A 57,671-nucleotide genomic window follows, 5' to 3' on the forward strand; every position below is an offset into this window, starting at 1 on the left:
ATAACGGGCGGCCCGCATACGACAGAAAATAATCGGTCCTGAACCGGGCCTTGGATTGCGCGCCCGCCAGCGACGATCCCACACCCCGAAATCATAGCGGCAAAGTTTCCGCAGAAATACCAAGGACTTAACTCATGACCGACCACATCATCATCAACACCCAGGATCGCGTCACTACTGTTACTATTTCCCGTGAGGAAAAGAAGAACGCGATTACTTTTGCGATGTACACCGCAATGGCGGAAGCCATCGAAGACTATGGGCGCACAGACGAGGCCCGCGCGCTGGTGATCACGGGGACCGGGGACATGTTCACTGCCGGCAATGACCTGCAGGACTTCATGGGAGGCGGCATTCCTTTGGGGAGCGGCGAGAACCCTATTGTTCGGTTCCTGAACGCCATCCGGGATTGCCCCAAGCCGTTGATCGCAGCGGTCAACGGGGCGGCAATTGGAATTGGCCTGACGATGTTGCTGCACTGCGATCTGGTCTATGCGGGCGAAAGCGCTACGTTCAGCGCTCCGTTCGCGCAGTTGGGTCTGGTACCCGAAGCGGGATCTTCGATGCTGTTGCCTGCGTCCGTTGGTATGGCGGTTGCCAATGATGTTCTGCTCGCCGGTCGGGTCCTGACAGCGACAGAGGCGCTGAACCATGGGCTTGTCGCACGTGTGTTTGCCGATAATGACCTTGCGGCCAACGCCCAGCAGATCGCCGCGCAGATTGCCGGTTCGTCCCCCGCAGCGCTGAAAAAATCCAAAGCGCTGATCCGTCGCCAACGAGACGAAATCGCCGGTCATATGAGCGCAGAAATTCAGGTTTTTGCAGAACAACTGCAGTCCGCCGACTTTGCCGAAAGCGTCGCAGCCAAACTGCAGAAACGGGCACCAAATTACGGCTAACCTGCCTGAACATGGTGTGTGTCCATTGGACGTCGAAAGGGTATGCAAAGCATACCCCAAGGTGAACCATTGGGCACACAAGGCGCGCAGGCCCCACAACCAGCCATAAGAAAAACCGATGCCCGCAACATAAAGTTGATATTTCCGGGATGGAAACGAACCCCATAAACTGACCAGAAACCATGAGCCCATCCGCATTGCGGTTCCGGTTCATACGCGTCTGAGGGGTCAAAGAAGATGCATGACAAAGCCGTCCAAGCTGCAATTTCAGTAATGGAAAACCACCTGATTGCACTGAACGCGCGCGATCCCGAAGCCATCGCAAAGACACTGCACTTTCCGCATTTTCGCCTGGCTGGCAACGTGATGAAAGTCTGGGAAACTCCGGACAGCTATATGGATGACTTTTACGCACGTGCGGGCGACGCGTGGGGTCATACCGAATGGGGACACCTGACACCGCTGCAAACCAGTCCCGAAAAGGTTCATCTGGACGTAATGGTAAACAGGTTCGACAAGGGTGGTGCGCCTTTGGTGGCATTCCCTTCGCTCTGGGTTGTAACCCAAATCGGAGGCGTTTGGGCAGCTCAGCTGCGGTCTTCCTTTGCCAATGATCTGAGGTAATCAGTTATCGGATATTCTTCTGTCTCAAGCCACGATATAGTTTCTCTCACTCAGACCGAGCCCGGGGGCAGAATGAATATTAGACAGCTTCGCTACTTTATCGCGATTGTGGATGAAGGCAGCGTCTCAAGCGCTGCGCGGGTGCTGCGCATTGCTCAGCCAGCGCTCAGCCAGCATATTGCCAATCTGGAAGAAGAGCTGACCACCGACCTGCTGGTTCGGTCTTCGCGCGGTGTCAAACCAACCAAAGCCGGAGAGGTGCTGTACCATCACGCGCGGAAAATCGTTGCGCAGTTGAAACAAGCCGCAGACGATGTCCGCAAAGAGGCTGACACCCCGCGTGGCGAAGTCTCGATCGTGGTCCCGCCAATGCTGGGTGTCCATGTTGCACCCAAACTGTTGGAGCGGATTGCTGAAAAATACCCCGAGGTCGAGCTGCGCATCATGGAAGAGCTGGGCCTGAGCGTCAAAGAGATGATCGAAAACAGCCGTGTTGATCTGGGTATTCTGGCCACCCGCGACCAGAGCCCAAAGGCCGAGTATCTGCATCTCTACTCTGAACCTCTGTTTCTGGTGTCCCGCAGACGTGATCAGGACGCAGCCAGCGATGGCACAGAAACGGTCGACGTGGACAAGCTGTTTTCCGTGCCATTGGTGCTCAGCCAGCGGTCGCATGCGGTGCGCGAAATGGTCGAAGAGGTCGCGCAGAAAAAGGGAAAGACCCTGAACTTGAGGGTGACCACCGAATCCACACGTTTGCGGATCAGCTACATCCGCAGTGGCGTGACTTATGGCGTCCTGCCCTGGCCTTCGTTTGATACACAATGGCGCCGCGGAGAAATCAAGGCGCAGCGGCTGGTAAATCCAGAACTCATGCGTGACATCTACCTCGCCTGGCCCAAGAACCAGCCCCTGAACGCGGCCACGCGGGCCGTTCGGCAAGAGATGCTAGAGATCTGTCACGAGCTGTTCGAAGACGGCGTCATCCGGGGCGAACTGGTTGCCGAAAAAACGACAGATCAAAACCCATAAAGCCGAGCGGGATTGTCGCTCAGTATCGCCTTGCGCTGCTGCGCGTCCGGGGCCCAGTCCTCAAGCTGATCCAGTAATGCACCATCATTGGGCATAGGCACCGGGATATGCGGGTGCGGCCAGTCGGTACCAAACACCACCTGATCCGGGTTTGCGGCAATCAGCGCGCGCGCAATGGACGTTACATCATCATAAGGGGGTGTTTGCTGTCCGGTAACCCGGTACGCACCGGACAGTTTTGCCCATGCCTTGCCGGTTTGCATCAAGGCCAGCAGCGCCTGAAAACCTGGCTCTTTGACGCCTTTTCCAACTGGGAAATGCCCCATGTGATCGAACACGGTCTGGACGGGCAACGAGTTAAAAAAGTCATAGAGATCGGGAAAAGTTGAAACATCCAGCAAAACCTGCAGATGCCAACCCAATGGTGCGATCCGCTCGGCGATGCGGCGCACATCCTGCATGGCCTGATCGCCGCTGAACAGAAGATTAGCGCGCACGCCACGGGCACCTTGCGCATGCATTGCCAGCAACTGGTCTTCTTGCACCGTGTCATCGACAACCACCACTGCACGCAGGCGATCAGGCTGTTCGGCTACGGCGCGTAGCGTGGCACGATTGTCCGTCCCATAGACGCTGGGCTGAACGATGACCCCACGCTCAAATCCGAGTGTCTGCAGCAGATCCTGATATGAACTCAGCGAAGCATCCGGTGGCGTGTACAGGCGGTCAGGCACCAGCGGCCAGTCCGCTAGCGGGCCGAACACGTGCGCATGGCAATCGCAGGCCAGCGGCGGCAGGGCAAACCCCGGCGCATAGGGCGCTGGATCAGCCGCTTCGCAAAACGGGATATGTCGATCCGGCGCTTCGGTCATAGCCCGGCCTTGGACGCAACAAAATCCGCATTTGCGCCGGGCGCAGGTGTCGCGCCAAAGCCGCCACGTTCAAGAACTGCCTCTACCCCACCATTTGCCGCGATGATGGCCGCCTGATCCGCCTTGGCGCGGCGATCTACCTCGACGGGGTCACAAATCTTTAGCAACTCGGCATGCAATTCGTCCCGCACGGCCTGATGACTGGCAGAGGTTCCAAGGTCATTGACCTCTTCCGGGTCAGTTTCAAGATCGAAGAGTTGCGGCTCCATGCCGACATAATAGATGTATTTCCATTTGCCTTTGCGGATCATGAACGCGCCCGAGGCCGCCCCGGCCGCGTGATACTCAGAAAACGCGACGCGATCCGAACAATCCGCTTCGGCTGCGATGCGGATCAGCGAACGGCCCGGCAACTCCGGATCCTGAGCGTCCAATCCGGCACAATCCAAGACGGTCGGGAAAACATCGGCCAGCGACACCGATGTTTTGCACACATGGCCCGCAGGGACATCAGGTCCGCTGAGGATCATCGGCACGGCAGCTGCCTCTTCGTACATATTGGATTTACCCCACATCTCACGCTCACCCATGTTGTCGCCGTGGTCGCTGACATAAACGATCCGAGTGGTTTCGGTCAGGCCCGCCGCATCGACCGCGTCCAGAATACGACCTACATTGGCATCCATAAAGCTGACGAGGCCAAAGTATCCGGTCAGGGCCGCCCGGGTGCGTTCATCATTGAAATTGTCGTAGACAAAACAATGCCGCAGCGCCTTGAGCCATGGGTGATCGTCCTCGCTGGCCTCTTTCGACGGCTTCAGGTCCATGTCCTTGTAAAGGTCGTAAAACTGCTGCGGCGCGGTCAGCGGAAAGTGGGGCGCGACCATCGAGATAAACACGGTCCAGGGTTTCTCGGGCGCTTCCTCGTGACCACGCTGGGCAATCCATTCGCAGGCCGCCTCGGTGATATTGCGGTCATAATTGGTGTATGTCGTCTCTCCCGGCCCTGCACTGTCCGCAAGGTCACGCGCCTTCCAGCGGCGCGGCAGTGGTTCCCGGACACAGCCCAAAACATCGCCAACTCCGTTCACCAGGTGCATCGGAATCTGCTGAAAGTCCAAGCCGACTGGATCGCTTTCGTTGCGATAGTGCAGCTTGCCGATCGAACCGACGGGATTGCCGTTTTCCTGCAGGTAATGCCCCCAGGATTTGGGCTCGCCAGTGTAGGGCGTCGCGTTGTCCCAATGTCCCGTCTGGTGTCCATACTTCCCGGTGGCGAAACTGGCGCGCGCCGGGACGCAGATCGGCGCGTTGGTGTAGGCGCTATCAAAACGCGTCCCCTGTGCTGCCAACCGATCCAGATTGGGCGTTTGAATGAAAGGGTGACCCGCGCATCCCATGATGTTGGAGGCGTGTTCGTCAGACATCAGAACGATCATGTTCGTAGGTTTCATTTTGCCCTCTTCAGGAGTTTTTGGTGTTCAGATGCGCCAGCAGAGCCGACACAGGATGAGAAATCGGTCCGTCTCCGAACCTTTTGACTTGGGATCGGCAGGAAAACCCGGTGGCCAGTGGGGTGCGCCCCTTGGCAGCAACCGCATCGCGCCAAGACAGGTCGAACAAGTCACGGGACATTTCCTGATGTTCAACCTCGTGACCGAACAGTCCTGCCATACCGCAGCACCCGGTCGAGACCGGTTCGAGCGTCAAACCAAAGCGCGCAAACACCTCGACCCACCGACGCACCGAGGCCGGATCGGCGGTTTTTTCCGTGCAGTGGGACAAAAGCGCAAAGCGCTGACCGCTCACTGGTAGCTCGGGCAAGTCTGACAGTCTGTCGAACAGAAACCGGTCCAAAGAATGAACTTGAAACTCGGTTTGAGCACCGCGCTGGTACTCCTTGTTGAACAGATCGGTCACCGCCGGTTCCAGACTGACCATTGCAAGCCCTTGCCGGGCGACCGCCTCAAGCAGCTGAGGCGTTTGCTGGCGTTGACGTTCAAAATCCTGCTCGAACCCGCGGACCCGCAGCGCCTTTCCGTTGGAAAGCGGCGCGTTTGCCCACACGTTAAAGCCAAGCTGAACCAACAGTTGGGTCACTGCCCCAACAATCTGCGTCTCAAAGACACCGGTAAAGCTGTCGAGGACCAGAAATACAGGGCGCGCGCCCCAGTTCTGCACCTCCAACCCCGGCGTAATGACTGTCCCGCCCGCACGCAGAACCGCCTGCTCGGCGGTTGTGGTGGAAAACACCGGGACATCGATCAAGCCAAACATCCGGGATAGCACGGAACGGCCAAGCGGGTTGGTCTGAGCAAGATTCATCAAGCGCGGAAGACGACGTGCACGCAGAGAAAGATGCTCCATTCGGCGCAAGAGATGATCCCGCAGGGGCCGCGCGTGTGTCTTGAAATAGGTGTTCAGAAAGGCCGATTTCATTGTTGGAATATCGACACGCACCGGACATTGTCCGGAACAGGATCTGCACGACAAGCAAGTGTCGAGACTACGCTTTAGTGCGTCTTCCACTTCGCGCACATCCTGCCCGGTTGAGCTCAACCGAGCCCATTCCCGAAACAAAGTCGCCCGCCCTTTTGGCGCCTGCGTCTTGTCGCGCGTTACCTTGAACGAAGGGCACATTGGGTCATCTGGTGCCCAGTTGTGGCATGCACCGTTGCCGTTACACGCAATCGCACGTTCATAAGCCGCGCTGGCGACCGGATCGATTTCAGCGTCCAGCGTTCCTCGGAATGGTACCGTGTCGATCTTCATGACGCTCAGATCGCCACCCTGCGCGGTCACCAACTTTCCCGGGTTCATACGGTTTTCGGGATCGAACCACGCCTTGATCCGACGCATGATCCCGTACAATTCAGGACCGACATAGCGTTCGACGTACTCACCCCGCACGCCTTTGCCGTGTTCACCCCAAATTAACCCGCCGTGGCGCTGGCAGAGATCGGACACGGCGTCCGAGACCTGACGGATCAAATCCCGGTCCTCGGCCACTCGCATGTTCAGCATCGGGCGCACATGGACGCAGCCGACATCCGCATGGCCGAACATTCCATATGACAGCCCAAACCCGTCCAGTAACGTGCTAAACTCGGACACGAACTGCGCAAGGTTTTCGGGCGGAACGGCCGCGTCTTCGACAAAGGGCAGACCGATCCTTTGCGTTTCGACAGCAGCCAACAGTCCGACCGAACGCTTGCGCAGTTCCCATAGCGCCGAGATTTCAGAGGCTTCTGTTGTCGCAACCTGTGCGATGACCTGAACATGGTTTTGGGCCAGAATTTGGTTCAGCCTTTGCTGACCCTGCAGAATGTCGGCCTGAGTTTCGCCAGTAAACTCGACAAACAAAAACCCCCCGGCATTGCTGACGCTGCCCAGGACCCCTTCCAATTCGCTCCACATCGGGGACGCGGCAGCGAGCGTCAGGATCTTGTCATCCAGAAACTCGATCGCGGCAGGGTTGGCCTCGACCAGATAGGGCACATGGCGCAGGGCGCTGACACAATCGCCATAAGCCAGAACTGTCAGCGCGCGCTGCTTTGGCAAGCGGGTCACGCGCAGCGTCAGCTGCGTCGTCAACGCCAGCGTCCCTTCGGACCCCGCGAGCAGCTTGATGAAATTGAGATCGCCCGTCTCAGTGCGCGCCTGATCCAGGTTGTACCCGGTTAGTCCACGGTTGAGCTTGGGGTAGTGACGGGCGATCTCAGAGGCGTTTTCCGTCAGTTCGCGATGCAGATCCGTACCCATTTGGTGCAGATCTTCGTCATTCGAACCATGAGTGGTGATCAAGACGGAACGCCCGTTGGCCAGAACCAGATCGGCGGCCAGTACGTGATCGGACGTGCGGCCATAGATCCGGCTTCCTTTCCCGCTGGCGTCTGTTGCAAACATCCCACCCACCGTTGCACGGGACGATGTGGAAACGGTCGGAGCAAAGAAAGCGCCATGGGGTCTTAGGAAGGTATTCAATTGATCCAGCACGACGCCGGGTTGCACGGTGACCGTGCCGGCATCCAGATCGAGCGACAGGATCTCGGTCATGTGCCGTGAAGTGTCCAGTACCACGCCGGTATTCAGCGATTGCCCGTTAGTTCCGGTGCCCCCACCACGCGCTGTCAAAGCAACACCGTGTTGTGCGGCAAAGTTGGCCGCAAGCTGAACATCACTGCTGTTTTTCGGAAGCAGGATCGCGTCGGGCACCAGATGATAGATGCTGTTATCCGTTGCAGCCACCAAACGTGCCGCTGTATCGATTTCGATATCGCCCTGAAAGCCGGACTCGGACAGAGACTTCTGAAATCCGGCAAGTGATGTAGGTGTTTGATCCAGCATTTCACTCACACTGTTGGGGTACCGGGCGCCGCAGCGTCCGGCGTGGTCGCGCTAGGCGGACAGTTCGGCAGTCTGCTTCGACGCTCGGAAGCGCGCGACAATACGGATACCGATGGCGACCAGTGGAATGGCAAAAAACACCAGCGCCACCGGGCGGGTCAGGAAGATACCGAACCCGTCATCGGTCAGAAGTACCGATTGACGCAAAGCCTGTTCCGCGCCGGGTGCTAGAACAAAAGCGATGATCGTTGCAGCTGGGCTGAAGTTCAGCGTCCGCATGAAATATCCGATCAGGCCAAAGATGCAGGCGATCACCACGTCGAACATCGACGACCGCGCTGTATAGGCAGAGATCAGGGCAACCGCCAGGATCGTCGGATAGATCAGGCGCTGCGGGATCTTATCGATCACGCGACCGATCAGCGGGCCACCGAACCACCCGATCAGACCATAAAGCAGGATCCCGGTCAGACCTGCAGCGAACAAGCCATAGACCACATCACCCGAGGTCTCAAAGATCTTGGGACCGACCTGAATACCGTGGATCAGGAAGACACCCATCAGCATCGCCGCAATGGTCGAACCCGGAACCCCCAAAGCCAGAAGCGGGATCATGGATGGGCCAGATACAGCGTTGTTGGCGGCCTCAGGGGCGGCGACGCCTTCAATGGCACCCTTGCCCCATTCATCCTTGTTTTTGGCCTTCGCCTTGGATGACCCATATGCAACGAAACACGCAACCGCCGATCCGACACCGGGAATAAGCCCAACCATCGATCCGATAGCCGATCCGCGCCCGATGAAGGGCAAACACCGCTTGATCTCTTCCCAGCTCAACCGGTCGTCGTCAGGATTTTTTGCTTGAATCTCATCGTGGTGCTCTTGTCCTTTTCTGGCCGGAAAGACCTGCGAGAACACTTCGGAGATCACGAACAAACCGATCAGCAACGGGACAAGAGACAAGCCGTTGTACAGTTCGACCATTCCAAAGTCATAGCGCGGCTCGGATGTAATCGGGTCCAGGCCGATCATCGCCAGGGTCGCGCCAAACAGGGTCGAGGCGATCCCTTTGAGGACCGAGTCCGAGATAACCGAACCGATGATCAGGAACGCACAGACATAGATGGCAAAGTAATCCGGCGGGCCCAGTTCTCGGGTCAGCTGTGCAATGGTCAAGGCACCGAAGATCAGGATCAGCTCGCCGATAAAGTCACCAATCACTGACGCGACAGTCGCGGTCTTGAGCGCTTTGCCCGCTTTGCCCTTTTTGGTCAGCGCGTGGCCATCTATCACTGTTGCAGCGGCCGCCGTGGTTCCAGGCGTGTTGAACAGGATCGCAGATATTGACCCCCCAAATCGCCCGGCCTTGCCAATCACGTACAAAAACGCCAGCGCGGAAAGTGGATCGATATAGTAGGTGATCGGCACAAGCATTGCGATCGCTGCCGAGGCTGTCAGGCCAGGCACCGCACCAACAATTACGCCCAAAACCGCGCCCAGAACGACGAACATCAGCGTCTCTGGTGTTGTGAAAATCGTGTAGAAACCGTGGAGAAGTTCCATTTCGCTTACCTCACTTCAGCCCAAACAGGGACAGCGGGTTGAAGATTGTCGCGGCAGGCTCGAAGACCGTCATCACCTTGAAGAACAAGAGATACAACGCGGCCGTGGCACAGACGGGCAACAGGATCAGCGCCGGTCCCCGTACAGCAAAGAGAACGGCTGCAACCAGCAAAAGAACGAAGCAGGCGGTGACATAGCCAAAGGCGCCAAACATCCACACAAAGGCCAAACCCAGCAGAAACAACGGCACCGCGTCCGCAAAAAAGCGCTTTGCGTCAAAGGTGGATTTGTCCGCAGGTGCGATCTGTTCCCGCAACCCAAACACAACCATCGTCGCACCGATCAAACCCAAGGCTAAGCAGATCGATTGGGGAAAGAACCGCGGCCCGATACCTTCCTCATCAACGAAATCCAACGATATCGCGAAGGATTTCCAGAAAAAGAAAGCTGCAAGCGCGCCCAGGGCGAGTCCCGCAAAAATGTTGTGGCGCGCAGTTTTGCGCACCACCTCGATATCGATTTCCGTGCTCATTCCATGGTTTCCAGCAGCTTCGCCCACTCGGCCTCGGAAGCAGTCAGAGCGGCTGCGGTGTCTGGACCGCTCACGCTGGACGACGGCAGACCGGCGGTCGAAAGAGTTTCGATGTAACCTTCGTCCTGTGTAATCGCGACAACTGCATCCGACAGCTGAGCCACGACTTCGTCAGAGGTCCGAGCCGGCGCCATCACGATCATGGAAGAGGACACGGGAACGAAATCAACGCCCAGTTCCTTTGCAGTCGGCGCATCAGGAGCCGCCGGATGGCGGTCATTCGCCAGAACAGCCAGCAAGCGCACTTCGTCTTCGAACCCACGACCCAGATGGGCGCCCATAATGCCAAAATCCACCTCAGAACTGGCAAGTGCTGCGCGTACGCCAGAACCGCCTTTGAACGGAACATCTTTGGCAGCGACGTCGTTCGGGTTCAGAACGCCCAATCCCGCGACATGCCAGACATTGCCACGGCCGGTGTGACCCCAACGCAGCTTGGTGTCCGCTGACTTGCCTGCCTCAATCAACTCATCAAGGGACTGGATCGGAGAGCTTGCCGGCACAAAGATACCGGCCGTCAGCTCACCAATAGTGCCGACCATTTTGAAGTCTTTGGCAGACACGACCTGAGGCTTGATCAGATTCTTCAGAACCATCGAGCCCGCCGATGCTAAATACAGTGTGTAGCCGGTGGGCGGCTGGTCCGCCACAAAACGTCCACCAACCAGACCGCCACCGCCGGGTTTGTTAACGACAACGACCGGTTGACCGCCCAGGTGGGCATCTGCGGCACTTGCCAGTGCCCGCGCATAGGTGTCGGTGCCGCCACCGGCCTTGAAACCGACGATCAGGTCGATCGGGCGCTCAGGAAAGTCGGCCGCGTTCGAAATTGAAGCAGTCATTGCCAGCGCAGCACCTGCGACGACAGACTTGATTTTACTTAGGTGAAACACGAAGAAATCCTCCCAGATTTGCGACGGAGCCGATTCCGCCTTGATAGATCATTCCGGAAGGTACAAAGCGGCGATCGATTACTGAAATACTATAAAAGTATTCGATCCATCTGTTTTTGCGATAGTCCAGTGGTTCGCCAAACAGTGCCCTATTAGTTGCAACGCCGACCGTTATCCGGTCGGCTGATTGGAACCTTTTCCAAGGGGTTTGATCTGCGATCAAACCCTTTCTAACAAAACCGAAATTCCCTGACCCACACCAATGCACATTGTACACAGCGCATACTGAGTGCCCGTTCGTGTCAGTTGGGCCGTGGCAGTTAATGCCAGTCTCGCACCCGACATTCCCAACGGATGGCCCAATGCAATAGCCCCCCCACTGGGATTCACCTGCGCAGCATCATCCTGCAAACCCAAAGCACGGGTTACGGCCAGTGCTTGCGCCGCAAATGCCTCGTTCAACTCGACCACGTCGATCTGTTCGATGCTTAAACCTGCGCGATCCAAAAGCTTTTGCGTGGCGGGCGCGGGCCCGAACCCCATGATCCGCGGTGGGACACCTGCAGTCGCACCCGCTACCACCCGGGCCCGCGGTGTCAGGCCATGGCGGCGCGCAGCCTCTTCGGAAGCGATGATCAGCGCGGCAGCCCCGTCATTGACACCCGAGGCATTCCCCGCGGTAACACTCCCGCCTTCGCGGAACGGCGCTCGCAGCTTGGTTAATCCTTCGAGAGTTGTTTCCGGCCGCAGGTGCTCGTCTCTGTCAACAACCTTTGGGTCACCCTTGCGCTGAGGGATCGTCACTGCGCAGATCTCTTCCGCGAAAATCCCGTCCGCCTGCGCCTTTGCCGCGCGTTGCTGGGACCGCAGAGCGAACAGGTCTTGATCTTCGCGACTGATATCGAAGTCAGCCGCCACGTTTTCGGCTGTCTCGGGCATCGAGTCCACGCCGAACTGCGCCTCCATCTGATTGTTCACGAACCGCCAGCCAATGGTGGTGTCATGCACTTCGCTAGATCGACTGAATGCAGACGTGGCTTTGGGCATCACGAAAGGAGCACGGCTCATGCTTTCGACGCCACCTGCAATGATCAGATCGGCGTCGCCTGACCGGATCGCGCGGGCACCATAAGCAACCGCGTCCAAACCTGATCCACAGAGTCTGTTCAGGGTTGTGCCCGACACGCAGTCTGGCAACCCCGCCAAAAGTGAAGACATCCGCGCCACGTTTCGATTGTCTTCTCCCGCCTGATTGGCACAACCAAAAAGAACGTCATCGACGGCGGTCCAATCGACGCCGGAATTACGCTCGATCAATGCCTTGATCGGGATCGCCCCCAGATCGTCGGCGCGAACCGATGACAGGGCTCCGCCATAACGCCCGATGGGTGTGCGCACGGCGTCGCAGATAAACGCTTCGGCCATCAGATCACCCCTGCATCACGCATCGCCTGAATGGCGGCTTCGTTATGGCCAAGACCTTTGAGGATCTCATCCGTATTTTGCCCCTTATCCGGCGGCGGCAACCAAAACTCGTCCAGCCCGGCAGAAAACTTTGTCGGATACCCGGCCTGATAGGTTTTGTTTTCACCCTCTCCCAACTCACCAAACATGCCGCGCTCGTTTAAATGAGGATCGTCGAACAGGCGCATGTCTTCGTAGACGACCGCCCAGGGCAGATCGGTTGGGCGGAACTGCACCTCCCACTCTTCTAGGGTTTTGGCCGCGAACATCTCTGACATCATGCCATGCACAGCGTGCTTTTGCTTGTTCCGCAGTCGGTTGGTGGCAAAATCCTCACGACGGAGATAGGGGAACTCATCACCCAACATGTCGGCCAAAAGAACCCAGAACTTGTTTTCAAACAAACCAATGGCGATGTGCTTGCCGTCTTTGGTTTCAAAAATATCATTGTCGGGCATTACAAAAGACATTTGGTCAGGATCGCCCTCACACAGGTCATGCGCGATGCGGACCAGAGGCGACGACCAGTTGGCCATGGCGTCCGTGATCGCCACGTCTAGGTGTTGACCCTTGCCGCTGATCTTGGCCGAGGCCATCGCCACAGCCATCGACAGGGCCCCATACATGGCACCCGCATAATCCGACAGCCGGACCTTGGGCCGCGCTAGCTTGTCATTCACTTGTGAGGGCACCGCGAAATAGCCAGAAAGCGCCAGAAAATCGATGTCATGACCCGCACGATGACGATAAGGACCGGTTTGCCCGAAGCCAGATAGCGAGCAATAGACAATCGCCGGGTTCATCGCTTTGACCGCTTCGTATCCAAAGCCGAGGCGATCCATGACACCCGGTCGAAAGCTCTCGATCACCGCATCGGCGCTTTTCAGAAGGTCGGTCAGTACGGCTTTGCCTTCATCGGATTTCAGGTCCAGTGTTAGGGATTTCTTGTTCCGGTTCAGGCGGGCAAACATATCCTTTCCCAAGAAACGGCCCGGATCACCATGCTTGGGCTCTTCGATTTTGATGACCTCAGCTCCAAGGTCCGCAAGCGACTGTGTCGCAAAAGGACCAGGTAAAAGACGCGACAGGTCGATGATGCGCATGCCGTTCAAAAAGGACCAGTCGTTTGTCATTCAGCTGCCTCCGGGTTGGCTTTTTGCCATTCTTTTTGAATACCCTTGCCGATGGTGTTGCGTTGAATCTCTGAACTGCCGGTCAGCACGCGGAACATGCGCAGGCGGCGGAACACCCACTCAACCGGGTGGTTTTTGGTCATGCCGGTGGCTCCGTGTATCTGGATAGCCTTGTCGGCCACCTGAAATGCATTCTCGGCCACGAAAACCTTGCACATCGACGCCTCGGACCGGATGTTTTCGCCCCGGTCTGCCTTGGCGGCAGCGGCGTGGATCATCGAATGGGCGGCGTAATTAGCGGTCTTCATATCCGCAAGCATATGCTGGATCGCCTGAAAATTGGCGATGGGCCGGTTGAACTGCACCCGACGGTTCGCATAGTCCACTGCTTGTTCCAGAGCGAATTGCGCATGGCCCAGCATGGTGGGACATTGCAACAGACGGTTGATGTTAATCCGCTCCATGCCCAGTTTGAACCCACGACCCAAACCACCAAGGATGTTCCGCGCCGGGACGCGGACGTTTTCCAAGATAATATCATTGTCGATATGCTGGCCCGACATCGGCAGGTAGTGCCCTTCGATCCGGTACCCGGGCGAATTTGCTTCGACCAGAAACGCCGTCACCCCATCCGTTCCCGCATCCGGATCCGTGACGCACATGATGATCGCGAAATCCGCAGTGCGCGAGGCCGTGATGTAACGTTTATGCCCGTTGATGATGTAATCATCCCCATCCTTAACGGCCCGTGTCTGAATGCGTGTGGCATCGGACCCGGCATTGGGTTCGCTCAGGGCAAAGCACCCTGCCCGCTCGCCTCGTGCGGCGGGATAAAAGAATTCTTCGTTCTGCTCATCCGAGGCCTGCGTGATGATGTACCCGATCCGCATCGGGCCACCGTTTTCGCCCAGAACACACCCATACAGCGCCGCGTTCGATCGGGTCGCGTCCTCTTTCAACGTGCACAGCTGGTCGATCGACAAACCCAGCCCGCCATATTCTTCGGGCAGGTTGCAGCCATAGATGCCCAGCTCGCGCGAGCGTTTCCACCATTCTTCCAGCTGCGCACGCTCGAACCGGGTTTCGTGCGTCAGCCCGTTCTCTTTCTCGAACGGGATCATTTCATTGTACAAAAGGTCGTTCACCTTGCCGCGAAGCTCGGCAAAAGCGGCGGACTCCAATCCGGTTGTCGCTCTGTTCAAGCCCATCGTTACACCTTCCGATCCGAACCCGCCCAATACGAGTCTCGCACTTGCCGCCGCAGAATTTTTCCCGCATCATTTTTGGGAAGCTCAGCAACGATATCAACCGAGTGCGGCTTTTTGAACTTGCCCAGCTTGTCGACGCAATGCGCAATCAAGGCGTCAGCGTCCACGTCGACCCCGTCGCGCGGAACCACGACGGCTTTGACAGCCTCGCCCAGATCTGAATCCGGCACACCCACAACGCAGGCTTCGAATACCTCGGGCCGCTCGAACAGGGCGTGCTCGACCTCATTGGGGTAAACGTTGAACCCGCCGGTGACGATCATGTCCTTCTTACGGTCAACGATAAAGATATAGCCGGTTTCGTCGATGTAAGCGATGTCGCCAGTATGATAACAGCCGTTCTTCAAAACCGGCGCCGTCAATTCAGGGGCATTGTGGTAGCCCTGCATGACGTCTTCGCCGCGCACCACCAACTCGCCCGCTTGCCCGTTTGGCATTTCGTTACCCTCATCGTCGACAACGAATACCTCGGTATCAAACAGCGCCCGCCCGCACGAGCTGAACAGCTCGGGCCGCGTGGTCATGCCGAGCCTGTGGTCTTCCTCCGTCAACAGCGTGACCGAGGAACAGACCTCGCCTGCGCCGTAACCTTGGTTCAGGATTGGGCCGAAGAATTCGACCGCCTCACGCAGGCGCGCCGGAGAAATAGGGGCTGCACCGTACCGAAGCAGTTTCAGGGAAGAGAGGTCATAGTCGCCTCGGTTCGGTGCAGCCAGGATGCGGTTTATCATGGTCGGGACCAAGTAGGTCTGTGTCACCTTTTCGCTCTGAAGTGTCGAAAGGTAATTATCCACGTCAAACCGCGAAAGGATGATATTCGTATGACCCTGCGCCAGCAGAGGCATCAATGCCATGCCCGAGACATGGGTGATCGGACCGACATGCAGAAACGTTTCTGGCTGATCGGGGTACAAGCGCGACCGGAACGTGATTTTCCGCAGGATTGCCCGGCGGTTTCGTAGAGAGTGCATGGCAGCCTTCAGAACGCCGGAGGAACCGGACGTATAGTGGTGCACCATGATGTCGTCGGGCGAAACTTCGACACAGACGGGCGTCGGATCTGCGTCACGCAGAGCGTCCTCATAGCTGTTACCCTCGCCCATGATCAGCAGTGTTTGCAGACCCGGGTTCTTGGCCAGCGCTTTTTGAGCGGCAGCCAGATGCGCCTCATCCGTGATCAGCACTTTGACCTGGCTGTCGGCGCAGACATGCACAACCTCGTCCTCGGACAAGCGCGCGTTGATTGGAACCCGTGTGAAACCGCCTTTCAACAAGGCGACTTCGGCCTCGGCGATTTCCACACGGTTCCAGGCCAAAACGGCCACGCGGTCGCCTTTTATCACACCAAGCTCGGTCAGAGCCGCGGCCAGCCGGTTGGTCCTTTCGTCCACCTGCGCATATGTCAGGGCGACACGTTCATCTTTCAGAGCGATGCGATCACCCCAGAAGAGGGCGGATCGGGTCACGAGGGAACCAAGGTTCATTGCAACGTCCTTGCATAGGGCCAACAGCGCAAAACTGGATGCGCTTGGCTGTGGTCATTTGCGGCAAGGTTAGGGCTCTGAACTTATCTAGGAAAATACTATTTACCTCTGTACTCTATCTGATTTTCTTATGTCTATGACAACCAGACCATACAAAAAATCGATAGAATGCATCACAACATCATATTTTTGATTGCCGCAAAAAAGAGCTAATGACAGCCTCAGCCACTATGACATTACCGGGGACGGCCATGACTGTGACAACCATTTCAAAACATGGCGCAGTTGCGGTCATTCGGATCGACAACCCTCCGGTGAATGCAATCTCGCAAGCTGTACGGCAGGGTCTGAAAGATGCAGTTTCTAACGTCGATTCGGACCCAAAGGTGCAGGCAGCGGTCATTCTGTGCACTGGCCGCACCTTCATGGCCGGGGCTGATATTTCGGAACTGGGAAAGCCCCCCGTACCGCCGCATCTGAACGATCTGACCGACCATATCGAACGCTGCACTAAACCCTTGGTGGCAGCCATTCACGGCCAAGCCCTTGGCGGAGGACTTGAGATTGCGTTGGCCTGCTCCCATCGTGTCGCCGTTATTGGCACCCGGTTCGGCCTGCCCGAAGTGAACCTCGGCTTCGTGCCGGGGGCGGGCGGGACCCAGCGGTTACCCCGGCTTATCGGTGTCGAACCGGCCCTGAACATGGCGGTCGAAGGCAAACCGGTCGGCACCGAAGCGGCGCTTTCATCGGGGTTAATCGATCAAATTGTGGACGATCTGGAACCAGACGCCATTGAATTTGCCCGGAAAATTATCGACCAGGGCCAGACTGCGCGCAAACTGGACCAAGCCATTGCGCCAGACAGCTTTGACCCGAACCTGTTCGATCAATGGCGCGCAATGTGTGCCAAACGCAAGCGCGGGCTGGATGCGCCTATGGCCGTCATTGATGCGATCGAGGCGGCAACCGGACCGGATGTGGACGCGGGAAAAGCAACCGAACGCGCGTTGTCGCTGAAACTGCGCAAAAGCCCGCAATCCAAAGCCCTGCGTCATATTTTTGCCGCCGAACGCGCCAGTTCAAAGATCGACGACATTGACCCAACTGTTGCCCGTCCGATTGCTTCGGTCGGTGTGATCGGCGCGGGTACCATGGGTGCAGGCATCGCCCAGTTCTTTGCCACGAATGGGATTTCTGTCACGTTGGTCGAAATCTCACCCGAAGCTGCGGCCGCAGGTATCGACCGTATCCGTGAAAACCTTTCACAAAGCGCCAAACGAGGAAAACTGACGCAGGATCGCGCGGCCGAGATTTTGACTCTGGTACATCCGACGACCGACTATGCAGATCTGGCCGAGGTCGACCTGGTCATTGAAGCCGCCGTTGAGCTGCTGGACGTAAAGAAAGAGATCTTCGTCCGGCTCGACAAAGCCTGCAAGCCGTCGGCTATTCTGGCAACAAACACGTCCTATCTGGATGTCAGCGCCATTGCGAACGCGACGAACAGGCCCGATCAAGTGGCGGGCCTTCATTTTTTCAGCCCCGCGCATATCATGAAACTGGTCGAGATCATTCGCACCGATCAAGTTTCGCCGTGGGTTCTGGCAACATTGGCGCAAACGATGAAAAAGATGGGCAAAACCGGCGTCATCGCGGGCAATTGTCACGGTTTTATTGGAAACCGGATGTATCAGAGCTACCAGAAAGCGGCCGGAATTCTTCTTTTGGAATCCGGCTCGCCAGAGATCGTCGATCAAGCGCTGCGCAGCTTCGGAATGGCCATGGGGCCGTTTCAGGTGCTTGATCTGTCGGGGATTGATGTCGGCTATCTGATGCGAAAATCCCTGCCCGCCGATAAAGTGCACCCTTATGCTTTCAAGGTGCACGATGCGCTGGTTGAGGCCGGCCGAAAAGGGCGAAAAACCGGGGCAGGATTCTATACCTACGGCCCGGACGGGGCGACCACAGACCAGATGGTACTGGATTTGATCGCCGACACTGCCCGTGAAAACGGAGTGGCACCAGCCAAACTGACCGAAGAACAGATTGCCGCCCGTTGCATGGACGCACTTGGACAGGAAGGTTTGGCAATTCTGGATGAGGGCGTTGCGGCCCGGCCCGGCGACATCGACGTGGTTTTCGTGAACGGCTATGGGTTCCCGCGCCACAAAGGTGGTCCTGACTTTTTGCAACGACAGTAGGCCGTTCCGCTTGGCGACTTCACGCAGGGGAATCGCGATTTAATCTCGAATCAGGGCTGGTCAATCCCGACCGGCAATGGAATCAGTGCGCATCAACAAATTTTGATTCGCTCAGACAGGCTTGAACCAGCATTGCCCGGGCGTTTTTCGTGGCTTTCCGGTGGAGCCCCACCCAAGCCACGCAAAGTCAGAGGAAAAGCATGGGCCTGACCTGCTATGACGTAATGGTACCGCCCGAGGTACAAAAAACCATTCTGCCCGACGAAAGCGTCGCCACAGCCTTCAACATCATCCGCCGCAGCCGCGCGCGATTTTTGCCCGTGGTGGACTCCGATGGAACCTATGTTGGCGTGTTCACCGCACCAACGTTGTTGAAGCTGATCCTGCCCAAGGCCGCAACCATCGGCCTGAATGATGATGCATCGCGCGTTGCCATCGACTCGCTGAGCTTTATGAACCTGACGCGGGACGATTTCGAACAGCAGCTTGACCGGCTCAAGACCGAGAAGGTTCGCGACAATATGTCGAGGCCGTCGAACATCCCCGTGGCTGCCCCCGACACGCCGGTGATGGAAGGCATCTTCCTGATCTACAAGTACAAACGGCACGTGATCCTTGTTGAACCCGAGACCAAGCGTTTCGTTGGCACTGTCAGCGCCAATTCGCTTCTGAACCGCGCACTCAGCTAACCCCTACAAACCGGACTAATACCTTGGCAACGCATTCGACGTCACACGGAGAGGCCGTTCTCTCTGTTCCACAACTATTGGGAATAGATCCCCTTTGGGTCGCAACAGGCATTCTGATCCTGGTCTATGCGGTCCTGATAACCGAAAAGGTCAACCGCGCCATTCTGGCAATGCTGGGCGCATCACTGATGGTCCTGTTCGGCATCATCAATCAAGAACAAGCCGTGGCCGGGGTTGATTCCAATACTCTGGCCCTGCTGATCGGCATGATGGTGATCGTGGGCATCACCAGCAAATGCGGTCTGTTCCAGTATGTGGCGATCAAGGCCGCCAAAGCGGTGAAGGCAAACCCAACCGGCATTCTGATCATGCTGACGCTGATCACAGCAGTTTTCTCGGCGTTGCTGGACAACGTGACCACCGTCCTGCTGATTGCTCCTATCACGCTGCTGATCACCGAAGCGCTGGAAACGCGGGTGTTTCCGTTCTTTATCGCCGAAATCCTGGCCTCGAACGTCGGCGGCACCGCCACCCTGATCGGTGACCCGCCCAACATTATCATCGGCTCGGCCGCTGGATTGAGCTTTAACCAGTTTGTAGTGAACCTCGCCCCGATTTCGGCCATTTGTCTGGTTGTTCTGACCGGCATTATCTATCTGATGAACCGCAAGGAACTGGCCAGAATTCCGAAGTCCGCAAGCGAGCGGATCATGGGATTCAACGAGTCCGAAGCGGTCACCGATGTTCCTTTGATGATCAAATCGCTGTCTGTTCTGGCACTGGTCTTGCTTGGCTTTACCTTGGGCCATAGCTACGGCATTCAGCCGGGCACGTCTGCGCTGGCCGGTGCAGGCCTGCTGATGCTGCTGGCCTACGGTCATCAGCACGGCGAAGAACAGACCGAGTCCGTGCACCACATCTTTGGTGAGGTGGAATGGGTCACGATCTTTTTCTTCGGCGGCTTGTTTGTCATCGTTGCCGGGGTCGAGCACGTGGGGCTTCTGGCCTTCTTCGGAGAAAAGGTGCTGGAGTTGACCCAGGGCGACATGATGTGGACCGCGTTCTTCATCTTCTGGGCCTCGGGCATCCTGTCGGCCATTCTGGATAACATCCCATTCGTTGCCACAATGATCCCGCTGATTGAATCCACCGCCGACACATTTGGTGGCAAGGACGCGATTGAGCCGCTGTGGTGGTCGTTGGCACTTGGGGCCTGTCTGGGCGGCAACGGCACCCTGCTGGGGGCAAGCGCCAACCTGACCGTGGCTGCATTCGCGGAAAAGGCCAAGCAACCCATCGGCTTTATCGCCTTTGCCAAAATCGCATTCCCGATCATGATCCTGACCCTGATGATCGCGAACATGTATATCTGGCTGCGCTACTTCTGATCTTGCGGCCCTTTGGACCGTTCACCTTTCTGGTTCAAAGGGCCCAAGCCTTCACAAGGTCGATGGCGTCGTCGAATATGGTTGTCTTTCGCACCAATCCCTCCTAGTGACACCTTTACCTCGGGGTGCGCGGCCTGCCGCGCTGAGATGCCTTTGGCGAACCCGTAGAACCTGAACCGGCTAGAACCGGCGGAGGGAAGGGTTTCGGTTTCATCCATCCTTGCCCTCTCGCCGCAATGGAGGATGACATGAAACATCTGCTGATTGCTGCGGGAATCCTGAGTGCAACGTCGGCCATCGCCGCCGACAAACCTCAGTTGACCGTTTACACCTATGACAGCTTTGTATCTGACTGGGGCCCCGGCCCGCAGGTCAAAGAAGCGTTCGAAGCTGTATGCGAATGCGAACTGAATCTTGTGGGCGTTGAAGACGGCGCGGCCTTGCTGTCGCGTATCCGGCTTGAGGGTGAAAACTCGGATGCCGATGTGGTTCTGGGCCTCGATACCAACCTGATCACGGCGGCAAAGGAAACCGGTCTGTTTGCACCCAACCCTGTTTCTGCCGAATTCGCGCTGCCGATCGAGTGGTCGGACGACACATTCACACCCTATGACTGGGGCTACTTTGCCTTTGTCCACAACGCTGACGCCACCGCGCCCGCCAATTTCCGCGCATTGGCCGACAGTGAAACCAAGATCATCATCCAGGACCCCCGCTCATCCACACCCGGGCTGGGCCTGCTGATGTGGGTCAAAGCGGCCTATGGCGACGAGGCGCCCGAGATTTGGGCGGGCCTGGCCGATAACATCGTGACCGTTACCAAAGGCTGGTCCGAGGCCTATGGCCTGTTCTTGGAAGGCGAGTCCGATATGGTTCTCAGCTACACCACGTCGCCAGCCTATCACCTGATCGCCGAGGAAGACGCCAGCAAGGCAGCTGCTGCCTTTGACGAAGGCAACTATCTGCAGGTCGAAGTGGCGGCAAAGCTGGCTGGGACAGACCAACCTGAACTGGCCGACCAATTCCTGAATTTCATGGTAACGGACGCGTTCCAGCAAATCATCCCGACGACCAACTGGATGTACCCTGCTGTCACCCCGGCGGACGGACTGCCAGAAGGGTTCGACACCCTAACCGTGCCCGCCAAGTCACTGCTTTTCTCACCCGATGAAGCCGCCGCAGTGCGGGATCAGGCACTGGCTGAATGGCAGAACGCGCTCAGCCAATAAGCGCATGGCCGGGCATCGGTGCAGCGGCGCTGGTCGCTGCGCTGATCCTGGGCACACTTGCAGCGGTCGCCCTGCGTGCTGAGACAAGCGGCGGGTTCAGCCCCGCCGACTGGGCGGCGCTGCGGTTCACGCTGACTCAGGCCGTACTGTCCGCGTTGTTCAGCGTCGCGCTGGCCGTACCAGTGGCACGAGCTTTGGCCCGTCGGCGGTTCCCGGGTCGCCGTGCGTTGATTGCCCTTTTGGGCGCGCCGTTCATCCTCCCGGTCATAGTGGCTATCCTCGGTCTGCTGCAGGTCTTTGGCCGGTCGGGATGGATTTCTGACGTTCTAGGTGTTTTCGGCCTGCCGCCCATTCGGATTTATGGTTTGCATGGGGTTGTTCTGGCCCATGTGTTCTTCAACCTTCCTCTGGCCACCCGCCTTGTGTTGCAGGCTTGGCAAGAAATTCCCGCCGAACGCTTTCGATTGGCCGCCCAACTTGGCTGCAACGGCATGGCGATGTTCCGCCTGATCGAATTGCCGATGCTCAAACGGACGTTGCCGGGTGTTATCGCTGTGATCTTTGCGATCTGCCTGACCAGTTTCGCCGTCGCCCTCACGCTTGGCGGAGGACCTCGGGCAACCACAATAGAACTGGCAATCTACCAGGCTTTTACCTACGACTTCGACCTTGGCCGCGCCGCGCTTCTGTCGGCGCTGCAGTTGGCGTTGACCGCGGCGGCAGCTCTGGCTGCGCTGAGGTTTTCGCGCGGCGACGGGTTTGGCACGGGTCTGGATCGCGCCTTGCGACGCTGGGACGGCGGCGCACCCGCTTTGGACGCCTTTTGGATCGTGGCGGCCGCTGCCTTTCTGCTGTTGCCCTTGGCTTCCGTCGTGATCTCAGGGCTGGCGGGAGTATTTGACATGCCTGCGCTGGTGTTTCGCGCGGCGCTTACGTCTGTCTTCGTTGCCGCAGCCAGCACGCTCATTTTGTTGGTTCTAGCCCTGCCCATGGCCACCGCCGTCGCAAGTGGGAGGCATGGACTGGTTGAACTGAGCGGTATCCTTGGACTGGCCGCCTCACCTCTGGTTATTGGCACCGGCCTGTTCATTCTGATCCGGCCTGTTGTGAACCCGACCATGTTGGCATTACCCGTTACCGCCCTGGTGAATGCCGCGATGGCCCTGCCCTTCGCATTGCGCATTCTGGTGCCTGCCGCAAAGGACATTACCGCCAGACACGGACGTCTGGCATTGTCACTCAACATGGGGAAATGGACGTTCTTCCGCCGTGTTCTGGTGCCGCGCATGCGTCCTCAAATCGGTTTTGCTGCCGGACTTGGAGCGGCCCTGTCGATGGGCGATCTTGGCGTGATCGCCTTGTTTGCTGATCCACAGATCGCCACGCTTCCCTTACAAATCTATCGTCTGATGGGAGCCTATCAGATGCAAGCCGCCGCTGGAGGCGCGCTTTTGCTGCTGCTACTGTCGATGGGCGCGTTCTGGCTTTTGGACCGAGGAGGCCGCTGGCATGCTGAAGCTTGATCGCTGCGTGATTGAAAACGGATCTTTCACCCTAAGCGCGGATATCGAGATCGAAACCTGTGCCAGCGTCGCGATTATCGGCCCATCGGGTGCAGGTAAATCCACCCTTCTGGAAACCATCGCCGGGTTTCGGGACCTCAAGCAGGGCCAGATCCTTTGGGATGGCGCGCGCATTTCCAATCTGCTCCCGGGTCAGCGCCCTTTGGCGATGCTGTTTCAGGATGGGAACCTGTTTCCTCACCTTACTGCTGCGCAGAACGTCGCTTTGGGCCTGCGCCCGAACGGACGGTTAACGCCCGACGAAGAGACCCAGGTTCTATCCGCGCTCGACCGGGTTGCTCTGTCCGGACTTGGGGACCGCCGACCGGCAGAGCTGTCCGGCGGGCAGCAAAGCCGGGTCGCTCTGGCGCGCGTCCTGGTTCAACGCCGCGCGCTTTTGCTTTTGGACGAACCATTTGCAGCGCTGGGACCAGCCCTCAAAGCCGAGATGCTGGATTTGGTCGCTGGTCTTGTGGCCGAGACCGACACGACCTTGTTGATGGTCAGCCACGATCCGCAGGATGCACGCCGTATTGCCGATCAGACTATACTTGTCGCAGACGAGATGGTACACGCGCCCGCTCAGACTGAGACACTGTTCGATAATCCCCCGCCAAGCCTGCGTGCCTATCTCGGTTCCTAGAGCTATTGGCCCACCCTTCACTGCACACTGGCGGGAACGGGTCGAGCAATGGCCATGTCTGCGTTGAAACGAACCAGCAAGCCAAATAGTGTTCAAGTATGGCCAGCAGAGACATAGACTTAGGGCGCTCTAATACCGTTGCGCGCGAACGCACAAGTTCGGGCTCCAGTTTGAAGATCAGAATTTCCGTCCTGCTGGCACTGACGATCGGCGGCCTCGTCGCGCTGTCGGCGGGTGCGGTGCTGTTGGTGTCGACTTACGCAAACGTGCGGAACACCACGGAACTGCTCAACACCTCTGCCGCGATGATCGTCGAGTCAATTCAGGACAATGTCTTTAGTCTTACGACACCAATTGAGGAATTGGCCAAATCCCTTGAGGAAGACGCAAGATCGGGCGAAGTTGACCTGTCGGATACCGAATTTCTGAAAGCGTATTTTAAGGGCGTCGCAGCCTCTGCCCCGTATCTGAGCGACCTTGCCATCGTGTACCCGGACGGAAGCCTGTTTATCACGACGCATGTGGCCGACCCCGACGGACCCTCTTTTATTGCAACCAACCAAGCCCCGGCGGCGGGAACGCTCAGGTATCTGGAAGACGTGAAAAGCTATGATCAGCTGTTCTGGAACGAACCATTCTTCGACCAGGGACGCACGCATATCTCTGCGACCATACCTGCGTACCGGGACGGAACGTTCCTAGGGGCGATCCTTGTGTCGTCTACCGTGCATCACTTCTCGGGCCTCATAAATGAGCTGGGGGGGAAATACGGGGCAACCGGGTTCATTTTGTATGGCGACAGCCGCGTTCTGGCTCATCCGAAATTGCTGAATCTGACGGGCAATGGGCTAAACGCCGACGCGCCTTTGCATTCCGTCGCCGCATTGGATGACGCGGTGATTTCACAGATGCTGACACAAGCCCCCGAGTTTCAGGGCAATGACGGATCTTTTGATGGCTTTGTTGTCGAACGGCCAGATGGCGAGCATCTGGTCCTGACCAGCACCGTTCATGAGTTCGGCGCAGAACCCTGGGTGATCGGTCAGTATTCGCCACTAAGCGATTGGAGCAACCAATGGTCCCGGCTCAGCGACGCCGCGCTTGTCAGCGGCGGCCTGCTGTTGGCGTCCGTCATTGCGGCATTGCTACTGGCTAAAAGACTCGCCGCGCCTATTCACAGGTCCACTGAAGAAGCTATCAAAATCAGTGAACTGCATCTGGATCAGATCGATTATCTTCCCCCGTCCCGGGTTGCTGAACTGAACCTCCAGGCCGTGGCTTTCAACAAGATGCTGGATGGGTTGCGATGGTTTGAAACCTACTTGCCGCGCGCCTTGGTACGGCAATTGTTGACCACCGACGACCCCAACCTCGTACAACCGCGAGAGGTCGAACTGACCGTTATGTTTGCCGACATCGTCGGGTTTACCCCCGCGTCCGAGGCCATGACGCCACAAGCCACAGCGGACATGCTGAACCGTCACTTCGAGATCCTGAACCGTTGTATTCAGGCCGAAGGCGGTACGTTGGACAAGTACATTGGCGATGCCGCCATGGCGTTTTGGGGCGCTCCGCAGGAACAAATGGATCATGCCGAACGAGCGTGCAGAACGGCGTTGGCTATCAAACAGTCGCTGGCAGATGCCGGGGTGGCCTATGACGTCAAAATCGCGGTCCACACCGGCCCGCTGATCGTGGGCAATATCGGAGCAACAGACAGAACGAATTACACGGTAATCGGCGATACCGTAAACACCTGCGCACGCATTGAAACTCTGGCCGGAGACCTGCCCGGAGACGAGCAAACCAAGATTCTGATCAGTGACGCAACCGCGAAACAGATCGGGTCTTCGTTTGATCTGCAGGATTGTGGCGCGTTCCCGGTCAAAGGACGCACTGGCAAGGTGCGAGTCTACAAACTGACAGGCGGGCCAACACGGGCTTTGCCGCACGACGCGACCGAAATAGCTTAAACGTGCCGCGCAATTCACTCGGTCCGGCGCAATTGGTTTGGCGTCTTGCCGTACTCTGCCTTGAATGTCTGGGACAGCGTTGAGGTCGAGGAAAACCCGCAGGCAATCGCAACATCGATGATCGGCATTTGTGAATGCGAAACCAGAGTCAGCGCCTTTTTCAATCGGATCTTCCTGTAGAATTTGCCCGGTGACGTACTCAGGTGCAGCATGAACTGCCGTTCCAATTGACGGGTCGAGACACCTACGCGGCGCGCCAGAGTGGCGGTTGGCAAAGGGTGTTCCGTATTCTCTTCCATAATGCGGATGGCGTTCTGCAGCCGTTTTTCCAGAAAGTTCGGATTTGCGCTAAGGCCTTTTGGCTGTTCTTGTGCGTGACCGCGCACGTCATTGAATATCATCTGGCATGCAAGCTCGGCCCGGTCCTGCGGCTCGAGCACTTCAGACAGAATACCGATAACGGCCTCGGCGGCATGCCCGGACCCGGCACAGGTCAGCACCGTACCGTTGCGCGCGACTAGGTTATCCGACAGCGTCGGGAAATCTCCGACCTCACGCAGCACGCCGATATCGCGCCAATGCGCCGTAACTGGCCCGGATTGAGGTGCGGTTGCCTTGATGTATTCGCGCGCTGCATCTGAAAAGAGGGCAACCGGTCGCTTGAGTTTCTGCATGGCCCGCACGCGCCGCAACCACACGCCAATATCGCCCATCTGACCGCCGACGACGCACAAACAATCGCTTAGATACTGATCGGAAATTGCAGGTGTAGCTCGCACGATAAGGTCGGAGCAACTCGACACGAAACCGGGGGAATCCGAAGTGATCTGCCACTTGAAAAGATCCCGGTTCAGGACGTCGTTCGCTGTTTGAAGCACGGCAATGATGGAGGAGAGTTCCAGATACGCAAACTCTGCCTGCACAAAGATCTCAAAGGTAATTTGCTTCGATTTTTGGTTCTCGGCACGTGCTAGCATTCGACAAACACATACAGAATTGAGCCGCTGAAACAAGGTTCAAGCAGAACGCTCAGCCCCTTTCGCAGGCGTTGCTCCGGGGCGTTTTCGATCTCGCAGCATGGCCCAAAGGGATTTGTCCAGCACAAGAATGGCAGGCGCGAATACAGCCATCATACAAAGCCCAAGTAGAACGAACCGGATCAGGTCGTGCACCCCTGACAACAGGTCGAACCTTTCTGCCAGAACAACTGGTACACAAGCCAAGGCCACGGCAGGCAGAACGGCCCAAGTTTTGAGCAGAATGGTCTGCCACGCGATCCCTGCGTACCGCTTCATGACAACCGCATTGATCACAAAGGCTATGGTCGCGGCGATTACCTCGGCCATGGCGATTGCGGTGATCCCGAAAGACGTCGCAGCAAGAACCACTGCGATCGCGATCCCCGAATACAGAGCTGTAACCCACGGCAAAAGCCAGACCTGGCCAGCCAAAGTAAGGATCGCAAAGCTGGCATGGCCGCTGCACCGGATCAAAGCAGCAACAGCGAGAATACGCAGAACGGGGGTCGCCGCGTCCCACCCCGGTCCTAGAATTCCGGCCGTCAATGTGTCGGCCATGATGATCACGCCGATAAACAGGGGAACCGCTCCGTAATACAATACTGGGAAGAACCGTAATGCGAGGGCACCGAAGCCCGCTGGCCCGTCCTGCGCATCACGGCTGCGCCGGAACAAGTTCCATGACAGAATGCGTGTCGGCTCGCTTACGATTTCTTCGAAGGCGGCGACGATACGTTGCGCCGCGCGAAAGTATCCAACAGATGTCGCCCCGAGGAATCCGCCAATAATGAGCGTCGCAGCGTAGATGCGGACGTTCACCACAATTCGCGTCAGGATGATCTTCCATGAAAACGCCGCAGTGTCGGCCAGCGTTTCGTGTTGGACCATAGAGGGTCCGGTCCTACTGACCATGGCCCCGCTAGTGCTCCAGATCACGGCACTGACCAGACGACCCCAAGCCAACGCCAATACCCCATAGCCCTGAAGCAATGCCCAGATCGCGACGATCAGATTTGCAAGGTCGGCCAAAAGCGTCACCATTGCCGCCCCGGTCAAGCGGTTCTGCCAAACCATCACTCCGTTATAGGCTGCCCCGACTGAGGTGAAAAACACGCTGATAGACAGGATTTGAACCAAAGGTCCGACTGAGGGGTCAGAGAAAACTCTCGCGGCAAAACCACCACCAACGACCCCGATGACCGCAATGGTGAACCCACAGATCAATGCCACGCAAAGCGTCTCGCGAATGCGCGCCCGGTCCCCGTGCCATTGCATGATGTATTCTGGCCAGCCCGCCGTTGAAACCTGCGTCAGGATGACGATAACCGCCGCGGCCAATGCGAAAATGCCGAATTCGGCAGGTGTCATCAGCCGCACTGCCACCATGAAGATCGCGAACTGTGCCAGCTGGGTAAAGATCTTGGACACCATGGTCCAGATCCCGCCCTGCAGAACTGATTCCTTCTTCTTTGCGGCCTCCGTCATTTTTGCCCCCCGTCAGGACAAATGAGGCCCTTGCGGCCGAAGGCACCATCGCTGGGCAACTCCAGAGCTTTATGATGCGGCTTTGGCATAATCGTGTTCCGCCCTTGGGCTGTCGTCCTCATCTTGCAGGATCGTTCGATACAGGCCAATCAAAGCCTTGCACCAGGCGGCAGGCGACAAAGAGATGCTGTGGCCCCCAGATTGGGCATTCGAGGCCATCTGCGCGATCTTGTCGTCGTCCATCGAAAGATCAACCAACGTCGCCCCCAACGCACCAGTATCCCCGGCTGCAAAGCTTGTTCCCATTTTCTTCATGCAGATATCCCGACTGAGCAACAGGCTGTCCGAGGCCAGAACCGGAACACCACACAGCAGCGCCTCGACCGGGGCCAGACCAAAGGGTTCTGGACCAAGCGTCGGGGCTACGAGCATCCGCGCTTCTTGCATGGCGCGACGCAGTCCTTTTTGATCCTGCCAGCCATCGAAGCGGTGCTCGGGGTAAGTGGCTTTCAGCTCTTGCAAATCCTCACCGTCACCCACGAAACGGAGCTTCACACCTGCCTGACGTCCCGCTTCAGCAAGCAGGAAAACGCCTTTGTAGGCGTGAATATCACCGACATAGAGGAACTCGTCGTTCTCATGGCTGATCACCTGTTCAGACAACAAGGGCTCAACAGGGTTCGGGATTGCAATCACAGCGCCGGGTGCGCCACCGGGAAACAGGCGGTGTTCCATATCGCGGTGGATCAGAACGGTTGTCACTTCGGGCAATAGCTGACCGCGCAACCGGTTCTGAACCGCCTGCCGCGAGACACGCCACAGCTTCTGTCCATAGTTTCTCTTGTCACAGTGACGTAAAAGGCAAGCCGGCGACATAGCCCTGCGCGTGCAGGTCTTACGGTCCTGAAAATCAAAGTACGCCCCGTTGGGGCAACTTAAGAAGTAGTCATGGGCGTGCATCACCGTGCGCTGTTTTACTTGCTGAAGCGGCCGCAACACCGATGGCGACAGAGTCTGGTGATACCCGTGCACATGATAGATCGTGTCCGGGTCATCATTTCGGGAAATCCAGTCGGTCAGGCGCTGTTCTGCATCCCGGTTCCAAATCCCGGATGCGGCGGCTGAAAGGGCGCTTTGATCCAGCAGACGTTGCCCGCCCAACGCCTCCAGCGTGGTCCCAGATGGCATCCGGTCCCCTTCGTCCCCACAAAAGAACGTCACGGGAATTCGCTGTTTGGCAAGCAACTCTGCCTGCAGGACCGCCAGTTTCGAGGCCCCACCGCGCACCTTGGAAAAGTCGCTGACAATGACGACTCGACTGGGTTTGGCCTGGGTCATAACGGCCCTGTCTGACCCGCAGCACGCGTTTGTGAACGACAATTACCAGCAAAAACCCGCTTGGGTGGCACCGCCTGCTTGCCATACACGCAAAGTGAATTAGATGCGGTGCAAGAATTCGATTGTGACCTGATAGGTTGCAAAACCAGACGGCCGAACGCACCACTCGGGAAATTGCTGGGACCGAAAATATGACAGCGTACCAGCAGTTTAAGTACTGATCTTGGAAAATCCGACAGTAATTTGTCGGGGGACACTGTTGCTGAAATGAAAACACTCAATCGCATAGGACTAACCTCGGTTGGACATACTTTTGCCGAAAAACAGCCCGCTAAACCTGCAATATTGACAGGAAAACCAACTCCGCGTAGCGGTGGAGGTAATCATGAATAACAAAAATCGAGCACAGCAAATGGCACTCGCTCACGAGAGTAAAACATTGCGCTTCAACCTTGCTAACCTGATTGAATCTGCCTCGCCAAAGCTGCTGAGGCGGCTGGTGATCGGTGGTTGTCTCCTTTTCTGGTTGGTTGTCGGACTGTTTCTTTTCTTCTGATCCAAGCGATCAGTCGGTCACTGGGCCCCATCGCCCATAACGATCACTTTGATCGTCTTGAAGATGATCGCGATGTCGCGCGCAAATGATCGGTTGCGCACATAGTCGACATCCATCTCAACCCGTTCCGCATAAGTCGTTTTGCTGCGCCCATTGACCTGCCAGTGGCCGGTGATGCCAGGCTTGACGGAAAGGTAGTCGTCGTAGTGTTCTCCGTAATGCGACGCTTCGGAGGCAACGATCGGGCGAGGACCGACCACGGACATATCGCCCTTTATCACGTTCCAGAACTGCGGAAGCTCATCCAGGCTGGTTTTGCGAAAGAACTCTCCGATTGTGGTGATGCGCGGATCATCATCCAGCTTTTGTTGGGCTTCCCATTGTGCCTTGGCTTCGGAGTCGGTCTCAAGGATATGCGCCAAGCGCTGTTCGGCATCCCGTGCCATTGTGCGGAACTTCAGGCAATCAAACTGACGTCCGTCCCGCCCAACCCGTTTATGCGCAAAGAACACCGGAGCACCGTCCGTGATCAGGATCAGCACGGAAATCAGCGCTATGAAGGGCGCAAAAAACACAAGCGCAGAGAACGCAAACATACGGTCGAACAACGATTTCGCTACGCCGTACCAACCATCCCCATTTTTGTGCTGTATGTCTGAATTTGAACTTCGGGACTGCGGCGCATCAATGCCCGCCCCCCGACGAAAACCAGATTCCATAACACAGCCAATCGCTAACACAATACATACGACTGCGTCCCAAAAAACGACGGTTCGCAGAAGGAAGTTAATAAACTTAGTGTATAGAAGATTCCCCGTCGACGTCGCAACTTTTTTCGAAAACGCCGCCAAGCCTGTGGGTAACTTGGGGCTTTCAATCAATCTGTCGCACTATAGGAAACAGTTTCGTCCGTAATTTGGGCACTGTCACAGCATTGTAGAATCATCAAACCTCAGATTCGACCCGATGACACTGTTACCGGTTTGATCCCTTTCTCGACCGATTGTGCGAAGACGCGCTCTCGGGCGGCGACACAAATCGCACTGACAGCCATAAGGAACAAACCCGGGTCCGGGGTCGTGGCCGACACCAGCATGGCCGTCAACAGTGTCAATGCACAGACCCGGCCAGCGCAGTACAGGCGCAATGCCTCGCGATCCGCACCGCTGATGGGCGGTCCAAGCGCGTTCAGAAGGAACAGCACAAATGCCAGCGTTCCGGGAACCCCCACACTGCCCAAAAGCACCGAAGCCAGCCCGTTCCCGCGCAAGGATCCCACACCTGCTCCCAGTCCCCAGGTCTGAACAAACGCGTTAAACGCGGCCGTCGACCATGCCCCGCGCTCGCGCCCGGACAATGTATCAAACTTGGAATAGATGAGCTGGTCCAGCACGTCCGAAACACTGTTCGCCACGGACGGGAACAGGAAAGACACGCTCACAAAAATTGCCAACACCGACAGCCCAAGCACCAGAACATGTCCGAAAACACGAGACATGCTGAAGCCCAGGAACACCCTGAAATGCAGCAGAACGAAGAATGCGCCACCCGCGACTGCCACAACACCCGTGCTGGACAACGCCATCAACGCACCGATCAAATTAGCAATGGCCAAAAACCCGTGACTGTTCTTGCGAACGACCAGATAGGACATCGCAAAATAGGCAAAAAACGCTGACGAGGCCGCACCATATCCTGATGCTTCGGAGTAGCCGCCAATTACGCGGCTGAATTGTCCGATCAGGTGTTCGTTCAGCAACGCATAATCCGCAGTGCGGATCAGGCCGAGCACCATGTCCGCCTGCAAAAAATCCAAGAATCCCAAAATGACATTCAACGCGGCAGCCCAGACCAAACCAATCTCGACAAACGCAACTCCGCGCCGTCTGGCGACTGCTACAATTGCAAAGAAAAAAGCTGCAGAAAGCAGAATGTAGACAGACTGAGCGATGTTCGAGTTTGAGGGCTGCAGCGGCAGCATGACCGAACTGAAGAAAATGCTGACCTGTGGCCCGACGAACGTCACTGTCATGGGAAAGACCGAGAAATGTCCCTCGAACAACCGGACCAACACAATAGCGGAAAAGACCGAGTACAGCGCGAAGACCAACAGGTAGAGCCCCGAGGGCGGTAACCCAAACAACGCACCGGGTACAGTTCGAACCGCCCGGCGCAGTACAAGCAGCGAAATTGAGAGAACAGCCAAAAGATTGGCCATAAGGATAGACAGATCACCCACAACGACGGCAGCGAACATGCCAAACGGGATCATCGCAATGGCCATCACGACGCCATTGTCAGCATTTTTGACGCTGAGCCACAGCCACAACAACAAGAAGGCGGCTGCTGCGGGATAAACAGCCATTTTAGTCCTCAGTCACTATTTGTCTGCGCAGTCTGCGCGCGAAACAGTGTAGAAATCGGTCTGCTGCAACAATGCATTGATCAGATGTTCCAGCATCACCGCCTGTGGCCCCGCAGATCAAGGAAAAACTTGGCTATGTCTTGGTGTGTTGAGCCATGAGTGTTTGATAGGGCCTCAGGGTATGGGTGCGTTGCAAGGGCCTGCTCCAACTGCTTTGCTTTGAACTGCGGCTTGAAGAAACGATATTGGAATTTGGAAACTTTGTTTCCGAAATGCGAACGTTTTTTCCCGAATTTCGTGCGGTTGTTTCCGTGTTCTCAGATTGGCCGTAACCTGATCCAATCGGTTTAGTGGGGCTGGAAACAGTGTCAGCCTGTATTGTCGACAACTTGGAACGGACGATTACGCGATGACTCTGAGGCAAACGATAAAGGGCGGGCTTGGCGTATTGGAACGGCATATCGGCCACCCGGTATCTGCTGCTTGGGCGCACCTCATGTCCACTGGCATTCGCCCCCCCGCGATGGTCGGAGCTTACCCCGATTTCGCCACCGCGATGCACCATACAGGGCGTGGCGGCTACGACCACGAGGACGTGGCCGAAGTGAACGTCGATTTTATGAGCCGGAAGACAGTCTGGGATTACCCGGTGATGTATTGGCTCAGGTCCATTCAACACGACGATATGCATGTGCTGGATGCTGGCGGTCATTTTGGCACAAAATACATCGCGTTTCGCAAGTTGTGCCCGCTGGAACGCGTGAACTGGACGGTTTATGATCTGCCCACAACGGTCAGACTGGCGCGCGCGGCACAAAAGACGCAGGACCTGCCGTCAGAGATCGTGTTTCAGGATGATCTCGGTCTGATCGGACCGGTTGATTTGCTTCTGGCATCGGGCTTGCTGCAATACCTGGACATCCCATTGGCCCATCTTATCGACAAGCTGCCTGCACCGCCAAAGCATATCCTGTTGAACAAAGTCGCCACGCGGGAAGGGCCAACTGTCGTGACCCTGGAAAAGATCGGCCCGCGACGTGTTCCCTATCAAATTCGGAACCGCGCAGAATTCGAAGGAAGCCTTTTCGACATGGGCTATTCGATCCGCGATCAATGGGAGATTCCGTCGCTCAGCCACGTGATCGCAACACATCCCGGACTAGGGCCCAGCACCAGCAAAGGGTACTTCCTTCAGCGCCGCGACTGACTAGCCCAATTCGTCAGCTTCGCGCCAACGAAGTTGGACAGGATCAGCAGCATCGCGCAAAGCAAGCGCACCGATCCAGCCCGGTCCAAGATCGAGATGGACCAATGCCCAGCGTACCGGGTTGTCGCCCTCAATCCGGGTTAAACAGGGTGGCACGTCCTGTGAAACAGTTACGTCGAACGAGTCCAGCGGCATGTAAAGTCCATACCCCAGCCTCTTTAGAACCGCCTCTTTTCTCGTCCAGCACCTAAAGAAGCCGTTCAGCCACTCTGCTTTCGGCAGTTCTGACAGTTCGGCGTATTCCGCGGGTGAAAAGTTGTGCCTAGCTACGGCGTCCTCAATCGGCCGGACCTTTTCGATATCAAGCCCCAGGTCGCCGTCTTCACTGACCGCCAGAACCGCTCGGCCTCCGGAATGGCTCAGGTTGAATCCGGGGCCATCTGCCAACATGGGTTTGCCATGAGGACCGTAGTCAAACGAAACAGATTTGGCAGCAAGGCCCAGATACCGTCCCAGAATTTTGCGCAGTCTGGATCGGCCCGCAATATACATACGCCTGTCAATCGGTTTCACAAACCGATCTGCGCGACGCATTTCATCGTCGGACAGAGGTTTGGAAGCTTTCAGGATGTCCTGTTCGGGGATGTCCAGAGACCATTGCCAAAGATCAATCCGGGGCACGCACGCTCTCCTTGGTTAACGCCCCAAACCTAAAGGCGAACTGTAGGGCAAGTCGATAGCCGGAGTGCAGAAGGCGCCGTCTATTTCTGGTATCGCAACCCGCTCAGCACTTGGTCAACGACGCCAGAGAACTCCCGGCGGAACCGGTCTGCGCCAAAGCTACTTGCGTACTTGCTGATGTCTGTCTCGTCGAACTCAGCGGTTTCAAACTGGTTGATCGCATCCCGAACGGCCTGCGTCGTTTGTTCCTCAAAAAACAGTCCTGTTCGCCCGTCGATAACGCTGTCTCGAACCCCTCCGCGCCCATAGGCCAATACCGGTGTGCCACATGCCATGGCTTCAACCGGGACAATGCCAAAGTCCTCTTCGGCCGGGAAAATCAGCGCCTTTGCGGATTGGTATAGGTCTGGCAGGTCCCGACCCGGAACGCGGCCCAGAAGCTGCACATTGGGCGGCAGGTTTCGTTCCAAATCGGGCCGCTGTTCCCCATCTCCGACGACCAGCAACTTGCGGTCCAACCCGCGAAACGCCTCGATCACCAGGTCTGCCTTTTTGTAGGGCACCAGTTCCGAGACAAAAAGATAGTGTGTTCGTTCCGTCGGTTGCTTTGGCAAATGGTAAGCATCCAGATCGACCGGGGGATGAACCACCTGCGCATCGCGGCGATAGTAGCTGTGAATACGTTGGGCAACAAAACTCGAATTGGCCACGAACTGATCGACGCGCGCCGCCGAGCAGACATCCCAAGTTCGTAGACGGTGCGCGAGATGCGAAAAATACAGCTGCCCAAACCAGGACAGCCGGTCACGATACGCGCCATACTGGTCCCAGATGTATCGCATCGGCGAGTGCGTGTAACAGATATGCGGTGTTCCCGGAGGCGGTATCACCCCTTTGGCCGGGCCGCTTTCAGACGAGATGATCAGGTCGTAGCCAGACAAATCCAACTCTTCGAGAGCGCGTGGCATAAAGCCCAGATATTTTTGGTAGTGCCGCCGCGCACCGGGAAGCCGGGAAACGAACGTTTCGCGAATTGTCCGGTCTCGCAGCAGGTTCGACAGCTTTTCACGGTCCGCAACATGAGTGAACAAATCAGCCTGCGGGTAGAGCTTTACCAGTTCCTCCAACACACGTTCGCCGCCGCGCATTCCGACCAGCCAATAGTGAACAATGGCGACTTTCATGACGGCACCAAACTACTCACACACTTCAATAATTGTACTTGTACGAATAGCCGCCCAAATCGTGGGCTGCCGCATCGCCGCGACGGACCATTGTCATCACGGTACCAAAGACCGGCCGGCCGCCTTCTTCCAGCCGCGCGATCGAGTTGCTGACAACCTTGGCTGGCGTCTTCCCACTGCGCACCGCAAGGATCGTCGTATCAGCGTGTTTGGTCAGCAGAACCGCGTCTGACAGGTAGAGGACCGGAGGCGCGTTGACGACCACCACGTCGTAACGTGCGCTCATGCGGTTCAGCAATCCGGCGAACTGGTTCGAGGACAACAAATCCGCAGCATTCACGCTTTCGACCGAAGGTGAGATGACGTCTGCTCCCGCCAGCTCTGATCGGACCGGTAGATCCTTCAGTTTTTCTTCGCCGTTCAGGTAACCGACCAGACAGGCACCATCAGAAGGCAGCGCCAAGGCCTTACGCACATCGGGATGGCGCAAGTCTGCATCCAGTAGCAAAACCGAAGAGTTCGTCGCGCTGATCGTGCGCGCCAGAGCACAACATAGCGATGACTTCCCCTCGGCCGGTACGGACGACGTCACCATGATCACCTTGGGCTGTCGCGCTTTGCCAAGCGCGAAAAGGCTGGTGCGGATGGTTCGGACGTTCTCCATAAAGGATGAGTGTTCGGTCCCCGCGATCTCACGACGCAGCCATTTGTATTTGTGTCCAAAGTGTCGAACGTAAGGTAGCAGCGCCAGATTTCGGCGGTGGGTCAAATCCTGAAGCTCGTTGGCCGTGTTGATCGGCGCTCGGATAAGGTTGCGCAGGAACACAAACCCGATTGCGGCAGATAGACCGAAGACAAAGGCCACAATGATATGAAGTGTCTTGCGAGGGCCAGATGGCACCGTTGGAACCTCGGCGCGACCGATCACCCGAGCCTCGGGCAGTTGGAAGTCGGCCTGGGCGCTGGTCTCCTTGAATCGCGACAGAAAGTTCTCATAAACCAGCCTCGTGGCATTGGCCGTGCGTTCAAGCTGACCCAGACGCACGGAGGCTTTGGCTAGCGAATCCGCACGTTCCGAAACGACCGCGATCTGTTCGCGTAGCGCGTTTTCACGGTTGGTGGTCACAATGACATCACCGCGCATCTCTTCGACGCGACGCTGCAATTCGGAATCTATGGTGCGGTCAATGTTGTTGATCTGCGCTCCGATACGCACCATGTCGGGGTGCTTTCGCCCCAATGTGCTGGCAAGTTGCGCCTGCGTGGCCGTCAGCTCTGCCCGTTGCCGGATCAAAGTTTCCAATAGCGGAGAGGTCACTACATCCGACACCGCCTGCAAGCCGCCATCGGTCCGCAGCGCCTCGACCTGAGTCAGCCGTACCTCGGCATCGGCCCTTTCGGTCGCACTTCCGACCAGTTGCGTGTTCAACTCGGCCAGCAACTGGTTGATGTTCTCTTCATTCCCGTCCGCGATGTCGATCATTTCCGCCTTGAATTCGACAACCGCTGCATCGGCAGCTTCCAGTTGTCCGCTCAGTTCGGCCAACCTGTCCGATAGCCAGGAGTTCGCCCGCAAGGTGGCATCCAGTTTTGCGTCCAGCTGGCCTTCGATGTACTGGTTCGCGATCGCATTGGCGACGTCCGCTGCCAGAACGGGATTGGTGTTCTTAAAGCTGATCCCGATCGCATAGGACACGCCAATCTGCTGGACGGTCAAATCCTTGCGCATCTCATCAATCACCAGTGACCGCAACATGTCATCAGACATGGTCGCGGCAATGACATGCGTCGGCTCCCCCCCGCGAACCATGCGTTTGGCCCACGAAAACAGGTTTTCGCGGCGTGGCAGACGCGGATCATATTGTGGGTGTTCCAACAGGCCCAGCTGATCGACGACTTTGCCGATCAGGACATTTGATCGGATGGTCACAACCTCACCCGCAAGAACCGAGCTGTTGATACTGAGGTCCGAAACGACCTCTTCTGCTGGTGAAATACTCTCTTCGCGCGTGTCCAGAATGACCTGTGAATACGCTGTGTAGACCGACGGCACAAACAGCAGGTAGATGTACATCGCAATCACGCACCCGATAGCGACCCCCGCAATGAGACGTGCGTTCACCCGCAGGATTGAGAACAGATACATCGCATCAATTGGCTGGTACGTAAGCGAACCCGGATCAGCCTTGGTGTGCGGTTCAGCCTCGTGTGCGGCGGAATGCGTTGGATTGCGGCGCAGGTTCATTGCGACTCTCCCAGCATTTCCGGGGGCTTCATCACAACGACCAACATATCGCCCGGCGCCAGTTCGTCATGCGGCTTGAGACGCAGGTTTTGGACGCCATCACTTTCCCGTCGCCGGACCTGGTACTCCAACAGCACCTCGGTCTCTAAACCAGACGCCGCAGCGACCCACTGATCCAGCAGCGAAAGACGATCTTCGATCGACTCCCGATTGGAAATCAGCTTGTTGATCTCATTCCAGTATCTCTGCGTCTCGGTCAGGCGGCGCTGTTCAAGATCCGAGTCGAATTGCGACAGGCGCCCCTTCAGCGTCGCTTGTTCCATCATGGCTTCAGACTGTCTCTCACGCTGATCCAGCAGATCACTTTCCGCACGCGACACGCTCAGCTCAAAGCGTCGGACATCGAATTTTGGGATCAGCCCGCGACCAGCAAGATCAAACATCCTGTCCAACTCTCGCTTGGACACGTCGACAATCTGGCGCTGAACCGTTTCCCGTTCGCGGAGAATGGCGATCTGATTGTCCGCCTCGGCCAACGCTTGTGTCAGAGACTCTCGCTGAGTTGTCGCATTTCGGGATTCAATGGCAATGACCTGATCTTCACTGGCTTTATGTTCGTCGAACAATTCACGATTCACACCCGGACGCAGATCGTTAGGCAGGTTGGACCAGCTCAGACTGTCTTCCCCTTTCAGCAAAGCCTGCGCGCGCGCGTATTGGGCGGCGACAAGCGCAAGATCGTATTCCAAACTGTTCAGCATGCCTTTCAGATTGCGCCGCTCCAATACTCGGGCCTCTTCATTGTTCGCCGATATCGACGGCCCGCCGGCCATTCCGACAGCCTGTTCGGCGGTCATGAACGGCTGATAATCAAAGTTGCCCGGATCCCGCACATCACCCAGAACCGAGATTGGCCGGAAACTGGCAATCGACAACTCGATGGACGGGTTGATGAAGATCTCGCGTTCAACATAGGTGCGATGAATCAGGTCCCGCGCCTCACCTACCGCGACGGAAGCAACCTGAAGTCCGCCAATGAACGGCAGTTGAACCTCGCCATCGCGGCCCACGGTAAAGCGCTGCGGCGGATCGTTGTCGTCTAGGATATCAAGCTCAAGCTCGTCGCCCACATGGATCAGATAGCCGTCCGGAGTTGTGGCCTGGGCATCGCCCGAAACCATTGTTGCGATGGTGAAAATGGAAACCACGCAAATGCCGCACACGATCTTCGGCGCTGCGGCGCACCCAAAACCCTCAAGCCAACTCATCGAATCGCTTACAACTAAATAACAACACATTCATGATACCGATTTATCGCGTTCTGTCAGGAACGTTTTCCCGGTCAAAAGTTCCGCAGCGCGGACTGGCTGCCCGATTGTGATGACTTATCAGCGGCGATTTCGCTTGTTTTGTTTGACTCGTGCGACTCCTGCGGGGAAACTTGCAACCAGTTATGAGTGACCGCATTTGCCCTGTTCGCAGCGTGCCGGAAGATTTGCCCAGCTAACGCCTGCAACATTTGTTTTTCCGAGTCCGGGGCAATGGGGACTGCGGAGTGTTTATTGATGAAGGCATTGCAACAGCAGCAAGTTATTGGAACGTTTCCAACGTCTGTAACCCAGAAACGATGCTGGTTCATGGAACAGATTCATCCTGGCAACAAGGGATTGAATCTGGCGGTTCGATGGGAACTGCACGGGCCTGTGACCAGCGACCTTGTACAGGCGGCCTTTCAGAAAATCGTGGACCGCCACGAAATCCTGCGCACCCGGTTCATCGAAAAAGACGGCGACCCACTGCAAGAGGTTGTCGCCCATGTGGACTTCAAACTTGATCTTGTCGACATTCGCAAGGTGTCTGAAAAAGACCGCGCGGCGCGGATTGACTCGATTGCCATTGCGCACTCTGAGGAACCATTCGTTCTATCCCGACCATGTTTGTTTCGCGTTGCGATGGTGCCAATCGAATCTGAACGCGCCGCTTTGCTGATTTCCGTCCACAACAGTGTGTTCGACGGGTTCTCGATCGGGGTGCTGGGTCACGAACTGGGAACACATCTTGAGAGCCTGATGGCAGGAACCGATCCCGACCTGCCCGAGCTTGCGCTGCAATATGGCGACTATTCCATGTGGCTTGCCGATTATGAGGCAAGTGGTGCCATGGATCAGGAAAAAGCCTATTGGAGAAAGACGCTCAGCGGGATGGAGTATTTCGAGCTCCCGCTCGACCGTCCTCGCGTTCCAGCCGAACCTGATCACCGGTCACTGGCCACCGAACTACCCGATGAATTCGAAACCCAACTTGCCGAAACCGCAAAAGAATTGGAGACCTCGGTCTTTGCATTGGGTGTGGCAGCCTTTAGCGCCGCACTCGAACGGTTTTCCGGGCGTAGTGACATCAGTTTTGCCATTCAGGTCGCCGGCCGCACAGATGTTGATCTTGAGCCGTTGATCGGGATTTTCACCAACCCGCTGGTCATGCGGTTGGACGTGGACTCTGCCGGGTCAATAACCGACCACAGCCGGGTTGCGCGCGATGTCGTCAACGGGGCGCTCGCCCATCAGACATTACCTTTCGACAAACTGGTGCAGGTCCTGAACCCACCCCGAAACCCTCTGAGGATTCCTCTGGTTTCGATCATGTTCAACCTGCAACGCGCTTTTCTGAACGAACGGGCGTATGGCGATGTTGAACTGGTGTCCGTTCAATCTCACTCCCCTGGTACGCTGTATGATCTGAACGTGAATATCGTCGGTCGCAACTCTGGCTGGCGCATGGTGATCGACTACAACGCCAACCTGTTGGATACCGAAACCGTCCAAGCCTTTTCCGACCTGTTGCTAGAGGTATTTCAAACCCTGATGCGCAAAGACGCGTCGCCGATTTCGAGTATCGCACCGACCCGGCCGTCAGAGAGCCCGGTTGATCCGCTGAAACTCAATCCTGCGGCAGTGGTAGCCAAACCGGTTCTTCCTCCAAGCACGACCAGACCGCAGCTTGCGATGCTTTGGGCCGATATTCTGGCACTGCCGGTCGATCAGGTTGACGGCGGTTTCTTTGATCTGGGTGGTTACTCTGTTCTAGCGCTGCAAATGTTGTCCCGCGTGGGTGAGACGTTTGGAACGCGACCCAGCCTGCATGCCTTTCTGAACGATCCAACTTTGGACGGGCTTACAGCCATGCTAAATTCTACAGAGCCCGCTCCGACCCCGCAGGTTGAACCGCCTGCGCAGAATATCTGGGACTTGGCCGAACTCAAACCGGCCTCGGATGCCGCGCCTGTCTTACTGACGGTAAATCAGCCCTTTCTGTATCACGCCCTGGGCACTGAAATTCATTCGGACTGCGCCGTTGCAAATGTGGGTATCGCAGACCGGGCACAGCTGGACATGCTGCAGAACACCGGGCTTGACCCTGCAATAGAACAAGCCGCGCGGCTTGTCCAAAACCACTATGGCGGACGCGAGATCATGCTTTGCGGGTTGTGTGTGGATGGGCGCGTGGCGCTGCGACTTGCCCAGCATCTGCAAGACTTGGGTGAAACCGTACGCTGCGTTGCGATGATCGACACCTGGGCTCCGGGCGCGATCTACAAGTTTTCCGGTTTCCAACGTAAGCGGGACAAATGGAGAATCCGCATGCGGAGGCTACGCTACTACCTGGCTCTCAGATGGCACGGCGAGATCGGGACAGCCGATCTGTTGAGCCAGTACAACTTGGCGCGCCGGTTGCTTGCACCTATGAAATTGGCATCCCCCAAGACCGCTACCGCCGAGTTGGTCGATGACACCGTAGACGTGTTGGTCAACCTGACCCGCACCTACCAGTTCGCACCTTATGATGGCGAGGTCGTTCTGTTCGTGACGCGCTCGCAGGCCATGACCCCAAAAGATGGCGTTTTGGGATGGTCGGAACTGCTGGCCGCAGACACGGCCGTTTACCCGGTGAATGGCTGGCACGGCGACTCTTTGATGCGGTCCGGGTTTGACCGTATCTCCCAGGTACTGGACGCCAAGGCGGCGCGGGTGGAGAGCGACCGTGCCGGTTGAACGACTGCGGATCGCACTTGTGACGCCCCCGGAAGGTTTACGCCTGATGGACTGGCAAGCCCTTCTGATTGACCGCTTGCGCCGCGACGAACGCTTTGAAATCACCGGCCAGATCATCGGTGGGGACGATAGGCAAGACCCTCGGGGCACGTTGCCGACGCGTTTTGTAAAGCTTGCCGAACACATGATGGCGGCCCACCGAATACTGCCCTATGACACCCATTCTGCCGAGGACTTCCTGACCTCATTGCCGTTCACCGAAAGACGCGCCGATATCGCGCTGTCTCTTGGTCCTGTGTCTCTGACAGAATACCAGCTCGCGCAGATTGTACTGGCCGAGTGCTCTCTGACTTTTGGCGGAATGGCCGACCCATTCAACGCAGCGATGGCCAAGGATGCGGCACGTGCCCCGCGCATCGGGGTGAGCATTCTCACCCGGTCCTACGAAGATCCTGCGCCGCGCGTGTGGCGCGAGACCAGTTACAATCGTAAACCCGGCGCGGTTCTGACAGGCGCTTTCGTGGCCGAAAAATCGGTTCTGTTCCTGACCCACGCGCTGGCAGGGTTAGCGCAAGACCAAACGCTGCCCGATCGCATAGAATTGCCCACCGCCGGACATAAGCCTGAGTTCGACTCGGCTTGGTCCTATGCGCAGAACTTTGTCTCGGTTGTGACCAACAAACTTCGCACCGAACGTCTGGCCAGATCAGGAAAGGCCCGGGACTTTTGGCAATTGGGCAGTAGCAAGGGTTCAATTTCCGGATTTCACCCCGGAAAAGCGACGGCGCTATCCAGATCTGCATTTGTCATGGCCGACCCTTTTCTGTTCGAACATGAGGGGCAGCACTGGGTGTTCTATGAGGCGATGAATGCAGACAATCATGACGGTTGGATCGAAGTCGCACGCCTGAATGGCGATCGTCTAGAACACCCCGTCACAGCCCTGAAACGCCCCTATCACTTGTCTTACCCGTTCGTTTTTCGGGACGGGGACTCCATCTACATGATGCCCGAGACTCAAGCCGCTCAGCGACTTGAGATTTGGCGCGCGACCCGGTTCCCGGACGAATGGGAGCTGCACGCAACAGCGTTTGAAGGACAATATCTCGCCGAATCCAGCCTGTTTCGCGACGATGGTGATCGCTGGTGGCTATTGACCAACCTGTCCGATCACTTCGCGTTTCAGGACCATTCCAGTGAATTGTACCTGTTCGAAATCGATGGTCCCGACCTGACCCGGATCAAACCGCATCCCGACAATCCCGTTGTCTTTGGTTCGGACTCTGCAAGAAACGCGGGATCAGTGATCCGACAGGGGAACCGGCTGTTCCGTCCGTCGCAAAACAACAGCCACGGCATCTACGGTTATGGCCTCAACATCATGGAGATCCTGCGGCTGGACGACACTGGGTACGAAGAACGCCTTGTCCGTCGGTTCACCCCGGATGACAGACCCGGCGTCAGCGGCATGCACCACCTGAGCGTTGTGGGCGACCAGATCGTCATGGATTGGAGCGGTGCGGAATGAACTGGCGCGCCCTGATCTGCGGAACCCTGCTGACCAGCCCGGCGCTTTCCGAAGGCCAACCGTTTAATCTGGGCGTTCAAACGCACATGGAACAGGGATGGTCGAACGCTTCGATCCGACAGGCACGCGATATGGGTGCCACGCATTTGCGAGATGAAATTGGCTGGGCCACAGCGGAAAAACAGCCGGGCGTCTACAACTTTGATGTGGCTGACAAGTATATGTTGCCGATCATCCAGCAGGGCATGACTCCTTTGATCGTAATCACGGATACTAATCCGCTTTACGACAACGGCGACACCCCGCACAGCGAAGAAGGCCGCGCTGCAATGGCCGCTTGGATCAGCGCGATCTTCGGCCAGTATGGTGTGGACAACGTGCAGATCGAAGTCGGCAATGAAGTGAACGCTGATGATTTCGTCGGCGGACCATTTACCGAAGATCCGCCCTTTTACTTCGCCGCTCAGGTCCGCGCGATCCGGGATCGACTCGACCAAGACCACCCGGATGCACGGATCATGTGCGCAGGGCTCAACACGATTGCCATCGGGTTCTACCGCGCCTTTTTTGAACACGGTGGGTTGGACGCGTGCGATGCGATCTCGGTTCATCCCTACCGCGACAATCCTGATACCCTGCTAATCGAACTCAGCCGCCTGACGGACTTGATGGAGGAATTTGGCGGCGCGCTCCCGGTATACGTCACCGAATTCGGGCTTTGGTTCGACGATCCTAACGATGCACCGGACTATATGTTAAAAATGGTGACACAACTCGGCGCGGCAGGCATCGTGGATGCCTATTGGTACGCGCTGCTGGACGAGGAATGGTGGCCCAATATGGGGTTGCTGGACGAAAACGCCCAGAAAAGAAAACCTGCCGCAGATGCGTTTGAGCTTTTGCAAAACACCCTGCTTCCATTCGGGCGCCCGATCGCGCGCGATACACTCGACACCGCTCATATTTATGAGTTCGGGGAAGGTGGAAACCGCTTTGTTGTGTGGGGCAGCGGCGCAGGAATCGAGATTGTCGGCTCGGCGGAATACTTCGACGCATGGGGCCGTCCGGTTGAGCCAATTACCACACTGACCGACACGCCCATCGTTATCACCGGTGCAGGTTTGACCGTACGCGTGACATCTCCGGGAAACCTTGCCGACACGCAGTACCAGTTCAACCTACCCCCATGGAGCTATTTTGCTCGGCGGCCCGAGGTCGGGATCACTCCCTTGGAGATCATCGACTGGCGTTGGCCCAGTTATCGCGGTGCGCCGGACCTTTCACCGCTCAGCATCAACAACGATGGCATCACAACTGCGCGGTTCGATGGCGAGCCCTATACGGTCATCGAACGGTTCACAGCCGAAACAGGCGGGCCGCACCGTATTCGCGGTTGGTGGCAGGCTTCGCCTCAGACCGAGCCTTCCCATCTGGTGATCCGACACAAGGATACCATCCTGACTGAGGCTGAAATAACGCCGGAACGCTACACCCTGAACGAGATCACACTTGATCTGCAGCCGGGCGATACCGTTGACTTCGAGGTCGCGCCGACCGGGCCCAAAGGGGATGGTTTTACAACACGGCGGATCAAAATTTCGGGGCCGTAGGTTCCTAACCCAACGACCCCGACATTGAATTAGATCCCCCGGCGCGCGCCACGCCGATAAGATTTGAGCGACGGCTTGCGCGGTCCACTATCATCCTCGCTTCGGTTATCCACGAAGGCGGCAAGACGCGCGATCGACGGGTATTCTAGCAAATGCCGCGCCTCGATATTCAGATCCGCATCCATCATGCGAGCCGCTATCCGGAACACAGTCAGCGAGTCGGCCCCCAATGCAAAAAGCGTCTGCGAGGTAGAGACACTTTCCATTCCCAACGCCTCTTCCCAGATCTCGGCCATTTTCTTTTCCGTCGGTGTGGCCGGTTCTGTGTACAGAGCTGTTACCGTTGCCTTCACATCCGGGTCGGGCAGCGCCTTACGATCCAGTTTGTCGTTTCCGGTCTTGGGCAGACTGCGCAGGAACACCCAGGCCGCGGGCACCATGTAGTTTGGCAAACGATCCGCCAGTGCGGTCGTCAAATGCTCGGGCTTAGGATCATGTCCCGGTTCCGCCACCACATAGCCAACCAACTGCATGTCCCCACGCGGCGACGGGCGCAACGCGGCGGCCGCAGCCTGAACACCAGGCACGGCCCGAATGGCGGTTTCGATCTCTCCCAGTTCGATGCGGAACCCGCGCAGCTTTATCTGGCCGTCATTGCGACCCAGGACCTGAATCGTGCCGTCGGCCAAACGGCGCGCCAGATCGCCGGTTTTGTACAATCGCTGGGGCCGTCCGTTCAGTGTCATCTCTCTGAACGCCGCTTGGGTCAGGTCGTCGCGGCGGAAGTACCCTTTGGCAAGCCCCGCGCCACCAATGTTCAATTCACCCACGGCTCCGATAGGCAACAATGCGTTGTCGGGGCCGAGAACATGCAACTGGGTGTTTGCGATCGGATGACCGATCGTGATCGGTTCGCCCGGGTGAACCTGTGCAATCGCTGACCAGATTGTCGTTTCGGTCGGCCCGTAGACATTCCAAAGTTCAGCACCATGCGCCAAAAGTCTTTCAGCCAGGTCCGATGGTAGCGGCTCTCCTCCTGCCAACAGAGTCAGTCCCTTGCCGGGTGCCAGACCCGCCTCCAACAGCATCGTCCACAGCGTCGGCGTTGCCTGGATATGCGTTATATCTCCGCGTTTGAGGCGTTCGACCAGCCGGAAACCGCCCAGTACGTCTTCTTGCGATGCAATGACAACGCGCCCGCCCTGCAACAGCGGCAAGAACAGTTCCAACACCGAAATATCGAACATCGTGGTGGTCACGGACAGCATCACGGACCCTTGTTCAAAGCCCGGCTCATGCGCCATCGACGTCAGCAAATTGATGACAGCGCGGTGACCGATCTCAACCCCTTTGGGCGTTCCGGTCGATCCGGACGTAAAGATCACATACGCGCTCGGGTCATCCTGATCTCGGATCAGAGCCGGAATGCCACCCATCTTGATCTGATCAACCTGAAGCTCGGTCAAGCCAAGACCCTGCGCAAACTCGGGCAACTGGTCCCGGTCGTGCAGGATGGCCGGTACGTCGGCGGTCTCAAGGATCATCCGCAGACGGGATGCGGGTTGTGCCGGATCAATCGGGACATAAGCGTTGCCGCTTTTGAGCACGCCGAGCAAAGACGCCAGGCAGCGGACCGAGCGTTCCATCGCCACCGCGACGCGCTCACCTGAGCCGGGCACGTGCGCTTGTATATCGGCGGCAATCGCATCGCTCATCATATCCAGTTCGGCATATGTCAGCCGCACCACGTTATCCTCGACCGCGATGGCATCACCCTGCGCTTTCATCGTCTTGGAGATCAGCTCATGCAACGTTGGTGATAGTGGCAGTTCTTCTTCAGTCTGATTGACCGTCTCCAACATCCAGTCGCGTTCTCCCGCGGGCTGAATTGGGATTTCTGATACCGACCGGGTGGTGTCCGAGGCAAGCTCGGTCAGGACGGTTTCAAAATAGCCGATCCAGCGCTGAACGGTATCTTCATCATAGACATCGGTATTGTAATCCACGTCCACACGCAGCCCGTCGCTGCGTTCGATCACATTGAAAAACAAATCGAAATTGACTGCCGTTTTGGGATTGGGGGCCATCGTCGCCGTCACCGGCCCCATCTCAATGGCTTCCCCCAGCCGTTCCAGATTGAACTGGATTTCCGTCAGCGGCAGGCGGTTCAATGTACGTTCAATATCCAGATCACGCACCAGCGTCCCGTAGGTATAGTCCTGATGGTCAAACGCGTTCATGACCCGATCCCTGACCTGGGCCAGAAACTCGGCTGCAGATGCTGATGGGTTTTGGTCTGCGCGGATGGGCAGGAAATTCACGCAGTGCCCCACCATATCGCTGTCATCCAGCAATGCCTGCCCGCCCGTAGGAACACCCAGAACCAAATCATGCGATCCGGTCAGGCGTCCAAACACGATCTGTAACGAGGCAAACAAAGTCGAGAACAATGTGCACCCCTGCGCAGCCCCCGCCTTGCGTGCGCCCTGCGCAACTTCAGCTGGAACAAAGGCGGTACAGGTTGCACCGGCAAAGGTTTTGATCGCGGGTCGGGGTCGATCAGTCGGAATTTCCGGCAGTTCGACAGGTTCTGCAAACTGCGCCTGCCAATACTCTCTGGTATCGGAGGGAACAGATTTTTTGGTCTGCGCAACCGCGTAGGCTGCAAAGGACGGCGCAGGCGGCAGATCGGATGGCGCGCCTGTGACCTCTTGCGCATAAAACGCGGCTAGGTCAGAGGCCAGAACGTTGTAGGACCAGCCATCGCAGACGATGTGATGCGCGTTCATCACCAGCACGTGAACGTCCGGGGCCATGCGGGCAAGAAAAGCGCGTAGGGGTGGACCAGAAACCAGGTCAATCTCTGTCGCCGCATCCCGCTGCAGCAACTCGTCCAGCGCGGCTTCAGGATCAGCCTGCGCGCTTAGGTCATGAGAGCCCAGCTGCAGTTCGTAAGGCGCGAGGATGTCAAACGTCTCGCCAGATTTGGCAAAGACCATACGCAAACCATCATGCCGTTCAATCACATGGTTCAAAGCACTCTGAAGCGCCTCGGTATCCAGCGGGCCTTTGAGGTGCAAGGATACGCTTTCGTTGAAGCTGCATGAGGCCCGCGCGCCAAGCTGGCTGGTCATCCAGACCTCGCGCTGCGCTTCGGTCAGGGGAATGGCCTGCGTCGGCGTGTCCGGGATCGGTGCCGGATTTGCCGGTGCCGATTGTCCGTCACCAATGAGGATGCCCACGGACCTGAGCGTATCAATACAGGTTTCAAATGCTGCAACAACGGCTGCAAAATCCTGTTCCGAGTGGGCGGTGGTAAAGATGCAAGGATACCCAATCTGCACATGAATACCCGCCATTCGCATCAGCGGGAAGAAAAGCGCCGCGTTTGGATCGTGGTCCATCAGGTTCGGGACGAACCAGCTGGAATAGCTCTCCAATAGACGCGGCAATCCACGGGCTTCCAGGATGTCATTCATCTGGTCAACGGCTTTGGCTGTCCGCTCGGCGGTGTCCTCCCACAGGTCGGGACCGTGCGCTTCGATATGGTCCAGCGTCGCCCCGACGGCGGCCACCACCAGCGGGTGGCGCACAAAGGTTCCCGCAAAGAAGGTCGGAGACGCTTCGGGCACCGAACCATCGCCGTATTGCCACATGCCTCCGTCCAGCGCATCCATGAACCGGCTCGTTCCGGCCAGCATGCCAATGGGCATGCCACCCCCGATCACCTTGCCATATGTCGCCATGTCGGCTTCGATGTCCCAAACGCCCTGCATCCCGCGCGGGCCTACACGGAAGCCGGTAACGACCTCGTCAAACACAAGAGCGACATTGCCCGCGCGTGTGATCTCACGCAGTTCCCGCACAAACTCCTGTGGCCGCAGGTTCGGGTGGCGGCTTTGCACAGGTTCGACGATGACAGCGGCGATGTCGTCGATGTTTTCCCTAACCCACGCGGCACTTTCGTCCGCGCCGTAGGGCAGTACGACCATGTTGGACAGGCTCGATCGCGGAATTCCCGGCGCAATCGGCAAGGCCGCCGGATTATTGCCGCCCCTGGTTTTGCCTTTGACCAGAACTTCGTCGAACTGGCCGTGATAGTCGTTTCCAAACACGACAATACGTTCCCGACCAGTGACCGCACGTGCCAGACGCATGGCGGCCATTACCGCCTCGGACCCGGTGTTGCAGAAGGTTGCCCTGTCGTGACCCACAAGCCGAGCAAACCGTTCAGCAACCGGACCGGCCAGATCACTTTGCGGACCGATGGCAAATCCGCGCTCCATCTGTTTGCTGACCGCCTCAACGATGAAATCTGGCGAGTGCCCAAAGGCCGTTTGCCCGTACCCATTGACCAGGTCGATGAACTCATTCCCGTCAATATCCCACAGGCGGGCGCCTTTCGAACGATCACAAACAACTGGGAAAACCAGCTCTTTCCACTCGGCCCGGAACCCGGCTGCGGTGCGGGGATCTGCCATGACGTGCCGGTAGGTTTGGACGTAGTCCTTGGATTTGGCATGCCGTGCGCTGTAACGGGCCGACAGATCCTGTGCGAACGCCAACTGCTCTGGCAACAAATCTCCACCGGACGCATTGGTCGCCCGGCCAATGGAAAAACCGGTTTTCACCTTCGGTTCTGTTGACTCCTCAGCCGGGGCTTGAGGCGTGGGCACAGGGTCAACCATTGGCGCATTCGAAACTGCGGGCTGCACACCGGACAGAACCTGAAGCTGTTTATCAAAAAGCGTTTGCATCGCTGACACCTGCGCCTGCAAGACTGAAGCGACCGAACCATCGGCAGTTGTCGGTAAACTTGCCGTCGCAATTGGCAGTGCCTGCGAAGTAGCCTCAGCCGGAGCGATCTGTGGCGCAGGTTCCGCTGCAACCATCGGTTCAGGCGGCAAGGCTTCATCCAGATACGCGACCAAAGCCGTCGTCGACGGATGGTTGGACAGCAATTGGCGGAACGTCAGATCGACCCCATAGTCAGCGTTTAGTCGCTGAGTGACTTGGCCCAGAAAGAGTGAATCAAATCCGAGTTCCAGGAACGTCGCATCGGCATCGTCGGGCCCCAAATCTTCGCCAGAAACATCACTTAGGACGGCCAAAACCTCAGCGGTCAGACGTGGCTTACGTTCAATCGGTTCAGTAGGAACTGGGGCGGGCATTGATGATATCTCACTGGCACTGGAAACAGGATTTGCGGAAAACAGGGGCTGAGCCGCCGTGGCGGGTTGTGCGCTTTCGTCAGAGCGCTCTGGCGCATCCACCCAATGCAATTTGCGTTGGAAAGGATAGATCGGCAGTGGCACGCGCCTGCTGCCGCGCGGGCCCAGTTTGGCCCAATCGACGGTTACGCCGCTGCTCCACAAACGCCCCATCGCAGTGGCCATCGCAACTTCATCCGTCTCGAGGCGTGTGTGATCCGGCAGGGATTGCACAACCGCAACCGAAGCGTCACGGGGCAGTGTCTGTGCGCTGAAAGCCGAAAGCGTGTTACCAGCGCCGACCTCGAGCAAGGCGATGGGATCATCTGTTACAAGTTTGGAAACTGCTTCACCAAAGTTTACAGCGGCGCGCGCCTGTTTGGCCCAATAGGTCGGATCAGTACACTCATCCTCGGTTATCCAATCGCCGGTCACACAGCTGACATAAGGAATTTGCGTGGGCTTCAGCGGCGTTTTTGCTATCGCAGCCTCTAGCGCATTGCACACAGGGTCCATCATGCGCGAATGGAAAGCATGAGACGTGTGCAATCGCGTAACCGGAATATCAGCAGCCTTCAGCCGCTCTTCCATCGCGGTGATGGCGTCAAAGTCACCGGCAAGTACATTCAGACGCGGCGCATTTCGCGCGGCGATGTCCATACTGCCATCCAGATGGCCTTCAAGCACCTCAATCGGCGCGCGCACAGACAGCATTGCGCCCTCGGGCTGATCCTGCATCAATTGTCCGCGTTTTGCGATGATCGACAGGCCGGTTTCAAAATCCATAACCCCGCCGAGGGCGGCCGCCGTGAACTCACCCACCGAATGCCCGATCATCGCTGCCGGGTTCACTCCGCGAGCCATCCAAAGGCGCGCACAGGCATATTGGGTCAGGAAAAGCGCGGGCTGCGTCAACCGGGTTTCCCGCAAAGCGCGGGCCAGATCCTGATCGCTGGGATCGCCAAAACAAAGCATGGTCTTGACGTCCAACCGAAGCACGGGGCGCAGAATCTCGGCGCCCTGATCAATCCAGCGGGCAAACTCGGGTTCTGAACGATAAAGGCCGCTGCCCATACCGGGATACTGAGACCCCTGCCCCGGGAACATGAACGCCACCGACGGATCACCCTGCATCGCGGGTTTGCGAACTGCCGGTGCCGCGCGCAAGGTTTTGGCGACCTCGGCCTTGTCCGTTCCGGCCACGGCCTGGCGAAAATCGAACTCAGCCCGACCGTCCTGCAATGTATAAGCTATATCTGCCAGTGCATGCGCATTGGGCTGCTCCAACGCATCTGCCAAATGGTCCTGCATCTCGGCCAACGCTTCGGGCGTCTTGGCGGACAGAACAATAGCCTGAACCGATTTGGACGGGGCGGCATGCGGCACTTCCGGCGCCTCTTCCATCACCAGATGCACATTGGTCCCACCAACCCCGAACGAACTGACACCTGCCCGCAACGGACCGTCGGACACCCAGTCTGAATCGGTGTTTGGAACCCTGAACCCCGAACCATTCAGGTCAATTCGTGGATTCAAGCTGTTAAAGTTGGCAACGGGCGGGATTGATCTGTGGGTCAGCATCAGTGCGGTTTTGATCACGCCAACAACCCCGGCCGCCGCGTCTAGATGGCCGATATTACCCTTGACCGATCCAAGCGCACAGCCACCTTCAGGCGAGGCATCCGCAAAGGCCTGCCGCAATCCCTTGATCTCGATCGGATCACCCAGCGGAGTCGCCGTTCCGTGGCACTCCACATAAGAAACGGTATCCGCGGAGATCCCCGCGTCCTGATGCGCGCGGCGGATGGCATCCGCCTGACCAACAACCGTGGGCGCTGTGTACGAAATCTTTTCAGACCCGTCGTTGTTGATGCCGCACCCACGGATCACCGCGTGGATGTGATCGCCGTCCGCAACGGCATCCTTCAACCGCCGCAAGGCGACAACGCCTGCGCCATGCCCAAAGACCGTTCCGCTGGCCTGCGCGTCAAACGGGCGGCACGTGCCGTCATCCGAGGCAAGCCCGCCCTCTTGCGTGATGTAGCCACGGTTCTGGGGGAAAGTGATCGACACCCCTCCGGCAAGGGCCATGTCGCATTGACCAGACCGCAGCGCCGTTATCGCCTGCGATATCGCGGTCAGCGAACTGGAACAGGCCGTCAAAACCGTCATTGCAGGACCTTTGAGGTCCAGCTTGTAGGACACACGGGTGGCCAGACAATCGCTCAGATTGCCGGTCATTTCAGAGAATTTCCCGGTCTGGTAGTTAGAGGTAAACGCGTCCGCGGTTTTGCGATCTCCCAGAACATTGTGGATCAGGTAGGTGTTCATCGAACACCCGGCATAGACCCCGACACTTCCGCCCATGCGCCACGGATCATGCCCGCTGTCTTCCAGCGCGTGATAACAAATCTCCATGAATACGCGTGCCTGAGGATCGGTCACGGCGGCCTCGCGTGCGTGCATGCCAAAGAACTTGGCATCGAACATGCCCCCATCCGGCAGGCCGGGGCGCACCGGGACATAGCTGCCCTTGGATCGCTCCGCCTCAGAAAACCCGTCTTCAAGCTCGTCTGCCTTGAAGGGCCGGATCAGGTTGTCGCCGTTCTGGATGTGCTGCCAGAACGTTTCCAACGTATCCGCACCCGGAAGCTTGGCGGCCATGCCTACGATAGCGATTGCATCCTCGGGCAGATCAGGCCGGGTTGCGGTTTCCTCAACTGCCGCCGGTCTGCGCTCTTCCGAAGAGGTTTCCGCCGGTGCGTCGACTGCCAACTCGGCAATGGCCTGCGACAATGGTCCCAGTCGCGGTGTTTCGAACACAAGGCTGATGTCAAAGATCAGTCCCAGCCGTTTCATCGCCTCGGCATGTGCGCTGATAAGTTGCAACGATGTACCGCCCGCTTCGAAGAAGGTTGCGGTTTTGTCCAGCGGTCCACAACCCAGATGCTCATCATAGACTTTGGCCAGGACTTCAAAAACCTCGGCAGCACTGCGTTTCTTACGCTTTGAGCGGAAGGCCACGACAGTGTCGGGCGGGCTGTCGCTTTCAGGTGCCTCAACGCTGCGTACCAGCGCCTTTCGGTCAATCTTGCTGTTCACGGTCAAGGGGAAATCGGCCAACACGCGGTTCACACGAGGCAGACATCCGTCCGGTAGCACCTTGCCCAGTTCGGCCATAACATCACGGATAAAGGCCCGGTGATCCGCGGGCATTTCACCAGAGGGTTTCAGGAACGCAGCGATCCGTTTTTCCCCCGTTTTGGCGACAACCAGGGCAACCGCCGCGTCGACCAGCATCGGGGTTTCGCGCAGATGATGTTCGATTTCATCCAGTTCTATCCGGCGGCCACCGATCTTGACCTGCCGGTCGACCCGCCCAAGAAATTCGTAAACGCCGTCCTCGCGACAGCGAGCCAGATCACCCGTGAGGTAAACCTGACCGCTGCGACCTTGTCGTGGGTCCGGGATAAAGGATTCAGCCGTGCGATCAGGTTTATTGAGATACTCCGAGGCGACCCCCGGCCCTGCCGCAACCAGTTGCCCGACCGTTCCAATCGGAAGCTCATTGTAGTCTTCATCGACAACAAAGCACTCGCAATGCCCCGTTGGCAGGCCGATTGGAATTGACCCTCCTTTCAGATCGTCCGCCGTAACAAGATGCATCGTTGTGAAGACCGAGTTCTCGGTGGGCCCGTAGCCGTTGACGACCTGAATATCAGGATAGGCTTCCATTAATTGGCGTACATGAGATGGCGACAGAACATCGCCACCGGCACCGAATTCTCGCAATCCCTTGAGCGCCCCAAGGTGGTGTTCGATCATCAGATGCGACAAACCGGTATAGAAATAGGCCACATTGACATTGTACCGCGTTATCGTTTCGGCCAAGGCGTCCAGCGCAGGCTTCGGCTCGGTCACAACTGCCACGGACCCGCCATTCAGCAGTGGCACCCAGATTTCCCAAGTGGAAACATCGCAGGCGATGGTCGAGTTCGCCAATGAGATGTCGCCCGGTCTCATCTGCCCGGTCGGCTGGTCGTACCCCAGTCGCGATATGGCCCTATGGGGCAGAACAACGCCTTTGGGCTGCCCGGTCGACCCCGATGTGTACATGATATAGCAGGCATCTTCGCCGGTTCGTTTGGGAAATTCCTGCGGAATCGCGATATCGGTTTCCAGCACCTCAGAGATCTTCAGCTGTGGGATGGTATCGTCAGCAAGGCCGGTCGCAAGCGCCTCATACGGATCTTCCCACAGGATGACCCTCGGCTTTGAGTCGCCGACAACATACCCCAACTGTTTGGAGTCGTAGGCCGGGTCCAGAGGTACATAGGTGCACCCCGCGCGCATGATTCCGCACATAGTCAGAATCGCTTCGGGTGTCCGGTCAGTGATCATGACCACATTGTCGCCGGGCACGACGCCCCGATTGATCAGGTGCGCGGCAATCCTGTCTGCGGCGCGCGTCATCTCAGCATAAGTGTATTGCCGACCATCGCCCATAAGGGCGACCGACTGGGGCACAATCTGACAAACGCGCAGAAAGCTTTGATACAGGTCCAGCTGAGGATCGAATTTTAATGAACCAAGTGCACGGACGGCAGAACCACTTAACATAACAACCCCTCACACCGTCCAAAGGGGCGATTGCAGCACATGGCTCTAAATTCAATGCAGCCAGACCAAGTGCCCTACGAAATTTGCTGCACACCCCCCCAGGCGAAATACGTCGGCAAAAACAATAAAGGACTGTCCTAATCGTATGCGAAGCCAAGGTACCTGTCGACTCTTGGCTGAGGTAGAACACCCCAAGGCCGTATCTCGGTATTGGACGGCAGAAGATTAGCCAGTCACCTATTTGAAAAACTTGGAGTTTTCACAACGCCCAAACATTGGGCTCGCCGATACTCGCAGCACCAATCAGGCCCTTTTGTTTCCGTTTTGAGAACAATTGTTAACTTACAGTTTATTTCACCCTCGCATCTACAATCGATGCCTGAACGCCTGCTTCGAATCCAAAGGCCCGATTACTTACCAAGACTCAGGATGATCTCAATGTCCCGTCGACTTAGGCCGCCAATCAGATCCTTTTCGACGTCCAAAAGGTTCGCACCACTTTGAATATGGCGCTCCAGCTGCGCTGCAACCTCACTGGTAGATTGGTAATACAGGTCGCCGCGGGTTCGGCTCAGTTCGATAACCAGCCGCTCCAGCAACTGCTTTTGTTTTTCCGAGACCAGATCTTTTCTTTTGTCCTCAAGCATATTCGCCACCGCAATAGTCTTTGCCTACGCATAAAACATAGCTTTTGATCCGCCTGTGGCGAGCATCCGGCGCAACAACGCTGCACCAAGCCACCGGAAATCACGAATATCCGCACTATACTTAACTCATTGTTTCAGAGCCGCATGTGAGAGGACACCCATGTCAATATCCGTGCCGACCGAGGCAGAACTGGTCGCGATGCTGCAAGAGGATGAACGCAGGATGAGCGTTGTCATCACCAACCCAGCGCGCAACGACAACCCTATGATTTATGTCAGCGAAGAATTCGAAACACACACCGGATATTCGCCCGAAGAGTCCTTGGGTCAAAACTGCCGTTTTCTACAAGGTCCTGATACCGACCCACAAGCAATTCAGGCCATCCGCGCCGCGCTAGCGGCAAAGACCGTTTTTTCGATCGACATCCTGAACTATCGAAAGTCCGGGGACCCATTCTTGAACCGCTTACGCATTCGCCCCCTGTTCGATGACGCGGGTAGACTGACTTACTATGTGGGCGCCCAAAACCCGCTCTGATCTGGGCTCGTCGGCGACGTTTGGTACAATGTCTACTGGCGGTATTCGCGGTCAGACCTAGGTTCATCCGGACAACGGAAACTTCCTAGATCGTAGGCTATGCAGGTCGTCTGGTTCAAAAGAGATCTCCGCACGCAAGACAACGCGGCCTTGGCGCTCGCTGCGCAGCAAGGGCCTGTGTTACCTTTGTATGTGGTTGAACCAGAGCTCTGGCAGCAACCAGATATGTCTGCCCGGCACTGGCAGTTTGTGTCTGAAACCCTGATCGAACTGCGTCAGGACCTCGCCCGTCTTGGCCAGCCCTTGGTCATTCGCCTGGGTGAAGTTGTCGAAATCCTGGCCGAGTTGCGTCGGGCCGGCCACCTTGCGGCGCTTTGGTCCCATGAAGAGACGGGTAATGGCTGGACCTTCCAGCGCGATCGGCGTGTCGCAGCGTGGTGCCAGACCAATGGCGTCCCATGGCACGAGCTGCAAAACCACGGGGTTATTCGGCGCATGTCCTCGCGAAACGGATGGGCGCAGCGCTGGGACACGTTAATGGCGCAACCTGCTGCACTCGCACCCACGATTGATGCCCTGGACGTGGGGCTGGGGCGGCTGCCTTCCGTCGCCAAACTGGGTTTAGAGAACGACCTGTGTACAGATCGCCAAACTGGTGGGCGCGCTGCTGGGATAAGTTTGTTAGAGACGTTTCTGAACCAACGTGGTGAACATTATCGGCAGGCAATGTCGTCCCCGTTAGAGGGCGCAACTGCGTGCTCGCGCGTGTCACCCTATCTGGCATGGGGCGCGCTTTCGATGCGCGAGGTCTCACAAGCAACCGAGTTTCGCCGACAAAATCTGAGCGCGAAACAAAGCAACTGGCGCAAGTCTCTCCGGTCCTTCACCGGTCGGCTGCACTGGCATTGCCACTTCATCCAAAAGCTCGAGGATGACCCTCGGATCGAATTTGAAAACATGCACCGGCTGTATGACGGGCTGCGCCCGAAGCAACCGGACAGCACGCGTCTGGCCGCATGGGCCAGCGGGCAAACTGGCTATCCGTTTCTGGATGCCTGCATGCGGTCGCTTCATGCCACAGGCTGGCTGAATTTCAGGATGCGGGCGATGGTGATGGCCACGGCCAGCTATCACCTTTGGCTGGACTGGCGCACGCCCGGTCTGGTGCTGGCGCGCCTGTTCACCGACTACGAGCCCGGCATCCACTGGAGCCAAGTGCAAATGCAGTCGGGCACCACGGGGATCAACGCGGTTCGTATCTACAACCCTGTTAAGCAAGGCAAGGATCAGGACCCAACTGGAGCGTTTACACGCCGTTGGGTGCCCGAGCTTTCGGACATTGCTGACCCTTTCCTGCAAGAACCATGGACTGCGCCCAATGCCAGCGATGTGATCGGCAAACGCTATCCCGAGCGCGTGTTTGACCACCTTGAGGCCGCAAAACATGCGCGCGCCCAAATTTGGGCCGTCCGTCGCAGTCCTGAGTTCCGGTCCGAGGCGGCGCAAATCCAGTCGAAACATGGCAGCCGCAAA

Annotated in this window: 38 protein-coding genes and 1 riboswitch (1 of these 39 only partly in view); of the genes, 17 read left to right on the forward strand and 21 right to left on the reverse strand. The window is 57.3% G+C overall.

Annotated features, from left to right (window positions below; all coding sequences use genetic code 11):
* Positions 1-134: 134 nt before the first annotated feature.
* From ACR0MV_RS07705 to ACR0MV_RS07715, 3 genes are all read left to right on the forward strand, one after another.
* On the forward strand, positions 135-899 hold the full coding sequence (locus ACR0MV_RS07705) for an enoyl-CoA hydratase-related protein (RefSeq protein WP_480701646.1): 765 nt from the start codon (positions 135-137) through the stop codon (positions 897-899).
* A gap of 237 nt (positions 900-1,136) precedes the next feature.
* A complete protein-coding gene (locus tag ACR0MV_RS07710) occupies positions 1,137-1,523 on the forward strand; it encodes a hypothetical protein (protein WP_480701647.1) in 387 nt (128 codons plus the stop codon).
* 72 nt (positions 1,524-1,595) lie between these two features.
* Positions 1,596-2,555: a LysR family transcriptional regulator gene (locus ACR0MV_RS07715; RefSeq protein WP_480701648.1), complete on the forward strand. Its 960-nt coding sequence runs from the start codon at positions 1,596-1,598 to the stop codon at positions 2,553-2,555.
* Here the strand turns inward: ACR0MV_RS07715 and ACR0MV_RS07720 are convergent.
* From ACR0MV_RS07720 to ACR0MV_RS07765, 10 genes are all read right to left on the reverse strand, one after another.
* A complete protein-coding gene (locus ACR0MV_RS07720; protein ID WP_480701649.1) occupies positions 2,543-3,427 on the reverse strand; it encodes an amidohydrolase family protein in 885 nt (294 codons plus the stop codon). The genes ACR0MV_RS07715 and ACR0MV_RS07720 overlap by 13 nt on opposite strands.
* Positions 3,424-4,881: a sulfatase family protein gene (locus ACR0MV_RS07725; protein WP_480701650.1), complete on the reverse strand. Its 1,458-nt coding sequence runs from the start codon at positions 4,879-4,881 to the stop codon at positions 3,424-3,426. The genes ACR0MV_RS07720 and ACR0MV_RS07725 overlap by 4 nt, the downstream gene beginning before the upstream one ends.
* A gap of 10 nt (positions 4,882-4,891) precedes the next feature.
* The gene (locus tag ACR0MV_RS07730; RefSeq protein ID WP_480701651.1) at positions 4,892-7,774 is read right to left on the reverse strand and encodes an FAD-binding and (Fe-S)-binding domain-containing protein; all 2,883 of its coding nucleotides are present in this window, start codon (positions 7,772-7,774) and stop codon (positions 4,892-4,894) included.
* Between the two features lie 51 nt (positions 7,775-7,825).
* Positions 7,826-9,337, reverse strand: coding sequence for a tripartite tricarboxylate transporter permease (locus ACR0MV_RS07735; RefSeq protein ID WP_170423804.1), 1,512 nt, complete (start codon positions 9,335-9,337; stop codon positions 7,826-7,828).
* Between the two features lie 10 nt (positions 9,338-9,347).
* Positions 9,348-9,869 (reverse strand): tripartite tricarboxylate transporter TctB family protein, encoded by a 522-nt coding sequence (locus tag ACR0MV_RS07740; RefSeq protein WP_170423806.1) that lies wholly within the window; start codon positions 9,867-9,869, stop codon positions 9,348-9,350.
* Entirely contained in the window at positions 9,866-10,822 is a 957-nt protein-coding gene (locus ACR0MV_RS07745) for a tripartite tricarboxylate transporter substrate binding protein (protein WP_480701652.1), read from the reverse strand. Before ACR0MV_RS07745 ends, ACR0MV_RS07740 begins: the two co-directional genes overlap by 4 nt.
* Before the next feature lie 219 nt (positions 10,823-11,041).
* Positions 11,042-12,247, reverse strand: coding sequence for a 3-oxoadipyl-CoA thiolase (gene pcaF, locus ACR0MV_RS07750; RefSeq protein ID WP_480701653.1), 1,206 nt, complete (start codon positions 12,245-12,247; stop codon positions 11,042-11,044).
* Positions 12,247-13,419: a CaiB/BaiF CoA transferase family protein gene (locus ACR0MV_RS07755; protein WP_480701654.1), complete on the reverse strand. Its 1,173-nt coding sequence runs from the start codon at positions 13,417-13,419 to the stop codon at positions 12,247-12,249. Before ACR0MV_RS07755 ends, pcaF begins: the two co-directional genes overlap by 1 nt.
* Positions 13,416-14,627: an acyl-CoA dehydrogenase family protein gene (locus tag ACR0MV_RS07760; protein ID WP_480701655.1), complete on the reverse strand. Its 1,212-nt coding sequence runs from the start codon at positions 14,625-14,627 to the stop codon at positions 13,416-13,418. The genes ACR0MV_RS07755 and ACR0MV_RS07760 overlap by 4 nt, the downstream gene beginning before the upstream one ends.
* Positions 14,628-14,629: 2 nt before the next feature.
* Entirely contained in the window at positions 14,630-16,171 is a 1,542-nt protein-coding gene (locus ACR0MV_RS07765; RefSeq protein WP_480701656.1) for a class I adenylate-forming enzyme family protein, read from the reverse strand.
* A gap of 251 nt (positions 16,172-16,422) precedes the next feature.
* Between ACR0MV_RS07765 and ACR0MV_RS07770 the strand changes: the two genes are divergently transcribed.
* The 7 genes from ACR0MV_RS07770 to ACR0MV_RS07800 all read left to right on the forward strand — a co-directional run bounded on the left by ACR0MV_RS07770 (position 16,423) and on the right by ACR0MV_RS07800 (position 25,856).
* Positions 16,423-18,372: a 3-hydroxyacyl-CoA dehydrogenase NAD-binding domain-containing protein gene (locus ACR0MV_RS07770; RefSeq protein WP_480701657.1), complete on the forward strand. Its 1,950-nt coding sequence runs from the start codon at positions 16,423-16,425 to the stop codon at positions 18,370-18,372.
* 200 nt (positions 18,373-18,572) lie between these two features.
* Positions 18,573-19,061, forward strand: coding sequence for a CBS domain-containing protein (locus ACR0MV_RS07775; protein WP_480701658.1), 489 nt, complete (start codon positions 18,573-18,575; stop codon positions 19,059-19,061).
* A 23-nt stretch (positions 19,062-19,084) separates the two neighbouring features.
* On the forward strand, positions 19,085-20,449 hold the full coding sequence (locus ACR0MV_RS07780) for an ArsB/NhaD family transporter (protein ID WP_480701659.1): 1,365 nt from the start codon (positions 19,085-19,087) through the stop codon (positions 20,447-20,449).
* Between the two features lie 111 nt (positions 20,450-20,560).
* Positions 20,561-20,664, forward strand: a riboswitch (TPP riboswitch).
* A gap of 33 nt (positions 20,665-20,697) precedes the next feature.
* The gene (thiB, locus tag ACR0MV_RS07785) at positions 20,698-21,678 is read left to right on the forward strand and encodes a thiamine ABC transporter substrate binding subunit (RefSeq protein ID WP_170423823.1); all 981 of its coding nucleotides are present in this window, start codon (positions 20,698-20,700) and stop codon (positions 21,676-21,678) included.
* The gene (locus ACR0MV_RS07790) at positions 21,654-23,201 is read left to right on the forward strand and encodes a thiamine/thiamine pyrophosphate ABC transporter permease ThiP (protein WP_480701660.1); all 1,548 of its coding nucleotides are present in this window, start codon (positions 21,654-21,656) and stop codon (positions 23,199-23,201) included. The genes thiB and ACR0MV_RS07790 overlap by 25 nt, the downstream gene beginning before the upstream one ends.
* Entirely contained in the window at positions 23,188-23,883 is a 696-nt protein-coding gene (locus ACR0MV_RS07795; RefSeq protein WP_480701661.1) for a thiamine ABC transporter ATP-binding protein, read from the forward strand. The genes ACR0MV_RS07790 and ACR0MV_RS07795 overlap by 14 nt, the downstream gene beginning before the upstream one ends.
* A 170-nt stretch (positions 23,884-24,053) precedes the next feature.
* Complete coding sequence (locus ACR0MV_RS07800) at positions 24,054-25,856, forward strand: adenylate/guanylate cyclase domain-containing protein (protein ID WP_480701662.1); 1,803 nt, start codon at positions 24,054-24,056, stop codon at positions 25,854-25,856.
* Between the two features lie 14 nt (positions 25,857-25,870).
* Here ACR0MV_RS07800 and ACR0MV_RS07805 read toward each other — a convergent pair whose 3' ends face one another.
* From ACR0MV_RS07805 to ACR0MV_RS07815, 3 genes are all read right to left on the reverse strand, one after another.
* Entirely contained in the window at positions 25,871-26,833 is a 963-nt protein-coding gene (locus tag ACR0MV_RS07805) for a GlxA family transcriptional regulator (protein WP_480701663.1), read from the reverse strand.
* A 39-nt stretch (positions 26,834-26,872) separates the two neighbouring features.
* Complete coding sequence (locus ACR0MV_RS07810; protein ID WP_480701664.1) at positions 26,873-28,360, reverse strand: oligosaccharide flippase family protein; 1,488 nt, start codon at positions 28,358-28,360, stop codon at positions 26,873-26,875.
* A gap of 69 nt (positions 28,361-28,429) precedes the next feature.
* Positions 28,430-29,698 carry a glycosyltransferase gene (locus ACR0MV_RS07815; RefSeq protein WP_480701665.1) on the reverse strand — a complete coding sequence of 423 codons (1,269 nt, stop codon included), beginning with the start codon at positions 29,696-29,698 and terminating at the stop codon, positions 28,430-28,432.
* A gap of 385 nt (positions 29,699-30,083) precedes the next feature.
* On the opposite strand from ACR0MV_RS07815, the gene ACR0MV_RS07820 reads away from it, so the two are divergent.
* Entirely contained in the window at positions 30,084-30,254 is a 171-nt protein-coding gene (locus ACR0MV_RS07820) for a hypothetical protein (protein WP_170423837.1), read from the forward strand.
* Between the two features lie 17 nt (positions 30,255-30,271).
* On the opposite strand, the gene ACR0MV_RS07825 is transcribed toward ACR0MV_RS07820, so the two are convergent.
* Together ACR0MV_RS07825 and ACR0MV_RS07830 are read right to left on the reverse strand one after the other, a co-directional pair.
* Positions 30,272-30,862, reverse strand: a complete 591-nt coding sequence (locus tag ACR0MV_RS07825; protein ID WP_480701666.1) for a sugar transferase — start codon at positions 30,860-30,862, stop codon at positions 30,272-30,274.
* A 344-nt stretch (positions 30,863-31,206) separates the two neighbouring features.
* Positions 31,207-32,619 carry a hypothetical protein gene (locus ACR0MV_RS07830; protein ID WP_480701667.1) on the reverse strand — a complete coding sequence of 471 codons (1,413 nt, stop codon included), beginning with the start codon at positions 32,617-32,619 and terminating at the stop codon, positions 31,207-31,209.
* A gap of 409 nt (positions 32,620-33,028) precedes the next feature.
* Between ACR0MV_RS07830 and ACR0MV_RS07835 the strand changes: the two genes are divergently transcribed.
* Positions 33,029-33,826 carry a methyltransferase, TIGR04325 family gene (locus ACR0MV_RS07835; RefSeq protein WP_170423843.1) on the forward strand — a complete coding sequence of 266 codons (798 nt, stop codon included), beginning with the start codon at positions 33,029-33,031 and terminating at the stop codon, positions 33,824-33,826.
* Here ACR0MV_RS07835 and ACR0MV_RS07840 read toward each other — a convergent pair whose 3' ends face one another.
* The 4 genes from ACR0MV_RS07840 to ACR0MV_RS07855 all read right to left on the reverse strand — a co-directional run bounded on the left by ACR0MV_RS07840 (position 33,827) and on the right by ACR0MV_RS07855 (position 39,204).
* On the reverse strand, positions 33,827-34,507 hold the full coding sequence (locus ACR0MV_RS07840) for a 4'-phosphopantetheinyl transferase family protein (RefSeq protein WP_480701668.1): 681 nt from the start codon (positions 34,505-34,507) through the stop codon (positions 33,827-33,829).
* An 80-nt stretch (positions 34,508-34,587) separates the two neighbouring features.
* Positions 34,588-35,691 carry a glycosyltransferase gene (locus ACR0MV_RS07845; RefSeq protein WP_170423847.1) on the reverse strand — a complete coding sequence of 368 codons (1,104 nt, stop codon included), beginning with the start codon at positions 35,689-35,691 and terminating at the stop codon, positions 34,588-34,590.
* Positions 35,692-35,716: 25 nt separating this feature from the next.
* The gene (locus tag ACR0MV_RS07850; protein ID WP_480701669.1) at positions 35,717-37,936 is read right to left on the reverse strand and encodes a GumC family protein; all 2,220 of its coding nucleotides are present in this window, start codon (positions 37,934-37,936) and stop codon (positions 35,717-35,719) included.
* A complete protein-coding gene (locus tag ACR0MV_RS07855) occupies positions 37,933-39,204 on the reverse strand; it encodes a polysaccharide biosynthesis/export family protein (protein WP_480701670.1) in 1,272 nt (423 codons plus the stop codon). Before ACR0MV_RS07855 ends, ACR0MV_RS07850 begins: the two co-directional genes overlap by 4 nt.
* Before the next feature lie 297 nt (positions 39,205-39,501).
* Here ACR0MV_RS07855 and ACR0MV_RS07860 point away from each other — a divergent pair, with 297 nt between their 5' ends.
* From ACR0MV_RS07860 to ACR0MV_RS07870, 3 genes are read left to right on the forward strand one after another with little or no spacing between them, the layout of a single operon-like run.
* Positions 39,502-41,985: a condensation domain-containing protein gene (locus ACR0MV_RS07860; protein WP_480701671.1), complete on the forward strand. Its 2,484-nt coding sequence runs from the start codon at positions 39,502-39,504 to the stop codon at positions 41,983-41,985.
* A complete protein-coding gene (locus tag ACR0MV_RS07865; RefSeq protein ID WP_480701672.1) occupies positions 41,975-43,513 on the forward strand; it encodes a glucosamine inositolphosphorylceramide transferase family protein in 1,539 nt (512 codons plus the stop codon). Before ACR0MV_RS07860 ends, ACR0MV_RS07865 begins: the two co-directional genes overlap by 11 nt.
* Positions 43,510-45,123: a hypothetical protein gene (locus ACR0MV_RS07870; RefSeq protein ID WP_480701673.1), complete on the forward strand. Its 1,614-nt coding sequence runs from the start codon at positions 43,510-43,512 to the stop codon at positions 45,121-45,123. Before ACR0MV_RS07865 ends, ACR0MV_RS07870 begins: the two co-directional genes overlap by 4 nt.
* Before the next feature lie 29 nt (positions 45,124-45,152).
* On the opposite strand, the gene ACR0MV_RS07875 is transcribed toward ACR0MV_RS07870, so the two are convergent.
* Both ACR0MV_RS07875 and ACR0MV_RS07880 read right to left on the reverse strand, forming a co-directional pair.
* Positions 45,153-54,953, reverse strand: coding sequence for an amino acid adenylation domain-containing protein (locus ACR0MV_RS07875; protein WP_480701674.1), 9,801 nt, complete (start codon positions 54,951-54,953; stop codon positions 45,153-45,155).
* Between the two features lie 410 nt (positions 54,954-55,363).
* Positions 55,364-55,600, reverse strand: coding sequence for a hypothetical protein (locus ACR0MV_RS07880; protein ID WP_170464915.1), 237 nt, complete (start codon positions 55,598-55,600; stop codon positions 55,364-55,366).
* A gap of 160 nt (positions 55,601-55,760) precedes the next feature.
* Here ACR0MV_RS07880 and ACR0MV_RS07885 point away from each other — a divergent pair, with 160 nt between their 5' ends.
* Together ACR0MV_RS07885 and ACR0MV_RS07890 are read left to right on the forward strand one after the other, a co-directional pair.
* Entirely contained in the window at positions 55,761-56,138 is a 378-nt protein-coding gene (locus ACR0MV_RS07885; protein WP_480701675.1) for a PAS domain-containing protein, read from the forward strand.
* Between the two features lie 99 nt (positions 56,139-56,237).
* On the forward strand, positions 56,238-57,671 hold the 5' portion of the coding sequence (locus ACR0MV_RS07890; RefSeq protein ID WP_480701676.1) for an FAD-binding domain-containing protein. 66 nt of this gene lie beyond the right edge of the window; the window shows 1,434 of its 1,500 coding nt (coding positions 1-1,434); it begins with the start codon at positions 56,238-56,240; the stop codon falls past the right edge of the window.

It is taken from the genome of Ruegeria sp. BC3 (assembly GCF_056539265.1).

Coding starts and splice junctions, on each gene's coding strand:
- ACR0MV_RS07705 (WP_480701646.1), top strand. CDS start 135: ATGACCGACCACATCATCATCAACACCCAGGATCGCGTCACTACTGTT.
- ACR0MV_RS07710 (WP_480701647.1), top strand. CDS start 1,137: ATGCATGACAAAGCCGTCCAAGCTGCAATTTCAGTAATGGAAAACCAC.
- ACR0MV_RS07715 (WP_480701648.1), top strand. CDS start 1,596: ATGAATATTAGACAGCTTCGCTACTTTATCGCGATTGTGGATGAAGGC.
- ACR0MV_RS07720 (WP_480701649.1), bottom strand. CDS start 3,427: ATGACCGAAGCGCCGGATCGACATATCCCGTTTTGCGAAGCGGCTGAT.
- ACR0MV_RS07725 (WP_480701650.1), bottom strand. CDS start 4,881: ATGAAACCTACGAACATGATCGTTCTGATGTCTGACGAACACGCCTCC.
- ACR0MV_RS07730 (WP_480701651.1), bottom strand. CDS start 7,774: ATGCTGGATCAAACACCTACATCACTTGCCGGATTTCAGAAGTCTCTG.
- ACR0MV_RS07735 (WP_170423804.1), bottom strand. CDS start 9,337: ATGGAACTTCTCCACGGTTTCTACACGATTTTCACAACACCAGAGACG.
- ACR0MV_RS07740 (WP_170423806.1), bottom strand. CDS start 9,869: ATGAGCACGGAAATCGATATCGAGGTGGTGCGCAAAACTGCGCGCCAC.
- pcaF (WP_480701653.1), bottom strand. CDS start 12,247: ATGGCCGAAGCGTTTATCTGCGACGCCGTGCGCACACCCATCGGGCGT.
- ACR0MV_RS07755 (WP_480701654.1), bottom strand. CDS start 13,419: ATGACAAACGACTGGTCCTTTTTGAACGGCATGCGCATCATCGACCTG.
- ACR0MV_RS07760 (WP_480701655.1), bottom strand. CDS start 14,627: ATGGGCTTGAACAGAGCGACAACCGGATTGGAGTCCGCCGCTTTTGCC.
- ACR0MV_RS07765 (WP_480701656.1), bottom strand. CDS start 16,171: ATGAACCTTGGTTCCCTCGTGACCCGATCCGCCCTCTTCTGGGGTGAT.
- ACR0MV_RS07770 (WP_480701657.1), top strand. CDS start 16,423: ATGACTGTGACAACCATTTCAAAACATGGCGCAGTTGCGGTCATTCGG.
- ACR0MV_RS07775 (WP_480701658.1), top strand. CDS start 18,573: ATGGGCCTGACCTGCTATGACGTAATGGTACCGCCCGAGGTACAAAAA.
- thiB (WP_170423823.1), top strand. CDS start 20,698: ATGAAACATCTGCTGATTGCTGCGGGAATCCTGAGTGCAACGTCGGCC.
- ACR0MV_RS07790 (WP_480701660.1), top strand. CDS start 21,654: ATGGCAGAACGCGCTCAGCCAATAAGCGCATGGCCGGGCATCGGTGCA.
- ACR0MV_RS07795 (WP_480701661.1), top strand. CDS start 23,188: ATGCTGAAGCTTGATCGCTGCGTGATTGAAAACGGATCTTTCACCCTA.
- ACR0MV_RS07805 (WP_480701663.1), bottom strand. CDS start 26,833: ATGCTAGCACGTGCCGAGAACCAAAAATCGAAGCAAATTACCTTTGAG.
- ACR0MV_RS07810 (WP_480701664.1), bottom strand. CDS start 28,360: ATGACGGAGGCCGCAAAGAAGAAGGAATCAGTTCTGCAGGGCGGGATC.
- ACR0MV_RS07815 (WP_480701665.1), bottom strand. CDS start 29,698: ATGACCCAGGCCAAACCCAGTCGAGTCGTCATTGTCAGCGACTTTTCC.
- ACR0MV_RS07820 (WP_170423837.1), top strand. CDS start 30,084: ATGAATAACAAAAATCGAGCACAGCAAATGGCACTCGCTCACGAGAGT.
- ACR0MV_RS07830 (WP_480701667.1), bottom strand. CDS start 32,619: ATGGCTGTTTATCCCGCAGCAGCCGCCTTCTTGTTGTTGTGGCTGTGG.
- ACR0MV_RS07835 (WP_170423843.1), top strand. CDS start 33,029: ATGACTCTGAGGCAAACGATAAAGGGCGGGCTTGGCGTATTGGAACGG.
- ACR0MV_RS07845 (WP_170423847.1), bottom strand. CDS start 35,691: ATGAAAGTCGCCATTGTTCACTATTGGCTGGTCGGAATGCGCGGCGGC.
- ACR0MV_RS07850 (WP_480701669.1), bottom strand. CDS start 37,936: ATGAACCTGCGCCGCAATCCAACGCATTCCGCCGCACACGAGGCTGAA.
- ACR0MV_RS07855 (WP_480701670.1), bottom strand. CDS start 39,204: ATGAGTTGGCTTGAGGGTTTTGGGTGCGCCGCAGCGCCGAAGATCGTG.
- ACR0MV_RS07860 (WP_480701671.1), top strand. CDS start 39,502: ATGAAGGCATTGCAACAGCAGCAAGTTATTGGAACGTTTCCAACGTCT.
- ACR0MV_RS07870 (WP_480701673.1), top strand. CDS start 43,510: ATGAACTGGCGCGCCCTGATCTGCGGAACCCTGCTGACCAGCCCGGCG.
- ACR0MV_RS07875 (WP_480701674.1), bottom strand. CDS start 54,953: ATGTTAAGTGGTTCTGCCGTCCGTGCACTTGGTTCATTAAAATTCGAT.
- ACR0MV_RS07880 (WP_170464915.1), bottom strand. CDS start 55,600: ATGCTTGAGGACAAAAGAAAAGATCTGGTCTCGGAAAAACAAAAGCAG.
- ACR0MV_RS07885 (WP_480701675.1), top strand. CDS start 55,761: ATGTCAATATCCGTGCCGACCGAGGCAGAACTGGTCGCGATGCTGCAA.